Below are 56,170 nucleotides of genomic sequence, written 5' to 3' on the forward strand. Positions count from 1 at the left end.
GCCCCTTTCTGTGCGTAAACCCCGTGTTGTTTTGCCTTAAATCCTCGGGTCCCGCGGTTAAACCCCCCCCGGGGCGGTGCCCCCCTCATCCCTGGGCCCGGGCCGGGCGGGGGGCCGGGCGGCACGCGGTTGAAGACGAAAGGCTGTACCCTAGCCCTTCAGCTTCTCGATGATCGAGGCCACAGTATCCCGCTTGGATGTCAGATGCGCCTTCGCCTCGGCCTGCGGCAGGTAATTGGAGATGAAAAAGGCCTTGGTCTGCCGCTTCTGGATCTCGCCGGCGGCGTAGATTTCCTTCAGCGCGGCGTCAATCTCGGACGCGATGCCTGCGTCCATCTCCTTGTTGAACAGCAGGAAAAACTCCTTGTCGAAGGTAAAATCCTTACTGCCGTCGAGCGTGACGCTGGTCTGGGGGCTGGCGAATTTGAGCATCTCTTCCCGGCTCGTTCCACCCATCCCCGCCTCGGGCGCCTGCGCCAGCGTCTCGGGCCGCGCGGTAATCCAGACGAAGCGCATCGCAGTGCGGTCGTCCTCCGGCAGTTGCGTGAACTGCTCGTTGGCCTGGATCGAACCGTTGATCACGTCGGCCAAATCGTCCCACATAGCCTGGTTCTTGTCGGCCTGCGAGCCGGTGTTGACCGCCACGATGTTGGCTTCCGATCCTGGATTTCGCACCCGAGCAGCATTGCGCATGCCGGTGAAGCCGATCTCCGAGACGCCGCCCGGCTGGATGGCGACGCGAACTTTCTCGCCTTTTGCGGCCGCTGCGAAGATGTCCTCCATCGACTGATAAGGGGACTTCTTGGGGACGAGGAAGCAGTCGCCGGGGTTGATCGCCACCGTCGGCCCGATGGCGAAATCGGCGAAGGCATCAGGGATGCCCGGCACCCCGTAGAGATAGGAAAGATAGATCTGGTCGTGGTGCAGCATGATCGTCGTGCCGCGGGAATCGCGGCCGGTCGCATTCAGCGCCTCATTGGTGCCCACTGGGTCGACGCGAATGTTCACGCCCAGCTTCTGCGCCAGCGCTTCGGCGACGATCGACGAGTTCTGGTAGGTATCGCCGCCCGTCGACGTAGAGCCGATGACCATGCGGATGTTGCGCGGCAGGCTCTGCGCACGCGCGACGAACGGAGTGGCCAGTACGACGGCGGCCCCGGCGCCTGTCGCGAGAAAGGATCTGCGGGTCAGTTTCATGATGTCCTCCCTGGGCCGCGGAACCCGCAGCACGATCTCAGGGTCGCGCGGCGGTCTCCCGCTGCCACACAACCCTCTCCCATGCGCGTCTATGTTAGCGCATACATCTTCATGCACGAAAACGAGTGTTTCTGTCAACCTTACCGGCATTGCGGCACAAATTATATTTCTAGCGGACGTGCCAAATTGACAAACATGAATGTTATCGCATACATCCACCGATCCGCGTGGAGGATGTCATGCCCAACGACAAGCGAAGGACACCGGCGTCGCTGCGGTCGGCGCGCTGGTTTGCGCCGGACGATCTGCGCAGCTTCGGTCATCGGTCGCGCCTGATGCAGCTCGGTTATTCCGAGGAGGATTTTCGCGACAGACCGGTGATCGGGGTTCTCAACACATGGTCCGAGCTGAACTCTTGCCACGCGCATTTTCGCGAACGCGCGCACGACGTGAAGCGCGGTGTCGCCCAGGCCGGCGGCTTCGCCGTGGAATTGCCAGCGCTCTCTGTGGACGAGAGCTTCACCAAGCCCACCTCGATGCTCTACCGCAACATGCTGGCGATGGAGACGGAGGAGATGATCCGTTCGCATCCGCTCGACGGCGTGGTGCTGATGGGCGGGTGCGACAAGACCACGCCGGGGCTGGTGATGGGCGCGCTCAGTGCCGGCGTGCCGATGATATTCCTCCCCGCCGGCCCGATGCTGCGCGGCAATTATGCCGGCAAGACGCTGGGCTCCGGTTCGGATGCCTGGAAATTCTGGGACGAGAGGCGCGCGGGCAAGATTTCGGATGACGAGTGGACGGGCATCCAGGGCGGCATCGCGCGGTCGGCCGGCGTCTGCATGACGATGGGCACGGCCTCGACGATGACGGCGATCACGGAAGCGCTGGGGCTGTCGCTGCCGGGCGCTTCCTCGATACCCGCTGTCGATTCGGACCACCAGCGGATGTCGGCAGCCTGCGGACGGCGCATCGTCGAGATGGTTTGGGACGACCTCACACCCAAAAAAGTCGTCACCGCGGCGGCCGTCAGGAACGCGGCTATCGTGGCGATGGCCACCGGCTGCTCGACGAACGCCGTGGTTCACCTCATCGCGATGGCGCGCCGCGCCGGCGTGCCGCTGACTCTCGACGATCTTGACGCGCTCGGCCGCACCACGCCGCTGATCGCCAACGTTCGCCCCGCCGGCAAGGACTACCTGATGGAGGATTTTTACTACGCCGGCGGCCTCCGTGCGCTGATGGCGCAATTACGCGAGCGGCTCGACCTTTCGACGCTGACGGTCACCGGCAAATCGCTCGGCGAAACGCTCGAGGGCGCGCGGGTATGGAACGACGACGTGATACGCCCGCTGTCCAACCCGGTCTATTCGGAAGGGTCGCTCGCCGTGCTGCGCGGCAACCTCTGCCCCGATGGCGCCGTCATCAAGCCGGCCGCCTGCGACCCCCGCTTTCATGTCCATGAAGGGCCGGCGCTGGTTTTCGACAGCTATCCCGAGATGAAGGCGGCGGTCGACGACCAAGATCTCGACATCACGCCGGACCACGTGCTGGTGCTGCGCAACGCCGGCCCGCTCGGCGGACCGGGGTTTCCCGAATGGGGCATGCTTCCGATCCCCAAGGCGTTGATCAAAAAAGGTCATCGCGACATGCTGCGCATCTCCGATGCGCGTATGTCGGGAACATCCTACGGGGCGTGCGTGCTTCACGTCGCGCCGGAGGCCTATATCGGCGGGCCGCTTGCGCTGCTGCGGACAGGCGACGTCGTGCGGCTCGATTTGCCGAACCGGCGGCTGGACATGCTGGTGGCGGACGACGAACTGGCGCGCCGCCGGGCCGACTGGTCACCCCCCGCTCCGCATTTCGAACGCGGCTGGGGCTGGATGTTCTCGCGCCATGTGACGCAGGCCGACAAGGGCTGTGATTTCGATTTCCTCGAACGCGATTTCGGCGCTTCGGCCGGCGAACCGGACATTTTCTGAAAGGCCAGGCATGACACTTTCCCTCGATCAGGCGCTGACCGGCATATCGGGCATTCTGGTTACGCCTTACGACGAACACGGCGAGATCGCGCCCGAACGGCTTTCCCCGATCCTCGACCGGGCACTGGACGCCGGCGTGCACATGCCGGTGGTCAACGGCAACACCGGCGAGTTCTATGCGCTGACCACCGATGAGGCGGTGACAATGGCGCGCGAAGTCGTTTCGATGGTAGCTGGCCGCGCGCCGGTGCTCGCGGGCGTTGGGCGGAGCATCCGTGACGCGCAGAAGCTGGCGAAAGTATCCGCCGAAGCCGGAGCCGCTGCGCTGATGGTGCACCAGCCGCCAGACGCATTCGTCGCGCCGCGAGGGCTGGTCGATTACCTGAGCGCGGTGGCCGATGCATCGGGCGGCTTGCCCATGATGCTCTATCTGCGCAACGACACGATCGGCACGCGCGCCATCGCCGAGCTTTGCGGCCTTCCAGGCGTGAAGGGGGTGAAATGGGCGACGCCTAATCCGCTTCGCCTGGCGGAAGCGCGGGCTGCCTGCGACCCGTCGATCGTCTGGGTCGGAGGTCTGGCCGAGGTCTGGGCGCCGGTCTTCTATGCCGTTGGCGCACGAGGGTTCACCTCCGGGCTGATAAACGTATGGCCCGAACGGTCGGTCGCGATCCATGCCGCACTCAAGGCCGGCGAATTCGAGAAGGCGAACGCACTTATCGATGGAATGCGAGTCTTCGAGGAAATCCGCGCGGAGGAGATGGGCGGCGCCAACGTGACCGGCGTAAAAGCGGCGCTGATCGCGCAGGGCCTTGGCTGCGGACCGACGCGCCCGCCCTCGGCCTGGCCGCTCACTTCGGCGCAGCAGGCGAGGCTCGACGCCTTTTTAGTCGCGAACCGCCTTGCGGCGGGAAAGCCCAACTGAATTGCGAATTGCCTTCCGCCCACACCGGCGACCGGAGAAACCACGGCGCTTGCAGTGCCAGCACCTGAATTTGAGGAAGCGAACATGGACGAGAACCTGCGCGAAAAACTGATGGGCGTTTCCGTCGCCACCCTGGCCACAGCGCTGTTCAAGCGCGGCCTGCGCAACCAGGTAATCCAGGGCGTGGGTCCGTTGCAGCGAAAAGGCCGCAACATGGTCGGGCCGGCCTTTACGCTGCGCTACATCCCCGCGCGCGAGGACCGTAACCAACTCACTGAATTCCGCAAGCCGGATCATCCGCAGCGTGTCGCCGTCGAAACCTGCCCGGCGGGCCATGTGCTCGTCATGGATAGCCGCAAGAATCCTCGCGCGGCATCCGCGGGCGACATTTTGGTGACGGGCCTGATGGTGCGCGGGGTTGCCGGCGTCGTTACCGACGGCGGGTTCCGCGACGCCGCGGTGATCGGCGAACTCGATATCCCGGCCTACCATACGCGGCCGTCCAGCCCGACCAATCTCACCCTGCACGAGGCATTGGACCTGAACGTGCCGATCGGTTGCGGTGACGTGGCCGTGTTCCCCGAGGATATCGTGGTTGGAGACGATGATAGCGCCATCGTCATTCCCCGGGAAATCGCCGGCGAGGTGGCGGATGAGGCGGCTGAGATGACGATCTACGAGGATTTCGTGGTCGAACAGGTTAAGGCGGGCGTTCCGATAATCGGGCTCTACCCCTGCACGCGAGACGAACACGCCGAACGGTTCAAAACGTGGCGCGCCGAGCGCGGCCGATAGGCATTGCTCGCGCAACCGGAAGGTTTGGTCCTCGCCCACTCGGAGTGCCAGCGCCTGATCAATGTGACATCAGAGAACGAAGCCATGATTCACGGTATGAGCTGAACCGAACGCCCGATATCAGCGTTCAACTTCCCACTTCTGTTCGATGCTGATTCCGTAGCGCGGTGGATCTGGACGGCTGGCAGCGGGTTCAGCTATCGCCAGGGCCGCGGCACCTCGAACCTGATCCAGGCGCAACGCGATTTCTTCGGCACGCACGGCTTCGAACGCATCGACGGGCCGGGCGCTTTCCATGGCCCTTGGGGGAGCGGAGCGGCAGGTTAGCGCCGCATGTCGGTCGTTTAGGCGATCCGAATTAGCCTGAAACCGGACATTCCTCGACCGCCTTGGTCGTAGCGAAGAAGTGCCGGCGCAGTCCACTGCCGGATTGCCCCTCAAGGAGACAACCGGCAGTGGTCTGCGGACGTTGGAGAGAAACACTCTCCAAACAAAACCGCCGGATGAGCCATCCGGCGGCAGACATAGTTGTGCCGCCGAAGTTCAGCCGAATACTTCGGCGCATGCGTTCGAACACTCCGTCCGCCACGGAAAAACCTACCTACACCACCTTCCGTCAGCTGGCGCGCGAGAACTTGTTCGCCGCCGCCTTCAGCGCAGCGGCATCGACTCCCATGCAGCGCAACGCACGTGCCGCCACTCCCTGCTCCATCGCGGCGACTATAGCCACGACATGCGCCCCTAGCAGTGGACGGTGATCGTTTCGGTTAGCTGCCAATTCCTTCATCACCTCAGCTCCCGACGGGGCTGCCTCATAAAGGCCTGCCGCTGCCTGAAGCGGTTCTGGGGCCAAACCCCCGGATATGTGCTCCCCGGCGTTCACCCCAACCGAGCGCAGCGCTTCCCCATATTGGGCGCCGACCGCGTCGCGGAAGCCAGCGGCGTCCGCGCCAACTTCGCGGAATGCGAGACGTGCGGTATTGTCGGGAAGATCGATAGCCGCCAGCAGGAAATGTTCGGCTCCGGCCTGTCGCTGCTGGTCCAGTAGAGCGTAGTTTTCCGCACTTTCGCACAGTGTCTTGATGGTACGGACGTTCGATAGACGGGTTTTGATGCCGCTGAGCATGATCGTCTCCTATGGCGGATTGTCCTGGGCGTTGATGTCGGACAGCCGCTTGTGGGCTGCCTGCTTGGAGATGCCGAGTGCCTGGGCAATCTTCGCCCAGGACCAACCTTGCTTCAGGGCCGCCCTGACCGCTCTACGCTCCAATAGGTCAGCCGCCCGCCGAAGCGCAACGACCGCAGCCAAGGCTTCCTCCGGCTCGTCAGGTGTGGGAAGTTGGCGGACATCGATCATGTGTCAACATTAGTTGACGAAATCGACCCGTGTCAACATATGTTGACGGGAACGATGCGTTCGGGCCGGTTTGCAGAGAACCCGGAGCAGGTCGAGAGCGGCGACCAGGCATGCCATCTGTGACTTCTGGTTTTGGGAAAAATCCGGTGCTTGAAAAAAAGATCAGTCGGGAGGGCGATAGGCCAGAACCCCGGTCGGCTTGCTCAGGCTCTGCAAGGAGCCAGGTGTTGCGCCGCCGATCCAGCCCAACACTGAGCGGGCGAGCTCGGCGCCGGCCAGCCGGAAGTTCTCGTTGACCACCAGCAATTCCCTGCGGAACAGGTGCAGCAGGTCGGACGACTGCTTGGACACCACGTCGACGTCCCGGCCGAGCTTGAGCCCGGCGTCCTCGATGCCGGCGACGATGGCGAGTGTCGCGGCAGCGGCACTGCTGACGAAACCGTCCGGCCTGACGTCGCGGCGCATCAGCTGCGCGGCCCTCATCCTGATCTGCTCGATCGAATGGTCGACCGAAACGGTGTTGAACGGGATCTCGCTGGCGCCGACCTCACTCAGCGCATCGGTGAAGCCGTTCAGCGTATGACTGTGGTAGGTCAGTTCGACTGGAGGCGCCAGCAGAGCCAGCCTGCGGCGGCCGATGCCGGCCAGGTGGCGCACAGCCTCGGTCGCGAAGGCGTAATTGTCGAAGTCATGATAGGGGTGGATCAGCCCCATATCGGTGCGGCCATGCGTGGCGAAGGGGATGCCACGCTCGAGCATGTAACGGGCCCTGGGGTCGTTCGGCTGGGCGCGCGAGATGATGACGCCGTCGGCGGAGCCGGTCTCCACGAGATAGCGTATCGGGTCCAGGGGATCCTGCGAGCGTGAATAGGGTGTGACGATCAGGTGATAGGGTGTGTCGGCAATGACTTCCGAAACGCCGTAGATGATGTCCGAGACAAAGCTCATGATCTCGCGCTCGGTGTTGAGCACGAGGCTGATGACATTGGTCTTGCCGGTCCGCAGCCGCACACCGGCGCGGTTCGGCCGGTAACCGATCTGCTTGGCGACGAGCTGGACGCGTCGCCTGGTTTCGGCGCCGATCTCGGGCGCGTCCTTCAACGCCCGCGACACGGTGGTGACGCCCAGCCCGGTCATGAAGGCAAGCGTCTTCAATGTCGGCCTGCCCGAGCCCTCGTCGTCCTTTTCCGTCTGATCTCTGTCCATTCATCCCGCCCGTCAGGCGCATAGCAGTTGCCGTGCAGGTCGGCAATCGGCGATGAACACCCTATATACTGAAACGTTACAGATTGTCACTTGCCATCGCGCAGCGGCCAGTAAAAGCTAGCCTGGATGAGCGGCGCTTCGTTCGACGCAAAGTCGGTGTGCGTCGGCAAGGCTTGCCCGCTGAGCAAGGTTTTGCCGAATTTCACGCATTGCAGCGTCATTTTGCAATGCAGCCTGCCTTGCAGCGGTGCAGTAGGCGGACATTGTGCGGCGAGTTTGTTCGCTGCTCGAAAAAATGGCGAGCTGCTCCTGTTCGGGGGTTGCGCGCCTCCAACAATTGCCGTATCGAAAATCTGTAACGTTTCAGATTCTGGGAGGAGCCGAAATGCGATACCAAATCATGACCGCTGCGTTGGCAGTGACAACCGCGCTCGCCGCCCCGGCGGCAGCGACGGATCTGGAAGTCACCCATTGGTGGACTTCAGGCGGCGAGGCGGCGGCGGTCGCCGAATTCGCCAAGGCGTTCGACGCGACAGGCAATCATTGGGTCGACGGCGCCATCGCCGGCTCCGGCGGCACGGCGCGGCCGATCATGATCAGCCGCATCACTGGCGGCGACCCTATGGGCGCCACCCAGTTCAACCACGGAAGGCAAGCGGAAGAATTGGTGCAGGCCGGTCTGATGCGCGATTTGACCGAGCTCGCCACCAGGGACAAGTGGGCGGAAATCGTCCAGCCGAAGAGCCTGCTCGATGGCTGTACCCTCGACGGCAAGATCTATTGCGTGCCGGTCAACATTCACTCCTGGCAGTGGCTGTGGCTGTCGAACGCGGCCTTCGAAAAGGCCGGTGTGCCGGTGCCGAAGAATTGGAATGAATATGTCGCGGCCGCCCCCGCGCTGGAGAAGGCAGGCATCATACCGCTGGCGGTCGGCGGGCAGCCCTGGCAGTCCTCGGGCGCCTTCGACGTGCTGCTTACGGCGGTCGGCGGCACGGACGCTTTCTTGAAGGTCTATCGCGACAAGGATGCCGAATTCGCCGCCGGGCCCGAGGTCGCGAAGGTATTCAAGGCCGCGGACGATGCCCGCAAGATGGCGAAGAACACCAATGTGCAGGACTGGAACCAGGCCACCAATCTCGTCATCTCCGGCAAGGCCGGCGGCCAGATCATGGGCGACTGGGCGCAGGGCGAGTTCCAGGTTGCCGGGCAGGCCGCCGGCAAGGACTATACGTGTCTTCCCGGCCTTGGCCTGAACGAGGTCATCGCCACTGGCGGCGATGCCTTCTACTTCCCGCTGCTGCAGGACGCGGAAAAGTCCAAGGCGCAGGAAGCGCTGGCCGAAACGCTGCTCGATCCCAAGACGCAGGTCGCCTTCAACCTCAAGAAGGGCTCGCTGCCGGTGCGCGGCGATATCGACCTCAAGGCGGCGAACGACTGCATGAAGAAAGGGCTCGACATACTGGCCAAGGGCAGCGTCATGCCCTGGACGGACCAGCTGCTGTCGCAAGACACCCAAAAGCAGAAGGAGGACCTTTTCTCCGAGTTCTTCGCCAAGCCGGACATGACCGTGGAAGAGGCGCAAAAGCGCTTCGCCGACATCGTCGCCTCAGCGGACTGACGATCGACGAACCGCTCGCTCCCGGCCCGCCGCGGGGCCGGGAGCTCCGGGTCAAGTCTTGACCCTTGGCCCTGACCCTTCGGCCTTACCCGATCCAGCCCGGCTATGCAGATGAGCAAGAGCGAACGCCCCAACCAACTCTTCCGCAACCTTAATGCCAAGGTCGCCTCTATTCCGATGGTGCTCACCGCACTGGTGATCTTCGTTGGCGGCAGCGCGTGGACGGTGCTCTATTCCTTCACCAATTCAAAACTGCTGCCGCGGCTGAACTTCGTCGGGCTCGACCAGTATTATCGGCTGTGGTCGACGCCGCGCTGGCTGGTCTCGATCGAGAACCTCTTGGTCTACGGCGTGCTGTCGCTGGTGTTCTCTCTGGTCATCGGCTTCATACTGGCGGCGCTGCTCGACCAGAAGATCCGCTTCGAGGACACGTTCCGCACCATCTTCCTCTACCCGTTCGCGCTCTCCTTCATCGTCACCGGCCTTGTCTGGCAGTGGCTGCTCAACCCGGAGTTCGGAATCCAGGGGGTGGTGCGCGGCCTCGGCTGGGAAAGCTTCAGCTTCGATCCGCTCTACAATTCCGACATCGTCATCTACGGCATCCTGATCGCCGCGCTCTGGCAAGGCACCGGGCTGATCATGTGTCTGATGCTGGCGGGCCTGCGCGGCATCGACGAGGATATCTGGAAGGCCGCGCGGGTGGATGGGATACCCACCCTGAAGACCTATCTGTTCATCATCATCCCGATGATGCGACCGGTCTTCATCACCGCGCTGGTCATCATCGCCGCCGGCATCGTCAAGGTCTATGACCTGGTTGTCGCACAAACCAGCGGTGGTCCCGGCATCGCCTCCGAAGTGCCGGCCAAATATGTCTATGACTACATGTTCTTCGCCCAGAACCTCGGCCAGGGTTTTGCTGCCTCGACCATGATGCTGCTGTCGGTGGTGGTCGTCATCGTGCCCTGGGCCTATCTCGAATTCGGAGGCAAGAAGCGTGGCTGATCTTGCCGTTCCCCTGCCTGACGGTACGGGCTTTTCCAGGCTTGAGGCATCCGGCAGGCTTGAGGCATCCGGGCCGCGAGGGCCGAAGCCGCGGCATGTGTTCTCGCGCCGCAACATCTTCCTCTACGGCACGCTGATCGTGGTGGCGCTGTATTATCTGCTGCCGCTCTATGTGATGGTGGTGACGTCGCTCAAGGGCATGCCGGAGATACGCCTCGGCAACATCTTCTCGCCGCCCCTGGAGATCACCTTCGAGCCTTGGGTGAAGGCCTGGTCCAGCGCCTGCACCGGTCTCAACTGCGACGGGCTCTCGCGCGGCTTCTGGAATTCGGTGCGCATCACCGTCCCGTCGGTCGTCCTGTCGATCGCCATCGCTTCAGTGAACGGCTACGCGCTTGCCAACTGGCGCTTCAAGGGCGCCGATACTTTCTTCGTGATCCTGATCGTCGGCGCCTTCATCCCCTATCAGGTGATGATCTATCCGATCGTCATCATCCTGCGCGAGATCGGCCTCTATGGCAGCCTGAGCGGCCTGGTGATCGTCCATTCCATCTTCGGCATGCCGATCCTGACGCTGTTGTTCCGCAACTATTTCACTTCGATGCCGGAGGAACTGTTCCGGGCGGCGCGCGTCGACGGCGCCGGCTTCTGGGGCATCTATTTCCGCATCATGCTGCCGATGTCGCTGCCGATCTTCGTCGTCGCCATCATCCTGCAGGTGACCGGCATCTGGAACGACTTCCTGTTCGGCGTCGTCTACACCCGCCCCGACACCTATCCGATGACGGTGCAGCTCAACAACATCGTCAACTCGGTGCAAGGCGTGAAGGAATACAACGTCAACATGGCCGCCACCATCCTGACCGGCCTGGTTCCGCTCGTCGTCTATTTCGTTTCGGGCAAGCTTTTCGTGCGTGGCATCGCCGCCGGCGCGGTGAAAGGATGATGATGACAAGACTCGAAAATCCCAGCGTTTCGATCCAGGACCTGTCGCTGAATTTCGGCGCAATTTCGGTGCTGGAAACCCTCAACATCGATGTCGCCGAGGGCGAGTTCATCGTGCTGCTCGGGCCGTCCGGCTGCGGCAAGTCGACCTTGCTCAACTGCATCGCCGGCCTGCTCGACGTTTCGGACGGCCGCATCTTCATCAAGGGCAAGAACGTCACCTGGGAGGAGCCCAAGGACCGTGGCATCGGCATGGTGTTCCAGTCCTATGCGCTCTACCCGCAGATGACGGTGGAGAAGAACCTGTCGTTCGGGCTGCGCGTTGCCGGCATTCCCAGGGACGAGATCGCCAGGCGCATCGCTCGGGCCGCCGAGATCCTGCAGATCGAGCCATTGCTGCAGCGCAAGCCGTCGGCGCTTTCGGGCGGGCAGCGCCAGCGTGTGGCGATCGGGCGGGCGCTGGTGCGCGATGTCGACGTCTTCCTGTTCGACGAGCCGCTTTCCAATCTCGACGCCAAGCTGCGCGCCCAGCTGCGCGTCGAGATAAAACTACTGCACAGCAAGCTGCAAAACACGATGATCTATGTCACCCACGACCAGATCGAGGCGATGACGCTGGCCGACCGCATCGCGGTGATGAAGGGCGGCGTCATCCAGCAGCTCGACGCACCGCAAAAGATCTACAATCGCCCGGTCAACCGTTTCGTCGCCGGCTTCCTCGGCTCGCCGGCGATGAATTTCCTCGACGGCCGGCTGGAGAAAAATGATAGCAACTGGCACTTCGTCGCCGAGGAAGTGCGGATCCCGCTTGCCACCTACGCTTTCGAAAAGGAGCCGGTGCCGGGAGCGGCGGTGCTCGGTATCCGGCCAGAGCATGTCGCGTTCAACAGCGGCTCCGGATGGCCGTTCACAGCAACGGCAAATGTCGTGGTCGTCGAACCCATGGGGTCCGACACGCTGGTCTGGCTGAAGCTCGCAAATCAGAATTTCACCGTGCGGGTGACATCTGAGCGCACACCGAACAACGCCGACACCGTGAGCATCGGTTTTGATCCGATGCGCGCTTCGCTGTTCGACGCTGCCACCGGCACCCGCCTGTAACTCCCAGAATTTCACCTTAAGCAAATCCATCCCCAGAGAACGGACAGAGACGATGAATTGGTCATTCCAACTTTACAGCGCCCGCAACTTCCAGCCTTGGGCAGGGGTGCTCAAGACGCTGGGCGAACTCGGCTACGCGCAAGTCGAGGGGTTCGGCGGCGTCTATGACGATCCCAAGGCCTTTCGTGCCGAACTCGACAAGAACGGCCTCGCCATGCCGACCGGCCATTTCTCGATCGATGCGCTCGAGAACGATTTCGACGGCGTGCGCAAAATCGCCGACGCGCTCGGCATCACGCTGCTCATCTGCCCCTATCTGGTCGCCGAGAGCAGGCCGACCGACGCCGCCGGCTGGCGCGGCTTCGGCGCACGCCTGGCCAAGGTCGGCGAGACGGCTGAGAAGGCCGGCTACGGCTTTGCCTGGCACAACCATGACTTCGAGTTCAAGAAGCTTGCCGACGGTTCGGTGCCGCAGGACCATATCCTGGCGGCAGCGCCCGACATCGGCTGGGAGATGGACGTCGCCTGGGTGGTGCGCGGCGGCGACGATCCACTGCCCTGGATCGAGAAGCATGGCAAACGCATTGCCGCTGTCCATGTCAAGGACATTGCCAAGCCCGGCGAGGGCCTCGACGAGGACGGCTGGTCGGATATCGGCCACGGCACGATCGACTGGGCCGGACTGATCCAGGCGCTGCGCGCCAGGAGCGCCGCCAAATACTACGTCATGGAACAGGACAACCCCAACGACATCGAGCGCTTCGCCCGCCGCTCGATCGCAGCCGCCAAGACCTATTAGGAGCATCAGCATGGCAAAAAAACTTGGGGTCGGCGTCATCGGCTGCGGCAATATCTCGAAGGCGTATTTTTCACTGGCGCCGCTGTTTCGCGGCATCGAGATGCGCGCCTGCGCGGATATCAACATGGATGCGGCCAAGGCGCGGGCGAAGGAGTTCAAGCTGCGCGCCGAGACAGTCGAAGGGCTGCTGAAGGCCGATGACATCGACATCATCGTCAATCTCACCGTTCCGGCGGTGCACTATGAGGTGTCGAAACAGATCCTCGATGCCGGCAAGCACGTCTATTCGGAAAAGCCGTTCGTGCTGTCGGTCAAGGAAGGGGCTGACCTGAAGAAGCTGGCGGAGAGAGACGGACTGCGCATCGGCTCGGCGCCCGACACTTTCCTCGGTGGCGCGCACCAGCTTGTCCGCAACCTGATCGATACTGGCAAGCTCGGCAAGATCACCAGCGGCACATGCCACGTGATGAGCCATGGGATGGAGCACTGGCACCCCAATCCGGACTTCTTCTTCCAGCCTGGCGCTGGTCCGGTGCTCGATATCGGACCCTATTACATCACCAACCTGATCCAGTTGATCGGACCGGTGAAGCAGGTGGCGGCGTTCGCTTCGATCCCCTCGACAGAACGCACGATCTCGTCCAAGCCTCGCGCCGGCGAAAAAATCCTGGTCGCCACGCCGACGACGATCCACGGCGTGATGGAGTTCGAGAATGGCGCCGTGGTGACGCTCAACACCAGTTGGGACGTGTGGAGCCATGGCCATGCGCCGATGGAACTCTACGGCGAATTGGGCACGGTGTTTTTGCCGGATCCGAATTTCTTCGGCGGCGACGTTCGCTTCACCAATGCCGCCAAGCCGGTCAAGAAGCTGCCGAAATGGAAGCATCCGTTCGGCGTGGCCAACCAGATGCACTCGCATGGCATGATGGCCAATTACCGCACCGCCGGTCTCGCCGACATGGCGCTGGCGATCGCGGAAGGCCGGCCGCATCGCTGTTCGATGGAACTGGCGCTGCATGCCGTCGATGTGATGACCGGCATGCTGCGGTCGGGCGCGAGCGGAAAGTTCGTTGCCATGCAGACCACCTGCGAACGGCCTGCGGCACTGGGCGTCAAGGATGCGGAAGGGCTGTTGGCGAAGAAGAAAGGGCTGTTGGCAACGAAGAAGTAGCATAAGCGCTTCAGCGATCCCTCTCCCCATAGAAACGGCGAGAGGCTAAGGGTGAGAGGCAGAGCCGACTCACCCTTTTTCGCGGTGGGAACTGCCGGGCTCGCTTTTGATTTGAGGATCTCCCATGCCCTATGTGCCCGCCGAAAACCGTTACGAGAACATGGTCTACAATCGCTGCGGGCGATCCGGCCTGAAATTGCCAGCGATCTCGCTCGGGCTCTGGCACAATTTCGGTGACGACACGCCGCACCGGACCAAGCAGGCGATCGCGCGCAAGGCCTTCGATCTCGGCATCACGCATTTTGACCTCGCCAACAATTACGGCCCGCCGCCCGGTTCGGCGGAGACGGCTTTCGGCGAAATCCTGCGGACGGATTTCTCCTCTTTTCGTGACGAGCTGATCATCTCGACCAAGGCCGGGTATGAGATGTGGGCCGGACCCTATGGCGAGTGGGGCGGGCGCAAATATGTGCTGGCCAGCCTCGATCAGAGCCTGAAGCGGATGGGGCTCGACTATGTCGACATCTTTTATTCGCACCGCTTCGACCCTGATACTCCGCTGGAAGAAACGATGGGCGCGCTCGATCACGCGGTGCGCTCGGGCAAGGCGCTTTATGCCGGCATCTCCTCCTACAATTCGCAGCGCACGCGCGAGGCCGCCGACATATTGAAGCAGCTCGGCACGCCTTGCATCATCCATCAGCCGAGCTATTCGATGCTCAACCGCTGGGTCGAGGACGACGGTCTGCTCGACACGCTGGAGGGGCTCGGCGTCGGCTCGATCGTGTTCACGCCGCTGGCGCAAGGCATGCTGACCGACAAATATCTCGGCGGCATCCCTGAGGGCAGCCGCGCCAGCCAGGGCAAGTCGCTGCGGCCGGCCTTCATCAACGACAAGACCATCGTCAACATCAAGGCGCTGAACGCCATCGCCGGCCGACGCGGCCAGACGCTGGCGCAGATGGCGCTGGCCTGGGTGCTGCGCAAGGGCCGGGTGACCTCGGCGCTGATCGGCGCCAGCCGGCCGGAACAGGTCGAGGATTGCGTCGGCGCGCTGAAGGCGCTCGATTTCAGCGATGCCGAACTCGCCGAAATCGACACCTACGCGCGCGAGGCCGACATCAATCTGTGGGCCGCCTCCGCCGAGCGCAAGGGTCCGCCACGCAAGTGATTCAGGGCAATCACTTCAGGTTTGCGGCGCCGGCACAGAAACAGTAGCAAAAAGGCCGGTTCGTCGCTATCTGGAGAGAATTGAAGCCGCTTGCATGCGGAAAATGACGAGCAACCGGCGCAAAACGGGTTGGAACAGGATCATGGCGGCAAGGGATGTGCTGACGAAAAACCAGTTGTGCGTGCTCGAGAAACTCGAGGCCGCCAGCGGGCCGCTCAGCGCCTATACATTGCTCGACCAGCTTCGCGATCGGGGTTTTCGCGCCCCGCTGCAGGTCTATCGCGCGCTCGACACGCTGGTGAAGTCCGGCTTCGTGCACCGGCTCGAAAGCCTCAATTCCTTTGTCGCCTGCGCCGAGCCGCACGACCACAGCCATTCGATGACCGCCTTTGCCATCTGCGACACATGCGGGCAGGTGACCGAATTCTCCGACCATGATGTCGGGCACCGGCTCGACGAATGGGTACGCTCGACCGGCTTCGCCGCCAAGAAGGCGGTGATCGAGTTCCGCGGCACCTGTGCCAAATGCCTGGCCGAGGCGGCTTAAGGGCCGGTTGTGCCGTGACCTAGCGGTGGAAGCCGGAGGGACAGCGCCCCCCTCTGTCCTGCCGGACATCTCCCCCACACGGGGGGAGATCGGCCATTATCCCGGCTTTCGCCAATCTCCAACGGAGCAAGATGGTTGCAGCGCCGAAGCTGCCAATCTCCCCCCTCGTGGGGGAGATGTCCGGCAGGACAGAGGGGGGCGCGAAGGATCGCTACAGATTGCAACTGGTCGGCCGCGGACATCCGCATGAGGCGCTAATGCGCCTCTTCCCAATTGTCGGCGGCACGGGCGTCGACGTGCAGCGGCACCGACATCGACACCGCCGGCATCGCGGCGTTCTCCATGACATGACGCACGACGGGGATCGTCGCCTCGACCTCCGCTTCGGCCGTCTCGAAGACCAGTTCGTCATGCACTTGCAGCAGCATGCGGGCGGACAGCTTCGCCTTTTCCAGCGCTTCGTCCATGCGGATCATGGCGCGGCGGATGATGTCGGCCGCGGTGCCCTGCAGCCGGGCGTTGATCGAGGCGCGCTCGTTGAAGGCACGGACCGACGGGTTTGACGACCGTATCTCCGGGTAGTGGATGCGGCGGCCGAAGATCGTTTCGACATAGCCGTATTCGCGGGCATAGGCCTTGGTAGCGTCGATATAATCGCGGATGCCGGGGAAGCGTTCGAAGTATTTCTTGATGTAGGCGCCGGCCTCTTCGCGCGGGATCGACAGCTGGTTGGCCAGGCCAAAGGCGGAAATGCCGTAGATGATGCCAAAATTGATCGCCTTGGCGCGGCGGCGTACCTCCGAGGGCATGCCCTCGACCGGCACGTTGAACATCTCCGAGGCGGTGATGGCGTGGATGTCGGCGCCGTCGGCAAACGCCTGCTTGAGCTGCGGGATCTCGGCGACATGGGCGAGCACGCGCAGCTCGATCTGGCTGTAGTCGGCGGAAACCAGCTTGTTGCCCTTGTCGGCGATGAACGCCGTCCGGATCTTTCGCCCCTCGACGGTGCGTACCGGAATGTTCTGCAAATTGGGATCGGAGGACGACAGCCGGCCCGTCGTCGTTGCGGCAAGCGCGTATGAGGTGTGGACGCGCTTCGTATCGGGATGGACGAAACCGGGCAGCGCATCGGTATAGGTCGATTTCAATTTGGTCAGCTGGCGCCAGTCGACGATCTTGCGCGGCAGCTCGTGGCCTTCTGCGGCGAGGTCTTCCAGGAGCTGGGCCGAGGTCGACCATTGGCCGGTCTTGGTCTTGGAGCCGCCGGGCAGGCCCATCCTGCCGAACAGGATGTCGCCGAGCTGTTTTGGCGAGCCGATATTGATGCGCTCGCCGACGAGCTGGTAGATCTCGTCCTCCAGCCGCGCGGCGCCCTGTGCCAGCTCGCCGGAGAGCCGCGACAGGATCTGCCGGTCGACGGAGATGCCGCGCTGCTCCATCCTTGCCAGAACCGGCACCAGCGGCCGTTCCAGCCGCTCGTAGACCGAGACGAGGCCCTTGGCGGCAAGCCGCGGCTTCAGCACCCGCCAGAGCCTGAGCGTCACATCGGCGTGCTCCGCGGCATAGGCCGTTGCCTTGTCGATGTCGACCTGGTCGAAGCCGACGAAGCTTCTTCCAGAGCCGGCCAGTTCCTTGAGGGCAATGGTCGAGTGGCCGAGCCATTTTTCCGACAGAGCCGCCATGCTGTGGCCGCCGGACGTGCCTGCGTCGAGCACGTAGGAAATCAGCATGGTGTCGTCGAAGGGGGCGATATCGATGCCGTGGCGGCTCATGACGACGATGTCGTATTTCAGCTCCTGAACGATCTTGAGAACCGACCTGTCCTCCAGCAACGGCTTCAGGATGGCAAGCGCCTCACGGATCGGAATCTGGTTTTCGACCACTCCGCCGCCGAGCAGGTCGCCATTGCCGCGTTTGTGGGCGAGCGGCACATAGGCGGCGCGACCGGGCGCAGTGGCTATGGACAGGCCGATCAACTCGGCCTGCATCGGATCGGGTGAATTGGTCTCGGTGTCGAAGCCGACGATGCCGGCGTCCATCGCCACGGCCACCCATGCCTTCAACACTTCAGTGTCGCGGATGGAGACGTAGGCGCTGGTGTCGATCTTGCTGGCGGTGGCGTCCTCGAAGCGAAGCGCCGAGAGAAGCGATGGGGTGTCGCCTTGCTTGGGTTCCACCTTGACGGTGGCCGGCACCGCTTCCCCGGCTTCGTCTGTCACTGTGCCCGCCGCGCTTTCGGCGGCGCCCGGCACGCCAAACCCCATATCGGGACCATGCGCGGTGTCGGCGCGCTCGATAATGACGGGCATGGCCTTGACGTCAGCCGCTTCTGTTCCGGTTGCTTCCGCCACGCGGCGGGTCAGCGAGGAGAATTCCATCGTCTTGAGGAAGCCGATCAGCCTTGGTCCGTCGGGCGGGTGCAACACGAAATCATCGAGCCCGCCGTTCAACGGCACGTCGTTCTTCAGCGTCACCAGTTCACGCGAGATGCGCGCCTTGCCGGCATTGGCGATGATCGATTCGCGGCGCTTGTCCTGCTTGATCTCGGTGGCACGGGCGAGCAGCGTATCGAGATCGCCGAACTGTTCCAGCAATTGCGCCGCCGTCTTCGGCCCGATGCCGGGCACGCCCGGCACATTGTCGACCGAATCGCCGGTCAGCGCCTGCAGGTCGATCATTTTTTCCGGCGGCACGCCCCATTTCTCGATCACCTCGGGAACGCCGATCTGGCGGTCCTTCATCGGGTCGTACATGGCGACCGAAGGGCCGACCAGCTGCATCAGATCCTTGTCGGAGGAGATGATGGTGGTGTCGGCGCCGGCTTCGCAGGCAAGCCGGCAATAGGTGGCGATCAGGTCGTCGGCCTCGTAGCCTTCCGTCTCGAGGCAGGGCAGGTTGAAGGCCCTGGTCGCCTGGCGGATCAGGCCGAACTGCGGGATCAGATCTTCCGGCGGTGCCGAGCGGTTGGCCTTGTATTCGGGGTAGAGGTCGTTGCGGAAGGTTTTCGACGAATAGTCGAAGATGACGGCGAAATGCGTCGGCACGATGCCGACATCGGTGTTGCGGGCGTCCTGCGTCAGCTTCCACACCATGTTGCAGAAGCCGAGAACGGCACTGGTCGGCAGCCCATCGGATTTGCGGGTCAGTGGCGGCAGCGCGTGATAGGCACGGAAGATGTAGCCGGAGCCGTCGACAAGGAACAGATGATCGCCTTTTTTCATGGGACGAAGGGATAGCGCGGCGCGGCGTCGTGGTCCATGCCAAAGGCGGCCTCAACCACCGGTTCCGGCAACATCCCTGACACGTCGATCCGATCACGGGTATGTTACGAAAGTGTAATCTTCGTGCCCTTGAATCGCCACGTTCGGAGACACAGATAAACGCCATCGGCATTTTTCGCCGAGGTCCGGAGCAAGGCCCGTCCCCCGCCTATCCCGGACACTTGCGGCAGCCTATCCCCCTCTCCGGGCTGCCGCATCGTTTCGAGTAAAGGCCGCCGTGGTTCCCCCTCCACCACGGCGGCATTTTTTTGCCTTTCGGTGCCCGTGGTCCAACGACCGCCGGCTTTTCGTTTCTGCCTCGCAGCTTTAGGGTTGCCGCTCAGAATCGAAAGGCTTGATAAAATGTCCAGAATTTCTCCCGTCCTCGACCGCCTCGACAAAAATCTCGACGAGAGCCTGGAGCGCCTGTTTGGCCTGCTCAGGATCAAGTCGATCTCCACCGATCCATCCTATGCCGCAGACTGCCGCAAGGCGGCAGAATGGCTGGTGGCTGAGCTCGAGCTGATCGGCTTCGACGCCAGCGTGCGAGACACGCCAGGCCATCCGATGGTGGTGGCGCACCATGACGGGCCGGCAGGCGCGCCGCATGTCCTGTTCTATGGCCATTACGACGTGCAGCCGGTCGACCCGATCGAGCTCTGGGAAAGCGATCCGTTCGCACCTTCGGTAAAGCAGATCGAGTCCGGCCGCCAGGTGATCACGGGACGTGGTTCGGCCGACGACAAGGGGCAGTTGATGACCTTCGTCGAGGCTTGCCGCGCCTGGAAGCAGGTGCATGGCGGGCTGCCGTGCCGCATCACAATTCTGTTCGAGGGCGAGGAGGAGTCCGGCTCGCCATCGCTGAAGCCGTTCCTCGAGGCAAATGCGGCCGAACTCAAGGCCGACTTCGCGCTCGTCTGCGACACCGGCATGTGGGACCGCGAAACACCATCGATCTGCGTCGCGCTGCGCGGGTTGGTGGGCGAGGAGATCACGGTGAAAGCCGCCGACCGCGACCTGCATTCCGGTCTCTACGGCGGTGCTGCCGCCAATCCGATTCGCATCCTGGCCAGGATCCTGGCCGACATCCACGACAAGGACGGCCACGTCACCATTCCCGGTTTCTATGACGGTGTCGAAGAGACGCCTTCGCAGATCCTGAAGTCGTGGGAGGCGCTCGGCGAGACCGCTGAGACGTTCCTTGGGCCCGTCGGCCTGTCGATCCCTTCCGGCGAACACGGCCGCTCGGTGCTCGAACTCACCTGGGCGCGGCCGACTGCCGAGTTCAACGGCATTATAGGTGGCTACACCGGCAAAGGGTTCAAGACGGTGATCGCGGCGGAAGCCTCGGCAAAAGTGTCCTTCCGCCTCGTCCACAAGCAGAACCCGGAAAAGATCCGCGCCGCTTTCCAGGCCTTCGTCAGGGAGCGCATCCCGGCCGACTGCTCAGTCGATTTCCACCCGCATGGCGGCTCGCCGGCGATCCAGCTTTCCTACGACTCGCCATTTCTCGCCAAGGCCAAGGACGCGCTGTCCGACGAGTGGCCGAAGCCGGCGGTGACCACGGGAAGCGGCGGCTCGATCCCGGTGGTCGGCGATTTCCAGACTTATCTCGGCATCGAATCCTTGCTTGTCGGTTTCGGGCTCGACGATGACCGCATCCATTCGCCGAACGAGAAATACGAGATGAGTTCCTTCCACAAGGGCCAGCGCTCGTGGGCGCGCATTCTCGACGCGCTGACACGCTGAGAGGGCCAGACTGCAACTTTCTGTTGATTTTTCATCGGATCGCGGCGAGGACGGGATAGAGCGACGCCGCGCCCAGTTGGACGCACGAATGGGCCGCGACCGGAGAAGACGATGAGCGATATCCGCTTCCACAAGAACGACCTGCCCGGGCTCTTGCACTACGACGTCGGGGCGGTCGCGATCGACACGGAGACGCTGGGGCTCAATCCGCATCGCGACCGGCTTTGCGTGGTGCAGATCTCGCCGGGCGACGGTTCCGCCGACGTCATCCAGATCGCGCCCGGCCAGAAGAAGGCGCCAAACCTCGTCAGCCTGCTCAGGAACCGCAGCATAACCAAGCTGTTCCATTTCGGCCGTTTCGATCTCGCCGTCCTCTACAACGCCTTCGGCGTCATGCCAGAGCCGGTGTTTTGCACCAAGATCGCCTCGCGGCTGACCCGAACCTACACCGACCGGCACGGGCTGAAGGACATTTGTTTTGAGCTTCTCGGCGTCAGCTTGTCGAAGGCGCAGCAATCGTCGGACTGGGCGGCGGAGACACTGTCGCCCGAACAACTCGAATACGCAGCCTCCGACGTGCTTTACCTGCACCAGCTGCGCGATGTGCTGACGATGCGGCTGGCGCGCGACAACCGGACCAAGGAGGCCGAGGCCTGCTTCCGCTTCCTGCCGACGCGTGCGAAACTCGACCTGATGGGCTGGGATGAGGCAGACATCTTCGCTCACAGCTAAGTGGAACCAGGTGTTCGCCTCGACGTTCTATCGATCGATGGAGGGGATGAAATGGCTGCCAGAAAACCAATCGAAACAGCGCCCAGGGATGGCTCCAAGGTCACTGTCTACTGGCAGGACAGCGAGGGGGTGATGAACGAATCCATCGCGCAGTACAGGTCGCTCGACCGGCTGAAAGCGGCCGGCGGCGACTGGGACGAGAACGACACCGGCTGGTGGGCCTATACGGACGGTCATACGCAAAGAAAGATCGATCCGATCAGCTGGCGGCCCGCATCCGCGGGTGATGACGGCGAATGACGCCGCTGGCGGCGCCGGCTTCTTTCCAATAGGTTGGACCTGTTGCAATCGGAGGTCGATTCGGAGCTTTCCGCTCCGCGACCATTCGCTCGGGAGGGATCTGCAATGGGTACTGAGAGCCTGCTTGTCTTCATCATCATCGGCGCCATCGCCGGCTGGCTCGCCGGCTTGATCGTCAAGGGTTTCGGCCTCGGCCTGATCGGCAATATCGTCGTCGGCATCGTCGGCGCCTTGATAGCCGGCTTGCTCTTCCCAAGGCTGGGATTCGCCATAGGCGGTGGCATACTTGCCTCCATTATCCACGCCACGATCGGCGCGGTGATCCTGCTCGTGCTGATCAAGCTGGTGAAGCAGGCCTGATCCTGCGAAGCACATCAAGGGCGCGCCATGAAACAGAACATGCTCTATCTCGTCATCGGCGCGCTCGTCGTCGTGGTCATCGCGCTCGGCATCTATGTCTATCGCGAGCAAACCAGGCCGGAGGGCGTGGAACTCAAGATCGACGACAAGGGCATATCGATCCAGCGGAATTGAGCGGCGTTGGGTTGGCGCGGCAGAGGTGCCGATGATCTAACCCTATCAGGCCGAAAATTGACGATAAGGCAGGGGCCGCTCCATCCTTCGATGCACCCGGATAGAAGCCAAGCCGGATATGGAATGAGAGTGACGTATCGACACATTCGCGGTATGATCTTGGTACAGGGAGTTTGGGGCCAACCCACCTACTATTAGGAGGTTGCCATGAGGCACCAAACACTGGACCAACTGCATACGGTGGCAAAGGTACACAGAGACCCAACACCTCCTGCAATGGACCGAACCCAGCGTCTCGAACGTTGGTCAAAACTTCTTGAACGGCAGCCCAACCGACTCCTCACCGCACTTATCGGGACCGAATATCGTTCGTCACCCGAGCGCGACATTATGCGTGGCGAAGGCTCGCCAATATCGGTTGCCTTCGAGGATTCGGTCCTGCGCGATGAGGGGCTGAAAGACGATACTTATGGCGAAGCAAAGCGTTTCTTCGAATTGACCGACGATGAGCTCCACGAAATTGTCTGCTACTGCCATGTGGGCGAGACGATGCAATCATCCTGGGCAGCGCTTTCCGTTCGTGCTGCGATTGGCTAACGCATGATCCCCAGTACGCGTAACTTTGGTAACAAGGTCATGCGTAGATTCAATGGGTTAGAGCGCGATCGAACGCACTTTACCGATCGCGCTCTAATGACGAGCATAGATTGCGGCTACCTTGCTATTGGCGGTCCGCGCCGAACGACTGCGGCTGGGCAGTTGATGCCGAAATGCGAGAACGCTCCGCCGTCTCGCGATAGACGCCATTGTTGCCGACCGCCAGGAGCAAGGAACGGAGCGGTGACGTGCCGTAACGCATTGAACTAACTTTGAACCATTTAACCCGCCCTTAAATCGCCGCATCTACTCTTCACCCCGAACGCCATGGAGCGACGTGCGTCCGTTCGGACACACAGAGTGCGCTCTACGACTTTGAAGCTTCGCATCGGCCCGAAAATTGCGAGTTTCGGGCCGATGCGATAGGCATCGGGACAGACAGCACAGCGCATGGCGAACCGCAGAGACAGCCGCATCGAACCGAGCTTCGAGGGACCGCCGCGGGCGAAATCCTCGGCCGGTTTTTCGGTGAGCGAGGAGGATCGCGTCGTGCCGAGCAACCGCAACACCTCTGCAAAGCGCCAATCGGCCAGGACAAAAGCGTCGCGTCGCGGGCGCGGCAAAAGCCAGCGCGGCCTGTTCGGCGTGCTCGGCCGGCTGGCCTACTGGTGCTTCGTGCTGGCCATCTGGGGCGCCATCGCCGCCGCCGGCATCGTCGTCTATTACGGCGCGAAAATGCCGGCGGCCACCACCTGGGCCATCCCCGACCGCGCGCCCAATATCAGGATCGTCTCGGTCGACGGAAAACTGCTCGCCAATCGCGGCATGAGCGGCGGCGAAGCCGTCGGCCTGCATCAAATGTCGACCTATATTCCCGAGGCCGTCATCGCCATCGAAGATCGCCGCTTCTATTCGCATTTGGGCATCGACCCGATCGGTCTGTCCAGAGCCATGGTGGCCAACGTTGTCGGCGGGCGTTTTTCGCAGGGCGGCTCGACGCTGACCCAGCAATTGGCGAAAAACCTGTTCCTGACACCCGATCGCACGCTGGAACGCAAGGTGCAGGAAGTGCTTCTGGCGCTCTGGCTCGAGCACAAGCACACCAAGGACCAGATCCTCGAAATGTATCTCAACCGGGTCTATTTCGGCTCCGGCGCCTATGGTGTCGAAGCGGCCTCGCGCCGCTATTTCGGCAAGAGCGCGCGCGACGTCACGTTGCCGGAGGCCGCGCTCCTCGCCGGCCTGTTGAAAGCGCCGTCGCGACTGTCTCCGGCGCGTGACCCGAAGGCCGCCGAGCAGCGCTCGCAGCTTGTTCTCGCCGCCATGCGCGACGAAGGCAAGATCAGCGCCAAGGAACTGACCACGGCGATGAGCGCGCCGGCGTCGCGGGTGGCATCCTACTGGACGGGCTCGGAAAACTACGTCGCCGACGCCATCGTGGAAGAACTGCCCGACCTGATCGGCGACGTGCGCGGCGACATCATCGTCGACGCCACCGTCGACCTGACGCTGCAGAAGCTCGCCGAACAATCGATCCGCCGGCTGATCGACGGCAGCGGCAAAAAGCTCAATGCCAGCCAGGGCGTGCTGGTGTCGATCGACAATTCCGGCGCGGTACGCGCCATGGTCGGCGGCTATGATTATTCGACCAGCCAGTTCGACCGCGCCTCGGAGGCGCGCCGCCAGCCCGGCTCGGCGTTCAAGCCCTTTGTTTACATGGCGGCGCTGGAAGCCGGCCGCACGCCCGACAGCGTGCGCAATGACGCGCCGATCAAAATTGGCAAATGGACGCCCACCAATTACGGCGGCAAGTATTTCGGCAAGGTGACGCTGGCGACGGCGCTGGCGAAGTCACTGAACTCGGTGGCCGCCCAGCTGACCATGGAAGTCGGGCCTGACGCGGTCGTCGAGGCGGCGCATCGCATGGGTGTCGAGTCCGACCTCACGGCCAACACCTCGATCGCGCTCGGCACGTCCGAAGTGACACCGCTGGAACTGACGTCGGCCTATGTCCCCTTCGCCAATGGCGGCTACCGGCCGGATGTCCATTTCATCCGCCGGGTGACGACAGCCGGCGGCAAGGTGCTCTACGACAACAATGGCGGCGCCCCGCGCGTCATCAAGCCCGAGATCGTCGGCATGATGAACTCTATGATGATGGGCACAGTTGAAATCGGCACTGCCAGGAAGGCGGCCTTTGCCTGGCCGGCCGCCGGCAAGACCGGCACCAGCCAGAATTCGCGCGACGCCTGGTTCATCGGCTATACCGCCAATCTCACCACCGGAGTCTGGTTCGGCAATGACGATGGCGGTCCGATGAAGAAGGTCACCGGCGGCGCGCTGCCGGCGCAGGCCTGGCATGAGTTCATGGTCGCCGCGCATGAAGGCGTGCCGGTGCGGCCGCTGCCTGGAACATGGCGGTCGACGCCTGCCGATACGATCGTGCAGGACGAATTACCGCCCAACACGGCGCAACCGGCGCCGGTGCCGTCCGCTTCGGTTGGCCAATCCGCGCCGTCCGCCCAAAAAGCGTCGCCGCCTCGCGCCGTGCGTCCCGCCGAAACGGTCGATGCCGGCGGCTTCGGCATGCCGGGCGGTGGCGGCACCACCGCATCGATCAAGCGCCCGGTGCCGCCCGCCGATGTCGGCGGCCCGGTCAAGAAGCGGCAGACCTCGATCCTCGACATCCTCACCGGCGGCTGACCCCTCGTCATCGCTGCCGTGTTCCGCTACATCTGCGATTTAAAAGTGCTAGAGCGTACTTTGTGCGTCCAAAGGGACGCACGTCGCCCTAGAGAGATCGCGAATGGCTGAGACCGACACCAGAAAGACCATCGTGCTGACCGGCGCCAGCCGCGGCATCGGCCATGCCACAGTCAAGCGCTTTTCGCGTGAAGGCTGGCGCGTCATCACCTGCTCGCGCCAGGCCTTTGCCGAAGACTGCCCGTGGCCGGCCGGTCCGGAAGACCACATCAAGGTCGATCTCGCCGACCAGGAGGATGTCGGCATCGCGATCTCGGAAATCCGCCATCGGCTGGAAGCGCATGGCGGCCAGCTCCATGCGCTGGTCAACAATGCCGGCATCTCGCCGAAGCTCAAGGACGGCAACAGCCGCATGAATTCGATCGACACGCCGATGCATGTCTGGCGCGACGTGTTCCAGGTCAACTTCTTCGCACCGATCATGCTGGCGCGGGGATTGTTCAGGGAATTGGCGTCGGCTAAAGGCTCGATCGTCAACGTCACCTCGATCGCCGGTACCCGCGTGCACCCCTTCGCCGGCACCGCCTATGCGACGTCGAAGGCCGCGCTCGGCTCGCTGACGCGCGAAATGGCGCATGATTTCGGCCCGCACGGCATCCGCGTCAACGCCATCGCACCCGGCGAGATCGACACGGCGATCCTGTCACCGGGCACGGAAAAGATCGTCGAGACGATTCCGCTGCGGCGGCTGGGAACCACGGCCGAAGTCGCCGACATCATATTCTTCCTGTGCTCGCAGCAGGCTTCCTATGTGACGGGCTCGGAAATCCACATCAATGGCGGCCAGCACGTGTGAATGGTGTTTCGCCCCACTCTCTGTCCGTGAGGTAACCCGGCATCGCCATCAAAAACAGTGAAGCGATTCATGCGACGCGCTTAAGTTCGTTCTTTCGTATACCGGTATCCAAACCTCGGCGCACTTTTGGGCGCCATGCATCAAGCCGGGCAGTTGACGGAATTGATTGAAAGTGGTCGCCGCGATCAGGCCGCCTGCAGCAGGTTCTCGATGTCGACGATGGTGTGGTTGGTCAACGTCTTCGGAATTTCCACTGTGATTTTCTCGGCGACTTCCTTGTGCAGTTTTCGGCGCATGTCGCCTAGCACCTGCGGCGGTGCGATCAGCACCATCTCCTTGAAGGCGCCGCGATGCGCGAGCTTGTACAGCCGCTCGGCAATTTCGTCGGCGAAACGCTCCTTGCCGAGGCGATGCCAGTCAGTGTCCTCGACTGCGCTGCGGTGGACGGATGGGCCATCGCTGTAGCGGCCAGGGCGGTCCGAACCTTGCTCTCGCGTCGCCGGATTTTCCTGTTCCATCTCCTGCACGACCTGAAGGTCGGGATATTGGGTGTCGCCGCGGTTCTCGAGGAACAGTGCCTTCTCGCCGTCGGCGACCACGACCCACAGTCCGCGTTTCAGCTTGAGGTCGTTCACCGGAGCGCTCCTTTTTCTGTTTTTCATGGTTTTCCAGGCCCGTCTCTGGAGCCATTGCCGCAGCTGGACAGCCAGGCTCGGATTCGCACAGGCAAACGCGCGCCGAGGCAGGAATGTTCCGGTGACGACAAGCACGGCGAGCAAGCCAACCAACGGGGATGACGGTGCTCAGCGCATGTCGGCTTTAATCTACTAGATTGGTAGAATTTAGAAAAAAGTGTTTTGTAATATATCTCGCTTGTCGCTAGAACGGCCGCAGATCAAGGCTCGCAACAGCGGCTTGGATCCGCTCCACTCGTGGGTGTGGAATTTTTTTCTCCTGCCTCTGGTGCTTGCGGAAAAGCGATTGCTTCGTACGAAGCGATGCGCGAGTGCGTTCCTTCTGTTTTTTCGCGCCCCCGCGTAAAACCGACAGCGTATTCAGGATTCCGCTCGTATGCCGCAGGCCCCCGCCAAGCTCAACGCCTTTCCCGTCTTTATGCGGGTCGCTGGCGAAGCTGTGGCCATCGTCGGCGGCGGCGAGGAGGCTCTGGCCAAGGCGCGGCTGATCGGCCAGTCGAGCGCCGTCTTGCGCATCATAGCCGATGCCCCCGAGCATGATTTGCTGGCCTTCATCGCCGCGAATGGCGCCGTCCACATCGCTGCCGCCTATGAGGCCGCGCATCTCGAAGGCGCGGTGATGGTGTTTGCTGCCAGCGGCAACGAGGCGCTTGACCGCCGCGTTGCCGAGGATGCGCGCCGGCTGGGCATTCCGGTCAATGCCGTCGACCGGCCGGAGCTGTGCGATTTCTTCACCCCGGCGCTGGTCAACCGCGCGCCGGTCGCCATTGCCATCGGCACGGAAGGGGCCGGACCGGTGCTTGCCCAGATGCTGCGCAGCCGCATCGACCGCATGCTGTCGCCGTCGCTCGGGCCGCTTGCTTCGCTTGCTGCCTCGTTGCGCGGCACTGTTGAGAGATTGCTGCCGAAAGGCAATGCCCGCCGCCGCTTCTGGAGCGAGTTTTTCGGCGGCGCGCCGGCCCGCGCCATGGAGGCTGGCCAGCTTTCGCAGGCGCACGGTGCCGCCGTCGACCTGTTGCTTTCGAAGGCGCCGGCATCGGGTCACATTGCCCTGGTTGGCGCGGGTCCCGGCGCCGAAGACCTGCTGACGCTGCGCGCCCACCGGCTGCTGATGGAAGCCGATGTCATCGTCCATGATGCGCTGGTGCCGGAGGCGATCGTCGCCATGGGCCGTCGCGACGCCGAGCGTCTGCCGGTAGGCAAACGCAAGGGCTGCCACACCAAGAGCCAGGCCGAGATCAATGTGCTGCTGATCGAGCTCGGCCGCGACGGCAAGCGCGTCGTGCGGCTGAAATCCGGCGATCCGCTGGTGTTCGGCCGGGCGGGCGAGGAAATGGCAGCGCTGCGCGATGCCGGTATCGCCTATGAGGTGGTTCCGGGCGTCACCGCGGCCTTCGCCGCCGCCGCCGATTTCGAGCTGCCGCTGACGCTGCGCGGCGTGTCGTCGTCGATGGTGTTCACCACCGGCCACGACCTCAAGGGAAATTCGCTGCCCGACTGGGCAAAGCTCGCCATTTCCGGCGCCACGGTCGCCGTCTATATGGGCCGCTCGGTCGCGGCCGAGGTTGCCGGCCGGCTGATCAAGGCCGGCCTGTCGCCGGATACGGCGGTCGCCGTGGTCGAGAATGCCAGCCTTGCCAACCGCCGCCGTTTCCACGGCACGCTCGCCGACCTGCCGTCGCTGGAGGTTCGCGCCGACCTTACCGGCCCCGTCATGACCATCATCGGCGATGCGGTCGCCGGCGCCAATTTTGAACGTTCCGAGCCGCTGGCGGCACACAGGCATGAAGGCGCGGCCCAAACAGCCGCCGAAGGAGCTGATCGATGAAAGTTCTGACAGCAAACCGCCTCGCCGATGGCGAAGCCGTCTGGTACGCCAATGGCGGCTGGGCCGAGATCATCGACAATGCCGATGTCGCCTATGACAAGGCGGCTGAAGACCGGCTGGAGGCGATCGGCGCCACGGCCTCTGCCAACAATGAAGTGGTCGACGTCAATCTGATCGACGTGACCGTCGCCAATGGTGTCGTCGAGCCGGTCCGGCTGCGCGAAAAGATCCGCGCCGCCGGCCCGACCAACCGCAACGACCTGGGCAAGCAGGCCCGCCCGGTAGCCGCCCGGGCGGCGTAAACGACCACATTGAAGACAACGGGCGGACGCGCCCGGAAAGACCAGACATGTACCGTTACGATGAGTTCGATCACGATTTCGTCCAGGCCCGCGTCGCCGAGTTCAGCGATCAGGTCGCGCGGCGGCTTGCCGGCGAGATCACCGAGGATCAGTTCCGGCCGCTGCGGCTGATGAATGGCGTCTACCTGCAGTTGCACGCCTACATGCTGCGCATCGCGGTGCCTTACGGCACGCTGAACAGCAAGCAGTTGCGCATGCTTGGCCACATCGCCCGCAAATACGACAAGGGCTACGGCCATTTCACGACGCGCCAGAACATCCAGTTCAACTGGCCGGCGCTGTCGGACATTCCGGCGATCCTGGCCGATCTGGCGAGCGTCGAGATGCACGCCATCCAGACCAGCGGCAACTGCATCCGCAACGTCACCGCCGACCACTTTGCCGGTGCCGCCGCCGACGAGGTGGCCGATCCGCGTCCTTATGCGGAAATCCTGCGCCAATGGTCGTCCGTGCATCCGGAATTCTCGTTCCTGCCGAGAAAATTCAAGATCGCGGTGACCGGTGCCGAGCGCGACCGCGCCGCCATCCAGACGCATGACATCGGCCTGCATTTGAAGAAGAACGCTGCCGGCGAACTCGGTTTCGCCGTCTATGTCGGCGGCGGCCAGGGCCGTACGCCGATGATCGCCAAGAAGATCCGCGACTTCCTGCCCGAGGCCGACCTTCTGTCCTATTGCACGGCGATCCTGCGCGTTTACAACCTCTACGGCCGCCGCGACAACAAATACAAGGCGCGCATCAAGATCCTCGTCCACGAGACCGGCGTCGAGGAGATCACCCGCCAGGTCGAGGCCGAATGGCAGGAGCTGAAGGATGCGGATCTAAAACTGCCGGAAGCCGACATCCGCGCCATCGATGCCTATTTCGCGCCGCCGGCGCTGGTCGAACGGCCGGAAGGCGACGAGGCCGTCAAGCTCGCCCGCCTCGATTCGAAGAGCTTTTCGGAGTGGCTCGACCAGAACGTGGTGACCCACCGTCACCCCGATTATGCCGCCGTGACCATCTCGCTCAAGGCCATTGGCGAAGCGCCGGGCGACGCCTCCGACAGCCAGATGGAAGCGGTCGCCGACCTTGCCGAAAAATATGCTTTCGACGAGCTGCGCGTCAGCCATGAGCAGAACCTGATCCTGCCGCATGTCGCGCGGGCCGACCTCAAGGCGGTCTATGACGCGCTGGTCGACATCGGACTGGCGACCGCCAATTCCAACCTGATATCAGACATCATCTCGTGCCCGGGCCTCGACTATTGCGCGCTGGCCACGGCGCGCTCGATTCCGGTGGCGCAGGAAATCTCGCGTCGTTTCGCTTCGCTCGAGCGGCAGCGCGAGATCGGCGAACTGAAGCTGAAGATTTCCGGCTGCATCAATGCCTGCGGCCATCACCATGTCGGCCATATCGGCATCCTCGGCGTCGAGAAGAAGGGCGCCGAACTCTACCAGGTCACGCTCGGCGGCTCGGCCGACGAGAACACCTCGGTCGGCGAGATCATCGGCCGCGGCTTCAGCTCGGCAGAGATCACCGACGCCATCGAGCAGATCGTCGAGACCTATCTCGGCCTCCGGCTCGACAGAAACGAAAAATTCATCGACGCCTACCGCCGTGTCGGTCCCGCGCCGTTCAAGGAGGCGCTCTATGCTGGCGAAGCCAAGGCCGCTTGATCGTATCGTCGACGTCGAGGCCGGCATCGCCGCCGAAGCGGCGGGACTCGATGCGCTTTATGGTCATCTGAAGCCGCTGGAGATCATCGAGCGGTCGGCCCGGGAATTCTTTCACGGTGAAATCGCCGCAGTTTCGTCGTTCGGGGCGGATTCTGCAGTGCTTCTGCACATGATCGCCAAGATCGACCGGACGCTGCCGGTCATCTTCCTCGACACCGGCAAGCACTTCGAGGAGACGCTCGGCTATCGCGACGCGCTGGTTGCCGATTTCGGGCTGACCGATATCAGGGTGATCACGCCCGAAGAAGCGGCGCTCGAACGGATCGATCCGGCCGGTAATCTGAACGAAACCGACACCGACGCCTGCTGCGGTGTCCGCAAGGTCGAGCCGCTGGCGCGCGGCGTCGAGCCGTTCCGCGCCTGGTTCACCGGCCGCAAGCGTTTTCAGGCGACGACGCGGGCATCTCTGCCGGTGTTCGAGGCGGTCGGCTCGCGCATTCGCATCAATCCGCTGGCGCATTGGACGACATCAGACCAGGCTAACTATATGCGCGCGCATGCGCTGCGTGAGAATCCGCTGGTCGCCTATGGCTATCTCTCGATAGGCTGCTTCCCGTGCACGCAGCCGGTGCAGCCGGGCGAGGATGCACGCAGCGGCCGCTGGGTGGGGCACGCCAAGACAGAGTGCGGCATCCATTTATCGGGGCTGGAGAAGTCGCTGACCGACGCATCGCTTTAGGGTATGTCGATATTCAGGTGAGGCTGGCCTGCGAATGGCGGCACGTACCCAAAGTACGCTCCGCTCCGGTTCTCGGAAGCCACCATTCTCGGCTCGGCCTGTCCTGAATCTCAACACACCCTCGAGCGTTTTCAACTTTAGAATTTTGGGGACTTGGGAATTTCTCGATGAGTGAATCGATAGTGAAAAACGCCACCCGCCTCTGGACCCCGACAGGTTTTAGCGAGGACGAGTGGAGCCATGCCGAGAGCGCCGACGCACTGTCCGGCAATGGCCGCTTCATCCTGCCGCTGCAGGTGTTTCTCGACCTCGATCCGGCGGTGCGCCGGTCGGCGAAGGAGCGCCTCGGCGTGCTGCTTCAGCCCGGCGATCAGCTCGAAAAGATCGCGGACCTGCTCGACCAGATATCGCTGGTGGCGCTGGCCTTCCCGGCTTTCAGTGACGGCCGCTCCTTCTCCAAGGGCGAACTGCTGCGCAGCCGCTACCGTTTCGAGGGCGCGGTCCGCGCCACCGGACAGGTTCTGGTCGACCAGCTTCCGCATATGCTGCGCCTCGGCTTCGACGAGTTCGAAGTATCAAATCCAGTGTTGCTGAAACGGCTCGAGGAAGGCCGCACCGGCGGTCTGCCGCTGTCCTACCAGCCGACCGTGAAGCCGGAGGCCAAAGGCCCCAAATATTCCTGGCGGCGGGTGCGCACCGGTTGATCTCCCCACCGAGCAAGTCGCATCTGGTCGGACCACTTTGCCGATTCAATCTTTTATTTTCGGCATCCGCCCCTTAAGATACGGCCTATTATTTCGCGATCCGAAATAAATTCGCCACCAAGGGAGGAACCGGGAATGGCTGGTAAGAAGATATTGATGCTCGTTGGCGAGTTCAGCGAGGAATACGAGATTTTCGTCTTTGAACAGGCCATGCATGCGGTCGGCCACACCGTGCATGTCGTGTGTCCCGACAAGAAGGCAGGCGATATCCTGAAGACGTCGCTGCACGACTTCGAGGGTCACCAGACCTATACGGAAAAGCTCGGCCACGACTACATCCTCAACAAGACGTTTTCCGAGGTCAATCCGGCTGAATACGATGCCGTCTATGCGGCAGGCGGGCGCGGGCCGGAATATATCCGCATCGACAAGCGCGTGCAGGCGCTGGTGCGGCATTTCCACGAGACCGGCAAGCCGATCTTCACCATTTGCCACGGCGCCCAGATCCTGATGGCGGTCGACGGCGTGCTGCGTGGCAGGGAAGTCGCGGCGCTGCAGTATTGCGAGCCGGAAGTCACGCTCGCTGGCGGCACCTACATCGATGTCGCGCCGACCGGCGCCCATGTCGACGGCAATCTGGTGTCGGCCAAGGGCTGGCCGGGGCTGGCCGCCTTCATGCGCGAATGCCTGAAAGTGCTTGGCACCGAGATCCGCCACGGCGAGATCCTGATGCGCGACGAACGCCAGGCGGCTTGAGTCACACATTATAAAAGCCGCCGCACCTGTGGTGCGGCGGCTTTACAGCGCCGCGCGTTCGTTTTTGGGATGTGCTTTATGCAGTCATCCGCGCTTCGCGAAACGATACCAGCTTGCTGCGGCTCTCATCCCACAGCGCCAGCTTGACGCAGCGCAGGCTGTCGAGAAGCGTGACGCGGCCAATTTCGCGCAGTTCCGGATAGTCCCTCAGGACCTCCTGGAGCCGATAGCACGGCACCTTGGCGGAGAGGTGGTGCACGTGATGGACGCCGATATTGCCGGTGAACCAGTTCAGTACCGGCGGCAGGTCATAATAGGACGAGCCGTGCAGGGCCGCATGCTGGAACTCCCATTCGGAGTCCTTTGCCCACTCTGTCTCTTCGAACTGGTGCTGGACATAGAACAGCCAGATGCCGGCAGAACCGGCGAGAACGACGATGGGCAAATGGACGACCAGGAACGCTTCGAGACCGACGAACCAGACAAGGGCGGCGGCGGCGACCGCGATGGCCGCGTTGGTGGCCATCGACGACACCCAGGGCGTGAGGCCGCCTCGCATCATGCCGACTGGCAGTCTCTGTTCAAAGATGAAAAGCCAAATGGGGCCGAGGCCGAACATGACGAGCGGATGGCGGTAGAGGCGATAGGCAAGGCGGCCCCGCCAGGACATTTGCCGATATTCCGCGACAGTCAGCGTCCTGATGTCGCCCGTGCCGCGCTCATCGAGATTGCCGGCGCTGGCGTGATGGGTTGCGTGGGCACGCCGCCAGCAATCGTAAGGCGTCAAGGTCAGGATGCCCAGCCCGCGGCCGATCCAGTCGTCGGCGGTGCGATTGGCGAAGAACGAGCCGTGGCCGCAATCGTGCTGGATCATGAAGATCCGCACCAGAAAGCCGGCGGCCGGAAGGATGAGGATCAGACCCCACCAATGGCCATAGGCATAGGCAGCCGAGGACAGTGCCCACAGCGTGGCAAAGGGGATGAGGGTGATGGCAAGTTCGACGGCGCTGCGCCGCCTGTCAGGTTTCTTGTAGCGCGCCAGGATCTTCAACCAGGCACGCTTGCTGTTCGCTACAGCTTCGGGGGAAATCATGTTCATCAGGAAGCATAGACGGACCATTTCGTCGCCGCAAGCCAGGCATCACGCAAAGTTACTGCGGGTAATTGTCGCGCGACGCGCAAGCTGCGGCAAAAGGCATGCCAATGGCGCGCAGCGACAGGCGTGTGTGTTGTCTATCGCCGGTTGCCACCGGCGGCTACGCTGCTTTCGATGCCGTCCAGGCGGTCAAGCAATTCCCTGAAACGATCGGGAATGTCGTTCTCCGTCCGGAACGCCGGCAACGCGCGCAGAAAGTGCATCGTTGCCTCGGTGCCGAACTGGCGCCTGATGCCGGCCGCCAGCCTTTCACGTCTTTCGTCATCGTTAGGGGCGCCATTCTTACGGTCGCCGTCGTTGCGGGTCGCCATCTCAAAATCCTGTGTCGGTTTCGAAACTCTTCCAGCAGACGAATGGTTCCCCTATCGCAGCATCTTGGCAAGCAAAGCCGGTGGTTACAGTAAAATTTGAATTAATATCGAAAGGTCTCCATGATGCGTCGTCAAAAGCGCGAGCGGCCTGTCCAGTATCGCTTGCCCCTTGATTTTTGGCCGCCAAACCTCGATATCGGGCACAAAATCCACATCATTTGAATGACGGGAAACGGCGATGAGCGACCAGGCAAAAGACGAACGCGCGCCCGATGAAGCCGAGACGGCCGGGGCTGCCACCGAACACACGCAAGGCAGCGCCGACGGCGACTATGAAGCGCTTGTGCGGCTGCTGAAGGAAAACGACGAGTTGAAGGACCGCGCGCTCCGCGTCGCAGCCGAGATGGAGAATCTGCGCCGCCGTACCGCCCGTGACGTGCACGATGCACGCGCCTATGCGGTTGCCAATTTCGCCCGTGACATGCTGTCGGTATCGGACAATCTGCGCCGCGCACTGGATGCGATCCCGGCTGAGTCCAAGGCGTCAGGTGATGCCGGTTTGAAATCACTGATCGAGGGCGTCGAGCTCACCGAGCGCGCCATGCTATCGGCGCTCGAGCGGCACGGAGTGAAGAAGCTCGAGCCGGAAGGCGAGAAATTCGACCCGAATTTCCATCAGGCGATGTTCGAGGTGCCCAATCCGGAGGTGCCGGCCAACACGGTGGTCCAGGTCGTGCAGCCAGGCTATTCGATCGGTGAGCGGGTGTTGCGGCCGGCCATGGTCGGCGTTGCCAAGGGCGGTCCCAAGCATGTGGCAAGCGAAGCGCCGGTCGAGCCAGGGCCGGTGAATGAGCAAGCTGAGAAGGATGCGTAAGTTAAGGGAATAGGGCAGTAGGAGCAGTAGGGGCAGTAGGGTAAAGGAGCCGTACCAATCGTACGGCTTCGTGCTATTCATACATCCCTATTCACCCGCTCTCCTACTCCGCTATGCCCTTGAACCCGATCGAGCTTCTCGACTATGCCGGTGTCGCCGTCTTCGCGGCGACCGGTGCGCTGGCCGCTTCGCGCAAGCAGCTCGACATCATCGGCTTTCTGTTCCTGGCCAGCGTCACCGGCATCGGCGGTGGCACGTTTCGAGACGTCATCCTCAATCTGCCGGTCTTCTGGGTTACCAACTCTGGCTATGTGCTGATCTGCGCGGTGGTGGCGATGCTTGTCTTTTTCGGGGCGCACCGTCTCGAATCCCGCTGGAAATTACTGCTCTGGCTCGACGCCGTCGGCCTCGCCGCGTTTTCGGTGATGGGTGCCGCCAAGGGCCTGGCCATCACCGGCTCGCCGGTCGTGTCCGTTGTTACCGGCGTGCTCACCGCCACGTTCGGCGGGATCTTGCGCGACCTGCTGGCCGGTGAGGCTTCGGTGCTCTTGAGACCAGAAATCTATGTCACCGCCGCCCTTGCGGGCGCCATCCTGTTTACAACAGGCGATCTCGCCGGACTGCCGCCGCTCGCCTCGGGCCTGGTGGGCTTCATAGCCGCTTTCTGCGTGCGTGGCGGCGCGCTTAAGTTCGGCTGGGCCTTTCCGTCCTACAAGAGCCGGCCCGGCCGGCGGCCGGAAGATATTCCGTGAAATGAGGGCGAGTAGCGAATAGGGACAACGATCCGCAGCGAATTGGCGGAACTCCCGCTACTCGCTACTCCCTATTCGCTACTCATTGGAATCTCAGGCGGCGAAGCGCTGGGCTTCCCCGCCATAATAGCTGACGTAGCGGGCGCCGATCTCCTTGACCGGCATCACCACGAACACATCGACCGTCGAGAATTCGCGGTCGATGACGCAGCCGTCGCCGATGCGCGCGCCCACGCGCAGATAGCCCTTGACCAGAGGTGGCATCGCCGCGATCGCGGCCTTGGCGTTGACCGCCTCGATCGGCATCAAATCCATGGAACAGTAGCGGCCGGCGACGGCGCGCACGTCCCAGGCCGAATTCGTCCGGCAGTGATGGGCGAGATAGGTCAGCGCTTCGGCGTGTGCCGCCGGCACGGTGCCGGGGAACGAGGCGCAACCGGTCATCACGCCGATCCCATAATGGTTGATATAGGCCCAGATACCTTGCCAGAGCGCCTCGATGGTGCGCTTCGAGCGGTATTCCGGCAAGACGCAGGAGCGGCCGAGCTCGAGGAAACGCTGGCCGGGATGGCGGGCGATAAGATTGGTCAGCTCAAACTCGCCCTCGGAATAGAAGCCGCCGGCCGCTGCCGCGATCTCCTGCCGCAACAGGCGGTAGGTGCCGACAATGCGGCGATGCTCGGGACCGGACAGCGAGGTGTCGAAGACGAGCAGATGATCACAGAGCGGATCAAAATGGTCGGCGTCGCGGCGGTCCTGCACCTGAAACAGGGTTTTCTTGGCGCCGAGCTCGTCATAGAACACCCGGTAGCGCACTTCCTGCGCGGCGGCGATCTCGGCCTCGTTGCGTGCGAGCCGCACTTCGAGGTTGCCGATACGGCCAAGCGCTTCGCCTTTTATGACAGCATCGACGTTATGCCCGGTGAGCAAAGCACCCCTGGCGTTCGGCCGAGCGTCACATTCCGGCATAACTGTATGCACGAGTGATTCTCCTTCGAGCCATCCCTCTTGGCACGGGGATACGGCGTAGGTGCAACAGGATTGTGACAGTACCGTGATACGGCCCTGCCGGCAATACTTCGTCGGCTGGGCAACCCTTCAACCGGCTATGTTCTGCAGGTAAGCCAGGCAAGGATAGCCGGCGGATCAAGCGGCCACGTGACCCTCGACCGCATGGACAAGCGCGTCGGGGTCGAGCGGCTTGGTGACGAAGCCGCTGGCGCCATGGGCGAGCACTGCGTGGCGGGTCGTTTCCTGACTGTCCGCCGACAGCACCATGATCGGAACCGGCGACACGGCGGTTTCCTCCTCGTGCCGGCGGATGGCGGCGATCGCGTCCAGCCCGTCCATGACAGGCATGTGCAGGTCCATCAGCACCACGTCGAAGCGGTACTTGTGGTCGGTGCCGGTGATGGCCTCGACGGCGGCCTTGCCGTTGCCGACCAGTTTCACGCGATGCCCGGCCTTTAGCAGCGTGGCACGGGCAAGCATGGCGTTGATGTCGTTATCCTCGGCGATCAGCACGGACAGGCCCCGCCGCCGGCCGCCAATGGCGCGGGCGGTTGGTGCGCCGCGCTTTTCCGGCTGCGGCTGGGTGAGGGCAGGCACGCTGCTGGTCAAGAGCACGCGAAGCAACGTTTCGCCACGCACCGGCCTTGCCAGAAAGGTGGCGTAGCCGCTGGCGCGGAACTCGCCCAGCATGCCGCGGTCGGTTGGCGCGATCAGTGTGATCGCCTCGCAATCGGCAAAGCCGCTCTGGCGAAGGCGCTTGAGCAACCTGCCGTCGCCTTCCTCCATGGCCGCATCGACCAAAAGCGCGTCGCAGCCTTCGGCGAAGGACGCTGCCTGGGCGGCGGTGGTGGCCAGATCGACCTTGCCGCCATTGGCGCGGATGGTGCGGGCGATGGCGTCGGCCTCGATGGCGTTCTTCGACAGGATCACGGCGCGCCGCCCTGACAGCGCATCCCGACGGCTCTGCGGCGGCTCGGTGGCCGATATTGCAGGGATTTCGAAGACGAATTCCGAACCCTGGCCGAGCTGGCTCGACACCGAGATCGTGCCGCCCATGGCGATCACCAGGCGCCTGGAGATGGCAAGACCGAGCCCGGCGCCGCCATGCGCGCGAGTCGACGTGCCGTCAGCCTGTTCGAATTCCTCGAAGATGCGCTCCAGGTCGTCCTCGTGCAGGCCGGGACCGGTGTCGGTGACGGTGAAGCATATGCGGTCGGTGGTTTCGGTGCGGGCACGAGCGATGCTCACCAACACGCCGCCGCTGTCGGTGAACTTGATGGCGTTGCCGATGAGGTTGAGCAGCACCTGCCTGACTCTTCCAGGATCGGCTGATATCATCTGCGGTACGTCGGGTTCGACATGGCAGCCAAGGCCGATGTTCTTGGCGAAGGCACGCGCCGCCAGGAGTTCTACGATGTTGTCGGCGATCTCGCGCACCGACATTGGCTGCGGTTCGGGATCGAAGCGGCCGGCCTCGATCTTGGAATAGTCGAGCAGGTCCTCGATCAGCGCCAGCAGCGCGCTGGCCGAGGTCGAGATGGCGCCGACATAGGTCCGTTGTTGCGGCGAGAGCCCGGTGTCCGCCAGCAGCTTGGCCATGCCCATGATGCCGTTCATCGGCGTGCGGATCTCGTGGCTGACGGTGGCGAGGAAGCGCGATTTGGCCTGGCTTGCATATTCGGCTCGCTCGCGGGCGGTGATCAGCGACGTTTCGGCGTGCTTGCGAGCGGTAATGTCGCGGGCGATGGCGCGATGCGAGACAGCACCGCTCTCCTTGTCGCGCACGGACAGTTCGATCCATGAGAACCAGCGCGGGCCGCTCGGTGTTCTAATGGCGACGTCGGTGGAGCTCAGGCATTCATGATCGGAAAAAGCGGCATCGGGAACGATGCCGACGTCGACGCCGAGGTCGGCCAGGGCCTTGCCGGCAAGGTCGCGCTGGTCGGCTCCGACAAGCTCGGCGAAAACCTTGTTGGCATAGACGATGTGGCCGTCACGGTCGCGATGGACGACGAGATCGCCAAGCGCGTCGATCAACCCGCGAAAGCGTTCCTCGCTCTCCTGCATCTCCCACACGCGGTCGGCCAGGCTCTCAACCTCGGCGCGGCTGCGCGCTGCGGTCTCGCCAAGCAGCGCAACCGTGCGGCGCGCCGTGCGCCTGGCACGCACATGCACGGCAAGGCCTGCCATGCCAGTCGACAAAAGCCCGACGGTGATGAAGATCGGCGCGCCGGTCAGATGCGACAGGCCCGCCAGCACGACGATGGCGACGAGCATCAGGAACGGCAGGCCTTCGCGATTGGCGGCGGGCAATTCAGGCGCCAGTGGTGGCGCCGCGATATGCTGCCGGCTTGGCGCCTCCGGGCCAATCCCGTCGACGTTTTCGGCGCTCTCTGTTTCTCTGATGCCGGATTCCGTGACCATGCGGAAACCCTTGCCAGACAGAGATTATGGAAAATTGCCGCGGATCGTTCGAATTTTAGCGGTCGCGCGGTTTTTGCCTCTCCGCTCCTGAAGCGCGTCGCGTTTGGCCGGCCTCATGCGAGGCGCTTCACCGCTGCACACCCTGGGTCATACTTTTGCTCGACATGCATTAAAAACCGGAGAAGGAAGAGCTCACATGTCCACCACCACGCGACCGCGGACCTTGCCCTCGACGATATCGTGCGCGGCGTCGATGATGCCATCGAAGCCAATGGTCGTGGACAGTTTGGCGAGCTTCTGGAGGTCGAGGTCCGTGCCGATGCGGCGCCACGCCTCCATGCGGACCGTTTTTGGCGCCATCACCGAATCGATGCCGAGCAGACAAACGCCGCGCAGGATGAACGGGGCGACGCTCGTCGGCAGATCCATGCCGCCGGCCAGGCCGCAGGCGGCGACGGCGCCGCCATAGGAGGTCATCGAAAGGACGTTGGCCAGGGTGTGACTGCCGACCGCGTCGACGCCGCCGGCCCAGCGTTCCTTGGCGAGCGGCTTTGCCGGCTGGGCAAGCTCGTCGCGCGAAATCACCTCCGAAGCACCCAGGTCGGTCAGGTAGGAACTTTCAGCGCTGCGGCCGGTCGAGGCGGTGACGTGATAGCCGAGGCTGGACAGAATCGAAACCGCGACCGAGCCGACGCCGCCGGCCGCGCCCGTCACCACGACGGGGCCGCGTTCCGGCACGATGCCGTGCCGTTCCAGCGCGATAACGCAAAGCATGGCGGTGTAACCTGCCGTGCCGACCGCCATCGCATCATGCGGGCTCATGCCCTGGGGCAGCGGCACCAGCCAGTCGCCCTTGACACGGGCGCGCTCAGCATAGGCGCCAAAATGCGTCTCGCCGACGCCCCAGCCGTTCAATATGACCTTGTCCCCCGTGCGCCAGTCGGCATGGGAGGACGAGATCACGGTGCCGGCGAAATCAATGCCCGGCACCAGCGGCCAGCGGCGGATCACCGGCGCCTTGCCGGATATGGCGAGGCCGTCCTTGTAGTTCACCGTCGTCGCCTCGACGGCGACGGTGACGTCGCCTTCCATTAGGTCGGCTTCGGTAAGGTCGGTGATCGCGACCGACTGCTTCTTCTCGGCGTCGCGCGAAACGAGGATGGCTTTGAAGGTTTCGGGCATGTCTTCTCCTCGGGCTTCTTGAATGGGACACTGTATGGCGGCAGAAGGCCAGGTCAATCGCTTGAGGGCTTGGCCTCACGCCGCCAACCAATGAGTTCGTCGAGGACGACCACCACCGCGCCGACCGCGATGAAGGCGTCGGCGAGGTTGAAGATGGCGAAGGACCATATTGGGGTGTGAAACAGGATATAGTCGATCACGTGACCATAGGTAACCCGGTCGAACAGATTGCCGAGCGCGCCGCCGACGATCAGCGCAAAGCCGATGCGGGTAAGCACGTGGCCGGGCGGAGTTCGGGCCGCGAGATAGAGCACGAAAGCGACGACGAAAGCGGCGATGACCACCAGGCCGGTGTCACCGAAGGACGAAAACATCGAGAAGGCGATGCCGGTGTTGTAGGTGCGATACAATGCCAGGAACGGGACAAGATCGACCTTTTCCTGAAAAGGGAGGCCGGTCTCGACCAGATATTTCACCCACTGGTCGAGCGTCACCGCGGCGGCGACCAGCACGACGTAGGGCAACCAGGATTTTGCCGTTGGGGATTTCACCATTCGGGATGTCACGGTCAGGCGCCCTCCGGGGCAAGTTTCAGCGCGCCGCGCCGGATCTCGAACAGCATGATGCCGGTGGCCACCGCGAGATTGAGCGAATCGGCCCGACCGGACTGTGGAATCCGCAGCAATCTGTCGCAGCTTTCGGCCAGGCTTTCGGGCAGGCCCTGCTGTTCGTTGCCCATCATCAGCAGCACCGGGCCTTTGGAAAAGTCGACCGAACGGTAATCGACCGCACCCTTCAGATGTGTGCCGGCAACCAGGCCAGGAAAGCTTTTTCGCCACGCAAGGAAGGCTTCCGGCGTCGCCTTGGCGACCGGCACGGCGAAGATCGAGCCCATCGTGGCGCGCACGGTCTCGACGGAAAAAGGATCGGTGGTCTCGCCGACCAGGATGATGCCCTTGGCGCCAACGGCATCGACTGTGCGGATGACGGTACCGAGATTGCCGGGATCGCGCACGCGGTCCAGCGCCACCCAGACATCGCCGTCTTGAGCGCGGATGTCCTTCAGCGGCAGGAACTTTTGCGAAAAGACGCCGACCACCATTTGCGGGTTGTTGCGGCGGGTGATGGAGACGAGCACTTTTTCCGAAACTTCGAGCACGGTGCCGCCGGCGGCAACCGTGCGTGCCGCGACCTTTTCGACCGCCGCGTTGCCGCGTCCGACTTTGGCGAAGACCAGCGTCCGGATCGACCACCCGAGGTCGAGCGCGTCGATGACCAGCTTCAGCCCCTCGGCCATGAATGCGTTCTGCTGGTCGCGGTATTTCTTCAGCGAGAGCGCCTTGATGTCCTTGATCAACGGATTGGCAAGGCTGGTGACTTCCTTCACCTGCCCTGGCGCGCCGGCGTGCCGCTCGCTCATTCAGGCCACCCAGCGCGAAAACAGCGAGGTGGACAGCGCCCGGCCGGCGGATTTCTCGCGGATAATCAGTTCGCCGGATTCGACCGTGCCGCCCATGCCGGCAAAAGTGTCGCGCATCAAGGCATGGATGGCGAAGAAGGAAGCGCGGATCGAATAGGCGGTCAGCACGACAGCGAGCGGCTTCGGCGTCAGGACCGAGCGGCAGAGGTCGGTCAGAGCAGGCAGATCCTCGAACAATTGCCAGACCTCGCCCCTAGGGCCACGGCCATAGGCGGGCGGATCGAACAGGACGATGTCGTAACGGCTGCCACGGCGCTCCTCGCGCTCGGCGAATTTTAGGGCGTCGTCGACGATCCAACGGATCGGCTTTTGCGACAGGCCCGCCATCTCCTGGTTCTCCCTGGCCCAGCCGATCGCCTTCTTGGAAGCATCGACATGGGTGACCTCGGCGCCGGCGCGCGCCGCCACCAGCGAGGCAAGGCCGGTATAGCCGAACAGATTCAGCACTTTGACCGGCCGCTTTGCCGCCGCGATCAGCCCGGCCATGTGATCCCAGTGCGAGGCCTGCTCGGGGAACACGCCGACATGGCGAAACGAGGTGAAGCGGCCGAGATAATCGATGCCGTCATGCTTCATTGGCCAGGTTTCGCCGAGCGGCGTCCTGGGGAAACGCCAGCGGCCGATGCCTTCCTCGTCGGTGTCGCCGGTGAAAATGGCGTCGGCGCGGTCCCAGTCCTTGGCCGGCAACGCTTTTTGCCAGATCGCCTGGCCTTCAGGCCGAACGATGCGATAGGGGCCGTACTGCTCGAGCTTCTGTCCGGCACCGCTGTCGAGCAACGCGTAGTCGGCGTTGGGCGCGACTTCGAGGATCAGCGGCAGGTGTTCGGCGGGCAGGGCGCCGTCGCGGCGGGAAAGGACGCGCGGCGCGGCTATCGGCTCGGTGCGGTGCGATGCTGTGCCGCTTCCGCGCGGTTCCGCCCCGCCCTTTGCGAACTGATGCGAGCGGCTGTCGCGGCGTTTGTCGCGAAAAGGTTTCAAGAAGAGCATCTCCTGGGCGACGTGGCCCGCTTCTGCCACAGCACATTCACCGGCGCAATCAACGCAGTCGCTGGACATTCGCGAAACGGTCAGCCGCGCTTGATGAAGAGCAGGGCGGCAACCAGCGATACGAAGCCGACGGCCTTGAAGCCGGCGACGATCATATGGCCGGTTTCCCAACGCAGCCGGATCGCTTCGAAATTCTCCGGAATCGGCCCAGGCACCCAGGTGGCCAGAATATCGTTCGCCGGCTTGACGAGAGCAAACCACATCGCAAGAGACACCGCATAGAGTACGGCAGCGGCCAACGCGTACCAGAACGCCGGTCGGTCATTGCGCAGCATCCAAGCGAGCAGTCCCGGACAGCCGATCGCGGCCAGGTCCAGTGGCGCGCCAATGACGGCAAACAGCTGGAACTGGGCGTTGAAGACAGTGGCCTCGCGCCAGAGAGAAGGCGACCACTTCGTCAGCCGAGGAGCCGATTCCAGGACATGGGCGAAGGATGGTCCAAGGCTGAGCGCCGCGACAACGGCGGCCAAGATGGACCAGAACAACAGGAACCCGCGTATCTCCATAACGCCCGAACAACGGGGTGACGCCGGAGACGTTCCCCGTCGGAAGGGAGTAAAGGGAGTAGGGGAGTAGGGGAGTAGGGCATAAAGCAGTAAGTGAATAGGGAAAGATGGCTTGCACGAAGCCGATCCAATGGTACGACTCCCCCTACTCCCCTAGCTTCCCCATCGCCTTGTACACCGCAATGCCGGCGGCGAGGTCTTCGAGGGCTGCGCCGACCGATTTGAACAGCGTGATCTCACCGGGGCTCTGCCGGCCCTTCTTCTGGTCGCGTGCCAATTCATGCAGGTCGGCGACGATGGCTTGCGCCTCCAGCACGCCCGAGGCCAGCGGCTGGACGATGTCGCCCGCTTCCTTGGTGGCGCCGGCCCGGGTGTCAACGTAGACGCGGGCGCGCGCAATCGCATCGTCGTCGCTTTCGCGCATGGCCGGCGTGAAGCCGCCGACCAGATCGACATGGGTCCCCGGCTTCAACAGCGCGCCCTTGATCAGCGGCGTGGTCGTGATCGTCGCCGACGAAACGATGTCGGCCTGGCCGAGTTCGGCGTCGAGATCGCTCGCGGCGGTGGCCGCAAAGCCCTCGGCGCGCAATTCCGCCGCAACCTTTTCTGCATTGGCGGGCGTGCGGTTCCAGATGCGGATGACGGTGATCGGCCGCACCGCGCAATGCGCCCTGGCGAGGAACGGCGACAGCGCGCCGGCGCCGACCACCAGCAGCCGCGAAGCGTCCTCGCGGGCCAGATAGGAGGCTGCCAGCGCCGACGCGCAGGCCGTGCGCCACTGCGTCAGCCGCTGGCCGTCGATCATGGCTTCAGGCTCGCCGGTCGCACCGTCGAGCAGGAGGTAAAGCCCCATCACAGCGGGTTTGCCCACGGCGTTGTTGTCGGGCGACACGGTGACGATCTTGACGCCGATATGGCCGCCTGCCGACGAGCCGGCGGCATTGAAGTCGGTCCAGGCCGGCATCAGGAGCAGGGTCGAGGCCGCGCCGTCGGGCCGTTCGACCGTATGGTGGTGCCTGACCGGCTGTACCGCGCCATCGCGAAAAGCCGCGCGCAGCGTTTCGACCAGGCCGGGAAAGGTCAGCGCCTGATCGACCTCGGCCGCCGAAATGCTCAGCATAAGAAACTCCGTCGAGAGAAATACGCCTGACGCATGACCGCGAAATCAGAAGCGATTTTCTGCAAAGATCATGCGCAATCAAAAATGGTACAGCGTCCTTTGCGCGCCCAAAAAGGACGCGCGGCGGTTCCGGCTCAGCCCGTCGGCTTCGGCAAGGAGGGGCCTTGTTGCGCGGCCGGTGCCCGGCTGACCGCCTGGCGCAAGTTCTCGGCCTCGACGCCGCGCTGGCGCGCCAGCTTGCGATAGCGGCCCTGCTTGATCCAGGTCGCCAGGCTGCCGACGATCATGCCGATGGCGAGGGCCAGGAACAGGAAGATGAAAAGCGGCAGCGTCATCGTCAGCGCCGGATTGCCGGGGTTGAATGGGTCCAGGGTGAAGGCAACCGGATCGCGGTTGGCGACCGCCAGCGCAATCAGAATGACGGCCAGCGGCACGAAGACCACGATGAGCATGAAACGATTGAACATAGAATTTCCTGTCGAAGGCGGGCTCTACCAAAGGCCGGGCCTCCTGAAAAGGCCGGCATGGCGCATGAGCCCGCGCGGCGCTTATTTGCCGCTGTTCAGCCTTTCACGCAATTCCTTGCCGGTCTTGAAGAACGGCACCCATTTCTCCTCGACCTCGACGGATTCGCCGGTACGCGGATTGCGGCCGGTGCGGGCGGGGCGGTTTTTCACCGAGAAAGCGCCGAAACCGCGCAGTTCGACCCGGTTGCCTTCGGCAAGCGCGTCTGTGATCTCGTCGAAAATCGCGCCGACAATGTTTTCGACGTCGCGCAGGAAAAGGTGCGGGTTGCGTGTGGCGATGATCTGCACAAGTTCGGATTTGATCATGAGAAGGCTCCCCGTGAAAACACTGCGGTCAAATTATGAGGATGATTTTATTTGCTTTTTCACTCGTCTCAAGGGTGCCAGACGGAAACCAGACCGTCAAGAAACAAGCGATCGGCACCAAGTTCGTGAATGATGTCGCCGCCATAGTCGGGCAGGCCGAGCGCACTGCCGATGGTTCGTGCCATCGCCTTCGAGAACAGGAAGCCGCCGCTTTCCGCGTCCTTCCACTCCACCACCTTGAGCTTGGCGTCGATGCCCTTGGTTGCGAGCCAGTCGATCGCTTCGGTCTCGCCGCCGACCGCGTCGACCAATTTGTTGGCAACGGCCTGCCGGCCGGTGAAGATCGATCCGTCGGCCAGCGCCAGCGCCTCCGGTTTGGTCATCTTGCGGCGTTCGGCGACGATGCCGACGAACCAGTCGTAGCTGTCGAGGATGAGCTTGCGGACCATGGTGCGCTCGTCGTCATTGGTCGGCTTGAAAGGCGATGGCGAAGCTTTCAACGGCGAGGATTTCACTTCCTCGAGCTTGACGCCGAGTTTGTTCATAAGGCTGCTGACGTCCGGATACTGGATCAGCACGCCTATCGAGCCGACAATCGACGATTTGCGCGCGACGATATGATCGGTCGCGGTGGCGATCATATAGCCCGCCGATGCGGCGAGCGTGCCGACCTGGGCCACCACCGGCTTCTCGGCGGCCAGCTTGCGCACTGCCTCGTAGATCGATTCGCCGCCGACGGTGGTGCCGCCCGGTGAATCGATCGACAGGATTACAGCTTTCACCCTGGAGGATTGACGGATGGCGTCCAGTTGCTTGATCAGGTTGTCGTCTTCGGTGATGGTGCCCTCGATCTTGACCTTGGCGATATGGTCGATCGCCGCGCCAGTGAAGTCATCGCCGTAAATCCAGGTCGAAAAGGCAATCAGCCCGGCTGCTGCGACAACAAGCGCTGCAACGCGCCAGAATGTCAGCTTGCGGCGCAAGCGGCGGCGGTCGATCAGGTCGTCGGCTCTCAGTACCATGGTCAGCCTCATAGTCGGTGGGAGCAGATGCTTTTAAAGCAACCGCCCGCGCCCGGCTACCGATTCCTGACGAGCTTGCGCCAAAAGACAAGGTCTCGACGGTGGCGAGACGGCGTTTCGAGAGAACATAAAAGACCAATCCACAGCCCCTAACGCTGTCGGCCCGTATCTGGTATGACGTGCAAGTTGTGCCGGTTTCATTTTCGTTTGTGCAACAGCAACCGTCACACTTTTGCGGTTTTCCTCCGCTTGTGCTTGCTTGAGGGCGCCGGCATCCCACCTATAGGGGTGCTTGGCGGCAGGGGTTTAGAAGAAAGCAGTTATGTTAGCGCGACCGATCGAACCGACCAACACCGAGACGGAGTTGGCTTCCCCGGACGTAGGCCCGGCGCGAATCGACGCCTTCGGCATCGCCCAGCGCCATTCGCGCCGCGTGCGTATCTTGAAGCTGGCGGTGCCGCTGGCCGCTGCCGCGATCGCGGTCGCCGTCCCGGTCTATTCCTATCTCGTGGCACCTGGCTCAATCCAGGTCCAGGCCGACGCCAGCGCGTTCGCCAATGGCAAGCTGGTGATGGCCAACCCCAAGCTCAACGGGTTCACCAAGCAGAAACTGCCCTATTCCATGACGGCTTTGCGCGCCATACAGGACGTGAGCCAGCAAGGTATCATCAATCTGGAAGGCATCGACGCCAAGCTGCCGATATCAACCGACAATGTGGCGGCCATCAATGCCCCGCGCGGTAGCTTCAATCGCGATGGCAACACGATGAGCCTGACCAGCGATGTCACCATAACCACCACAGATGGCCTGGCGGCAAAATTCAAATCGGTCTTTCTCGACATGGGCAAAGGCACTATGAAGACGAACGATCCGGTCGACGTCAGCCGTGGCGGGTCGCGGATTACCGCGGATTCGATGTCTGTCCAGGACAACGGCAAGATCGTGGTTTTCGAGAACAGAGTGCGTGTCAACATCGATCCCGCCAGCTTGAAGGCGGCAGAGGCAATGAGCGGAGAATCCAATGCGGTTCAGTAGTTCGACACGGCTCGTGGCCGCGGCTTCGGCGTTGCCGGCCGTAGGGCTGGCCGCCCTGGGGCTGGCTTTGGGGCTGGCTTTGGCGGCGGCGCCGGCTCTGGCGCAGTCCAGGACCACCAGCCAGCTGTCGGGCCTCAAACTGTCCGGCGACAAGCCCATCCAGATCGAAAGCGACAAGCTCGAGGTCCGCCAAGCAGACAGCGTCGCCGTGTTCACCGGCAATGTAAACGTCGTCCAGGGTCCGACCTTGCTCAAGGCCGGCAAGATGACGGTCTATTACGTCAAGGACCCGGACGCTGCCGCCAAGGGTGAGCAGGCCTCGGGTGCCGCGATGACCGGCTCGGCCGACATCGACCGTCTGGAGGTCGCCAACAAGGTCTATATCAAATCGGACGACCAGGTCGCCACGGGCGACAGCGGCACCTTCGACATGAAGACGGAAGTGCTGGTGCTTTCAGGCAGCAAAGTCGTGCTCTCGCAAGGCGATAATGTACTGGTCGGCTGCAAGCTGACCGTGCAGATGAAGAGCGGTCTGGCCCAGGTCGACCCCTGCGGCGGTGGACGCGTCATGATGTCGATCACGCCGCCGAAGTCGGGAGCGGCGAACCCCTGATGGTCGACGTAGCATCGCTGTTGGCGCGTCTTCCAGGACGCGCCAACAGCAAAATTGCGGCACCGGCCGCGATTAGCCTCGATCAGGTAAAATTCAAGGGAACCTTGATCGCCAAAGGGCTGACCAAGAGCTACAAGGGCCGCAAGGTGGTCAGCGGCGTGACCATCGGCGTGCGCGCCGGTGAGGCGGTCGGACTGCTCGGTCCCAACGGCGCCGGCAAGACCACCTGCTTCTACATGGTCACCGGCCTGGTGCCGGTCGACGAAGGCACGATCGAAATCGACGGCTTCGATGTCACCTCTATGCCGATGTACCGCCGCGCCCGCCTTGGCATCGGCTACCTTCCGCAGGAGGCGTCGATCTTTCGCGGCTTGAGCGTCGAGCAAAACATCCGTGCCGTACTCGAAGTGGTCGAGAAGAGCCGCAAGGAGCGCGAACGCATTCTCGACGAACTGCTCGAAGAGTTTCACATCAGCCATCTGCGCAAAGCCCCGTCGCTGTCGCTTTCCGGCGGCGAGCGGCGGCGCCTTGAAATCGCGCGCGCCCTGGCGACCCGCCCCGCATACATGCTGCTCGACGAGCCTTTCGCCGGCATCGATCCGATCGCCGTCGCCGACATCCAGCAACTGGTGCGCCATCTGACGGCGCGCGGCATCGGCGTGCTCATCACCGATCACAATGTCCGCGAGACGCTCGGCCTGATCGACCGCGCCTACATCATCCATGCCGGCCAGGTGTTGACCCATGGCCGGGCCGACGAAGTGGTCGCAAACCCGGATGTGCGGCGGCTTTATCTCGGTGAGGGGTTTACACTCTAAGCGTGAAAATTTCTGTCCAGACGCGGTTTTTGACGCGAGACAGAGCTTTTTCTTCGATTTCTCGTCGGAATACGCACGGACAGGCGAGTTTTGATCGCCGTCGCCTTGACAAGCAAAAGCCGGGCCAGTTTCTATGCCGAACTCCTTCCGGCAGTCCGGATGCGTAGACAGGGCGTTTGAAACCGAACCATGGCGTTGGCGGCAAAACTACAGCTACGACAGTCCCAGTCGCTGGTGATGACGCCGCAACTCATGCAGTCGATACGGCTGCTGCAGTTCACCCACATCGAGCTGGAACGCTTCATCGACGACGAGATCGAGCGCAATCCTTTGCTCGAGCGCGCCGAGCCGCAAGACGATGCCGTCAGCGACCAGGCGCAGAAGATCGATGCCGCACCGGAAACGGCCACCGCCGGCGACTGGTTCGAGAAGGAAACGGCGTGGAGCGCCGAGGCGATCTCGGAAAAGCTCGATACTTCGCTGGAAAACCTGTTTCCAGACGACCCCGGTACCAGCGAGCGGCTCGGTCCCGACCTGACGGCCCAGTGGAAATCGGCATCCGGCAACGGTTCCGCATCCTCTTCCGACGGTTTTGACGTCGGAGACATGGCGGCCGGAGCCATCACGCTGCGCGAGCATGTCGCCGAGCAGGTCGCGCTTGCCTTCGCCGACCCGGCAGCACGCCTGATCGCCAGCGAACTGGCCGATGGCCTCGACGAGGCCGGCTACATGCGCGCCGACATGGCTGAGATCGCCACCCGTCTCGGCACCGACAGAGCGGCGGTGGCAAATGCGCTCGCGGTCTGCCAGACATTCGAGCCCACCGGCCTCTTTGCCCGCGACCTTGCCGAATGCCTGTCGCTGCAGCTTGCCGTCCGCGACCGTCTCGACCCTGCGATGAAGGCTTTGATTGCCAATCTCGAACTCCTGGCCCGGCGCGATTTCCAGACCCTGAAACGGATTTGTGGGGTCGATGAGGAGGATCTGCTCGACATGCTGGCCGAGATACGTGCGCTCGATCCGCGCCCGGGGATGGCGTTTTCGGGCGGCGCCAGCGACGCGATCATCGCCGATGTCGAAGTGCGTGCGGCCAATGACGGGAGCTGGGTGATCGAACTCAACCCCGAAACGCTGCCGCGCGTGCTGGTCGACCATATCTATTTCGCTCGGGTTTCGCCGCATGCGAAAAATCAGACGGAAAAGGACTTCCTGGCGGAGTGCCTGCAAAACGCCAATTGGCTGACGCGCAGCCTCGATCAGCGGGCGAAGACTATCCTCAAGGTTGCCTCAGAAATCGTGCGCCAGCAGGACGCCTTCCTCGTCCATGGCGTGCGTCACCTGAGGCCGCTCAACCTGCGCACGGTGGCCGACGCCATCGGCATGCACGAATCGACCGTCAGCCGGGTCACCGCCAACAAATACATGCTGACGCCGCGCGGCGTGTTCGAACTGCGCTATTTCTTCACCGCCTCGATCGCTTCGTCGGGTGGCGGTGACGCGCATTCGTCTGAAGCGGTGCGCGACCGCATCAAGCAGTTGATCGACGAGGAGAAACCTACCGACGTGCTTTCCGACGACGCGATTGTGGATATGTTGCGGGAAAGCGGCGTCGATATCGCCAGGCGCACGGTCGCCAAGTATCGGGAGGGCATGAATATTCCCTCGTCGGTGCAGCGGCGGCGTGAAAAACGCGCTTTGGCCAGCGCCGGACGCTGATCTCTGACTGAATTTTCGACAGCTTTCGCACTTCATTGACAAGCCGCAATGAAGTGGCTAGAAGCCCGCCCGCATGGGACGGGCTACTGCCCGCATGCGGATGGTCCGTCACGACGTTGGCCACGGGACGGTCAAGAAGGCGGCTTGTGATCAATCGGAAAAGTTCGGATTTAAAATCGGCGCAAGTGACGCCGCAAAGCTTGTGCGCTCAGACCACGGGTATAAACTCGGGACAGTTTGAAGCCTGAGCAAGGAAGGTCAGTATTCAGATGACGCTGCGCATATCAGGAAAACACATGGATATCGGCGATGCGTTCCGTACGCGCATCAACGACCGTGTCGGAGAGGTGATCGGGAAATATTTCGATCGGGGCTTTTCTGGGCAAATTGTAGTCGTCAAATCGGGATCGCGCTACACGGCCGATTGCATGATCCGGCTGGATTCCGGCGCTTCGCTGCAGGCGACCGGTGAAGCGCAGGACCCGACGCTCGCTTTCGAGGCGGCGGCGGATCGCCTCGAGACCCGCCTTCGCCGCTACAAGCGTCGGCTGAAGTCGCATAATTCAGGCAACGCCAATGGCGAACCCACCGACGTCGCCTATACGGTGATGGCGCCGCTTGCCGACGATGACGAGGAAATGCCGGAGAATTTCGCGCCAGCCATCGTCGCCGAATCAACCATGACGCTGCGGACCATGTCGGTGGCGTCAGCCGTGATCGAACTCGACACCAAGGACAGCCCGGTCCTCGTCTTCCGCAACGCCGGAAACGAGCATCTCAATATCGTCTATCGTCGGCCGGACGGAAACATCGGCTGGATCGACCCGTCTACGACCAAGGTCGCGCAGGGCTAACGGCCAAGGCCGCACTGGGCTGACGGCCAAGGCCGCACTGGGATAAGGCACCAGCCGCACGCGAGAGTGAGGGCTGGCGACGGCAGGCGAACAAGGGATTTCAAGTATGGACCTGAGCGATCTTATCAACGTTCCGGCAATCTTGCCGGCGTTGAAGGCGAACTCCAAGAAGCAACTGCTGCAAATGCTGTCCGAAAGGGCGGCGGCGATTGCCGGCATTCCGGAACGGGAGGTGTTCGACACCATCCTGCAGCGTGAACGGCTGGGCTCGACCGGTGTCGGCAACGGCATTGCCATTCCGCATGGCAAGCTGGCCGGGGTGAAGCGGATCGCCGGGGTTTTCGCCCGGCTGGAGACGCCGGTCGATTTCGAGGCGCTGGACGACCAGCCGGTCGATCTGGTGTTCCTGCTTTTGGCGCCCGAAGGCGCCGGCGCCGACCATCTCAAGGCGCTGTCGCGCATTGCGCGGGTGCTGCGCGACGCCGACACGGTGGCCAAGATCAGGGGCACCCGCGACGCCGCCGCGATCCATGCGCTTTTATCGGATACACAAGCCTCGCACGCGGCCTGAGTTTTTTCGATCAGTTCGGTTAAAGGGCCGCCGCGAGCGGCCCTGTCCGTTCTAACCAGATCGCTGCGCCGTCTTGTTAGTGGATCGCGACTTAGTGGATCGCGACGGGGGTCAGGTCGTTTTCCAGGGCGCCGGCCAGCGCCCGCTCGCGAGCGTCGGAAAGCAGGATCGGCTGGCCATTGGCGGCAAACAGGGCCCACAGTTCCAGCCCGGGCGCGATTTCGCCGAGGCCCGGGAAACGGCCGCGCAGATCGTCGCTCGAGATTTTCCTGAGATAGGCGACCGAGCCTTCGCCGAGATGGGCGAACTCGCCGCTGGTCATGATAAGATTTTCGTCAGTTCTGGTCATTTAAGCCTCCGTGCTGCGAGGACCCCGTTCAAGGCCGCCTCGCATGAGAGCAATCGGTAAAAATCAGTCTTTCACCGATATGTTTATTTTCCGTACCAGCCGTTCGGACTCGGGCCGATCGAGATCGATCGACAAAAGACCGTTCTTCAGCTCCGCCGCGATCACCCGCATGCCGTCGGCCAGCACGAAACAGCGCTGGAACTGGCGCGCGGCAATGCCGCGGTGCAGAAATTCGCGCTCGGTGTCATCGTTCTGACGGCCGCGCACGACCAACTGGTTCTCCTCCGTGGTCACATCGAGATCGTTTTCGGCGAAACCGGCGACAGCGAGTGTGATACGCAGCCTTTCGGCCTTGCCGTCGGCACCGCTGAGGCGCTCGATGTTGTAGGGAGGGTAGCTGTCACCTGACTTCGCCAGACGCTCCAGGGTCTTTTCCATGGCGTCGAAACCCAGGAGAAGCGGGCTGGAAAAAGGCGTCATTCGACTCATGTTACACTGTCCTCTCAAGAGCGACATAAAGCGGAAAAACCCGGATGGCATTTTTCCCGATGGTCTTGATATGGTCCGCCCGGCGGTCGAGTTCAAGCCGTCAAAAGCCCCGCCCAAAAAGACTCCCTAAACAAGGAATTGAAATGCCCCAATCTCGCAAGATCATCATCGACACGGATCCCGGCCAGGATGATGCCGTCGCCATATTGCTGGCGCTCGGCAGCGCCGAGCTGGAGATCGTCGGCATGACCGCCGTCGCCGGCAACGTGCCGCTGAGACTCACCGAAAAGAATGCACGCAAGATCTGCGAGCTGGCCGGCCGGCCTGACATCAAGGTCTATGCCGGCGCCATCCGGCCGCTGGCGCGCGAACTGGTAACCGCCGAGGAGGTGCACGGCGAGACCGGGCTCAACGGACCGCAATTGCCCGAACCAACCATGGAGCTGCAGGCCCAGTACGCAGTCGATTTCATCGTCGAGACGCTGATGAAGGAAGAGAGCGGCACGATCACCCTGTGCGCACTCGGCCCGCTCACCAACATAGCGCTGGCGCTGATCCGCGAGCCGAACATTGCGCCGCGCATCAAGGAAATCGTGCTGATGGGCGGCGGCTTCTTCGAAGGCGGCAACGTCACCCCGACCTCCGAATTCAACATCTATGTCGACCCGCATGCCGCCGATGTCGTATTCAAATCCGGCATTCCGATCGTCATGATGCCGCTCGACGTCACCCACAAGGCGCTGACCACGGCCAAGCGCACCCAAGCCTACCGCAAGCTCGGCACCAGGGTCGGCACGGCCACGGCGGAGATGCTGGAATTCTTCGAACGATTCGACGAAGAGAAATACGGCACCGACGGCGGTCCGCTGCATGACCCTTGCGTCATCGCCTATCTATTGAAACCCGAGCTGTTCAGGGGCCGCAACTGCAACGTCGCTGTGGAAACCGCCTCGGAACTCACCATGGGCATGACCGTGATCGACTGGTGGGGCGTGACCAAACGGCCGAGCAACGCCATGGTGATGCGCGACATCGACCACGATGCGTTGTTCGCGCTGCTGCTGGAAAGGCTGGGCCGGCTTTAGGGCCGCTTCCTTCTCCCCTTGTGGGGCCTTGTGGCCCGAAGGGCGGGCGAGGCCCGTGACTCGCCCCGGGCGGGGGATCGGCGTGCAGCGCCGAGACGGTTGAGGGTGTTGGCCGGAGCGCTGTTGGTGCCAAGCTGGAACACCCCTCATCCGGCCGCGGAGCCTGTCCTCGGGCTTGCCGGAGGCAAGACCCGTGGGCGGCTACCTTCTCCCACGAGGGGAGAAGGAAAAGAGTGCCGCTCACTTCGCCTTTGAAAACGCCAGCCACAGCCCGCCGCCGACCAGAAAGCTGCCGCTTATCCGCGACAGCAGCTTGACGCGGCCGGCCGAAAGCAGGCGTCCGGCGCGGCCGGCGGCCAGCGCGTAGGTCGAATCCGATACGGCGGCAAAGATCATGGCGGTGAGACCCATGACGCCGATCTGCAACCCATAGTTGCCGTCAGGGGCGATGAACTGCGGAAAGAAGGCGCCGAAGAACACCAGCGTCTTGGGATTGCTGATCGCCACCAGCAGGCCCTGCAGGAAGAAGCCGCCGCGCGGTGTCTTTACCGATCCGTCGGCGTTCAGCTTGCCCTTGGAGCGGAACATCTGCACACCCATCCAGATCAGATAGGCGGCACCGATCAGCCTGACCCATTCGAACCAATGGCCCATTCCCGCGATCAGCGAGGTCAATCCGATGCCGACAATGGCGATCATGATCGCCAGTCCGGCCTGCGTACCGGCGACGTTGGCGAGGCCGGCGCGAGAGCCATGGCGGATGCTGTTGGCGATGATCAGCGTGACCGTCGGTCCGGGTACCAGGATGATGACAAGGCAGGCGACGAGATAGGTGGCATAGAGTTCCAGCGACATGGTTTCCTCAACAGTATGCGGCTTTGCGACACGGCTGACCGCGATCAATGCATGACAGTAACGCGGCTGCAAGCCGGCAGGAGATGTCGCCGGCAACCTTGACCTGGATTATTTTAGGCTCCAGCCAGCCACGGCAGCGTCGTCTCGTAGGCTGCCGCCGCTCTCAGCACGGCCATGTCACCGCGCGGCCGCCCGATCAATTGCATGCCCATCGGCCTGCCGCTGCCATCGAAGCCGGCCGGTACACTGACCGCCGGGCAGCCGCCCAGCGTGGCGAGCGCTGAAACCTGCATCCAGCGGTGATAGCTGTCCATGGCACGCCCGGCCACCTCCCTGGGCCAAGGAGTACCGACATCGAAGGGAAAAACCTGCGCAGTCGGCAGCGCAATCAGGTCGAATTGGTCAAAGAGTGACAGCAGCGTTCGATGCCAAGACGAGCGCCTCACCGTGGCGGCGTGGATCTGCGGTGCCGTGAGTTGCAGCGCCTGTTCCACCTCCCACACGGCCTCCGGCTTCAGAAGAGCGCGTTTCAAGGGATCGTCGTAATGCGCCTTGAGCGCACAACCGCTGCTCGCTTGGCGCAGCGTCACGAAGGCCTGCCACAGCGCTTCGAAATCGACATCCGGCACCAGCGCTTCGGTCTGAAAGGATGCCGCGGCGAACCGGCCGAGAGCGGCCTCGCAAAGACTAGGGATGCCGGGTTCGACCGGCAGATGACCACCGAGGTCGCCGAACCAGGCGATGCGGCCGCCGGCCGCCGGCGTTTGCAGC

The 56,170-nt window shown here is 62.9% G+C and carries 57 protein-coding genes and 1 pseudogene (1 of these 58 cut by a window edge); 35 read left to right on the forward strand and 23 right to left on the reverse strand.

What is annotated here, in order from left to right; all coding sequences use genetic code 11:
* Positions 1-150: 150 nt before the first annotated feature.
* On the reverse strand, positions 151-1,197 hold the full coding sequence (locus tag AC0L28_RS25090; RefSeq protein ID WP_473480934.1) for an ABC transporter substrate-binding protein: 1,047 nt from the start codon (positions 1,195-1,197) through the stop codon (positions 151-153).
* Between the two features lie 239 nt (positions 1,198-1,436).
* Here AC0L28_RS25090 and araD point away from each other — a divergent pair, with 239 nt between their 5' ends.
* From araD to AC0L28_RS25110, 4 genes and pseudogenes are all read left to right on the forward strand, one after another.
* Positions 1,437-3,179: an L-arabinonate dehydratase gene (gene araD / locus AC0L28_RS25095; RefSeq protein WP_473480936.1), complete on the forward strand. Its 1,743-nt coding sequence runs from the start codon at positions 1,437-1,439 to the stop codon at positions 3,177-3,179.
* 10 nt (positions 3,180-3,189) lie between these two features.
* Positions 3,190-4,104, forward strand: a complete 915-nt coding sequence (locus AC0L28_RS25100) for a dihydrodipicolinate synthase family protein (protein WP_128169664.1) — start codon at positions 3,190-3,192, stop codon at positions 4,102-4,104.
* An 84-nt stretch (positions 4,105-4,188) separates the two neighbouring features.
* Positions 4,189-4,899: a ribonuclease activity regulator RraA gene (locus AC0L28_RS25105; protein ID WP_473480938.1), complete on the forward strand. Its 711-nt coding sequence runs from the start codon at positions 4,189-4,191 to the stop codon at positions 4,897-4,899.
* Positions 4,900-5,094: 195 nt separating this feature from the next.
* A pseudogene (locus AC0L28_RS25110) lies at positions 5,095-5,226 on the forward strand (hypothetical protein); the annotation flags it as partial.
* 289 nt (positions 5,227-5,515) lie between these two features.
* Here AC0L28_RS25110 and AC0L28_RS25115 read toward each other — a convergent pair.
* The 3 genes from AC0L28_RS25115 to AC0L28_RS25125 form a co-directional block, all read right to left on the reverse strand.
* Entirely contained in the window at positions 5,516-6,025 is a 510-nt protein-coding gene (locus tag AC0L28_RS25115) for a Clp protease N-terminal domain-containing protein (protein WP_128169666.1), read from the reverse strand.
* A gap of 9 nt (positions 6,026-6,034) precedes the next feature.
* The gene (locus tag AC0L28_RS25120) at positions 6,035-6,208 is read right to left on the reverse strand and encodes a helix-turn-helix domain-containing protein (protein WP_236375973.1); all 174 of its coding nucleotides are present in this window, start codon (positions 6,206-6,208) and stop codon (positions 6,035-6,037) included.
* Positions 6,209-6,418: 210 nt separating this feature from the next.
* Positions 6,419-7,462: a LacI family transcriptional regulator gene (locus tag AC0L28_RS25125; RefSeq protein WP_128169667.1), complete on the reverse strand. Its 1,044-nt coding sequence runs from the start codon at positions 7,460-7,462 to the stop codon at positions 6,419-6,421.
* Between the two features lie 385 nt (positions 7,463-7,847).
* Between AC0L28_RS25125 and AC0L28_RS25130 the strand changes: the two genes are divergently transcribed.
* The 8 genes from AC0L28_RS25130 (at position 7,848) to AC0L28_RS25165 (ending at position 15,822) form a co-directional block, all read left to right on the forward strand.
* Positions 7,848-9,080, forward strand: a complete 1,233-nt coding sequence (locus AC0L28_RS25130; protein ID WP_473480941.1) for an ABC transporter substrate-binding protein — start codon at positions 7,848-7,850, stop codon at positions 9,078-9,080.
* Positions 9,081-9,191: 111 nt separating this feature from the next.
* Positions 9,192-10,085: a carbohydrate ABC transporter permease gene (locus AC0L28_RS25135; RefSeq protein ID WP_023797405.1), complete on the forward strand. Its 894-nt coding sequence runs from the start codon at positions 9,192-9,194 to the stop codon at positions 10,083-10,085.
* A gap of 13 nt (positions 10,086-10,098) precedes the next feature.
* Positions 10,099-11,031 carry a carbohydrate ABC transporter permease gene (locus AC0L28_RS25140; protein ID WP_128173549.1) on the forward strand — a complete coding sequence of 311 codons (933 nt, stop codon included), beginning with the start codon at positions 10,099-10,101 and terminating at the stop codon, positions 11,029-11,031.
* A 2-nt stretch (positions 11,032-11,033) separates the two neighbouring features.
* Positions 11,034-12,131: an ABC transporter ATP-binding protein gene (locus AC0L28_RS25145; RefSeq protein WP_473480944.1), complete on the forward strand. Its 1,098-nt coding sequence runs from the start codon at positions 11,034-11,036 to the stop codon at positions 12,129-12,131.
* A gap of 52 nt (positions 12,132-12,183) precedes the next feature.
* Positions 12,184-12,930 carry a sugar phosphate isomerase/epimerase family protein gene (locus tag AC0L28_RS25150; RefSeq protein WP_473480946.1) on the forward strand — a complete coding sequence of 249 codons (747 nt, stop codon included), beginning with the start codon at positions 12,184-12,186 and terminating at the stop codon, positions 12,928-12,930.
* 10 nt (positions 12,931-12,940) lie between these two features.
* Positions 12,941-14,104 carry a Gfo/Idh/MocA family protein gene (locus AC0L28_RS25155; RefSeq protein WP_473480948.1) on the forward strand — a complete coding sequence of 388 codons (1,164 nt, stop codon included), beginning with the start codon at positions 12,941-12,943 and terminating at the stop codon, positions 14,102-14,104.
* A gap of 124 nt (positions 14,105-14,228) precedes the next feature.
* Entirely contained in the window at positions 14,229-15,275 is a 1,047-nt protein-coding gene (gene mgrA / locus AC0L28_RS25160) for an L-glyceraldehyde 3-phosphate reductase (protein ID WP_128173478.1), read from the forward strand.
* Positions 15,276-15,417: 142 nt separating this feature from the next.
* Positions 15,418-15,822 carry a Fur family transcriptional regulator gene (locus tag AC0L28_RS25165; RefSeq protein WP_023797411.1) on the forward strand — a complete coding sequence of 135 codons (405 nt, stop codon included), beginning with the start codon at positions 15,418-15,420 and terminating at the stop codon, positions 15,820-15,822.
* 254 nt (positions 15,823-16,076) lie between these two features.
* On the opposite strand, the gene polA is transcribed toward AC0L28_RS25165, so the two are convergent.
* Positions 16,077-19,043 carry a DNA polymerase I gene (gene polA, locus AC0L28_RS25170; RefSeq protein WP_128169671.1) on the reverse strand — a complete coding sequence of 989 codons (2,967 nt, stop codon included), beginning with the start codon at positions 19,041-19,043 and terminating at the stop codon, positions 16,077-16,079.
* 402 nt (positions 19,044-19,445) lie between these two features.
* Between polA and AC0L28_RS25175 the strand changes: the two genes are divergently transcribed.
* From AC0L28_RS25175 to AC0L28_RS25210, 8 genes are all read left to right on the forward strand, one after another.
* A complete protein-coding gene (locus AC0L28_RS25175; protein WP_128169672.1) occupies positions 19,446-20,831 on the forward strand; it encodes a M20/M25/M40 family metallo-hydrolase in 1,386 nt (461 codons plus the stop codon).
* A 111-nt stretch (positions 20,832-20,942) separates the two neighbouring features.
* Positions 20,943-21,563, forward strand: coding sequence for a ribonuclease D (locus tag AC0L28_RS25180; RefSeq protein ID WP_023797414.1), 621 nt, complete (start codon positions 20,943-20,945; stop codon positions 21,561-21,563).
* Between the two features lie 51 nt (positions 21,564-21,614).
* On the forward strand, positions 21,615-21,863 hold the full coding sequence (locus AC0L28_RS25185) for a hypothetical protein (protein WP_128169673.1): 249 nt from the start codon (positions 21,615-21,617) through the stop codon (positions 21,861-21,863).
* A gap of 105 nt (positions 21,864-21,968) precedes the next feature.
* Positions 21,969-22,223, forward strand: coding sequence for a GlsB/YeaQ/YmgE family stress response membrane protein (locus tag AC0L28_RS25190; protein WP_023797416.1), 255 nt, complete (start codon positions 21,969-21,971; stop codon positions 22,221-22,223).
* A gap of 27 nt (positions 22,224-22,250) precedes the next feature.
* The gene (locus AC0L28_RS25195; protein ID WP_027153083.1) at positions 22,251-22,397 is read left to right on the forward strand and encodes a hypothetical protein; all 147 of its coding nucleotides are present in this window, start codon (positions 22,251-22,253) and stop codon (positions 22,395-22,397) included.
* Between the two features lie 207 nt (positions 22,398-22,604).
* A complete protein-coding gene (locus AC0L28_RS25200; RefSeq protein WP_023797418.1) occupies positions 22,605-22,994 on the forward strand; it encodes a hypothetical protein in 390 nt (129 codons plus the stop codon).
* Between the two features lie 450 nt (positions 22,995-23,444).
* Complete coding sequence (locus tag AC0L28_RS25205) at positions 23,445-25,697, forward strand: transglycosylase domain-containing protein (protein ID WP_128173482.1); 2,253 nt, start codon at positions 23,445-23,447, stop codon at positions 25,695-25,697.
* Between the two features lie 103 nt (positions 25,698-25,800).
* Positions 25,801-26,553 carry an SDR family NAD(P)-dependent oxidoreductase gene (locus AC0L28_RS25210; RefSeq protein WP_027153080.1) on the forward strand — a complete coding sequence of 251 codons (753 nt, stop codon included), beginning with the start codon at positions 25,801-25,803 and terminating at the stop codon, positions 26,551-26,553.
* A 185-nt stretch (positions 26,554-26,738) separates the two neighbouring features.
* Here AC0L28_RS25210 and AC0L28_RS25215 read toward each other — a convergent pair whose 3' ends face one another.
* Positions 26,739-27,188, reverse strand: coding sequence for a baeRF12 domain-containing protein (locus tag AC0L28_RS25215; protein ID WP_473480952.1), 450 nt, complete (start codon positions 27,186-27,188; stop codon positions 26,739-26,741).
* Positions 27,189-27,624: 436 nt separating this feature from the next.
* On the opposite strand from AC0L28_RS25215, the gene cysG reads away from it, so the two are divergent.
* The 6 genes from cysG to AC0L28_RS25245 all read left to right on the forward strand — a co-directional run bounded on the left by cysG (position 27,625) and on the right by AC0L28_RS25245 (position 33,295).
* Positions 27,625-29,076, forward strand: a complete 1,452-nt coding sequence (gene cysG / locus AC0L28_RS25220; protein WP_287230110.1) for a siroheme synthase CysG — start codon at positions 27,625-27,627, stop codon at positions 29,074-29,076.
* Positions 29,073-29,378 (forward strand): DUF2849 domain-containing protein, encoded by a 306-nt coding sequence (locus AC0L28_RS25225; protein ID WP_287230107.1) that lies wholly within the window; start codon positions 29,073-29,075, stop codon positions 29,376-29,378. The genes cysG and AC0L28_RS25225 overlap by 4 nt, the downstream gene beginning before the upstream one ends.
* Positions 29,379-29,425: 47 nt before the next feature.
* Complete coding sequence (locus AC0L28_RS25230) at positions 29,426-31,096, forward strand: nitrite/sulfite reductase (protein WP_287239770.1); 1,671 nt, start codon at positions 29,426-29,428, stop codon at positions 31,094-31,096.
* Entirely contained in the window at positions 31,071-31,835 is a 765-nt protein-coding gene (locus tag AC0L28_RS25235; RefSeq protein ID WP_128171072.1) for a phosphoadenylyl-sulfate reductase, read from the forward strand. The genes AC0L28_RS25230 and AC0L28_RS25235 overlap by 26 nt, the downstream gene beginning before the upstream one ends.
* Positions 31,836-32,002: 167 nt before the next feature.
* The gene (locus AC0L28_RS25240) at positions 32,003-32,539 is read left to right on the forward strand and encodes a DUF934 domain-containing protein (RefSeq protein ID WP_023797427.1); all 537 of its coding nucleotides are present in this window, start codon (positions 32,003-32,005) and stop codon (positions 32,537-32,539) included.
* 135 nt (positions 32,540-32,674) lie between these two features.
* Entirely contained in the window at positions 32,675-33,295 is a 621-nt protein-coding gene (locus tag AC0L28_RS25245) for a DJ-1/PfpI family protein (RefSeq protein ID WP_027153074.1), read from the forward strand.
* A gap of 76 nt (positions 33,296-33,371) precedes the next feature.
* Here the strand turns inward: AC0L28_RS25245 and AC0L28_RS25250 are convergent, their stop codons facing one another.
* Entirely contained in the window at positions 33,372-34,394 is a 1,023-nt protein-coding gene (locus AC0L28_RS25250) for a fatty acid desaturase (protein WP_128171074.1), read from the reverse strand.
* A gap of 134 nt (positions 34,395-34,528) precedes the next feature.
* The gene (locus AC0L28_RS25255) at positions 34,529-34,762 is read right to left on the reverse strand and encodes a hypothetical protein (protein ID WP_023797430.1); all 234 of its coding nucleotides are present in this window, start codon (positions 34,760-34,762) and stop codon (positions 34,529-34,531) included.
* A 238-nt stretch (positions 34,763-35,000) separates the two neighbouring features.
* Here AC0L28_RS25255 and grpE point away from each other — a divergent pair, with 238 nt between their 5' ends.
* Both grpE and AC0L28_RS25265 read left to right on the forward strand, forming a co-directional pair.
* Positions 35,001-35,636: a nucleotide exchange factor GrpE gene (grpE, locus tag AC0L28_RS25260; RefSeq protein WP_091595557.1), complete on the forward strand. Its 636-nt coding sequence runs from the start codon at positions 35,001-35,003 to the stop codon at positions 35,634-35,636.
* Between the two features lie 119 nt (positions 35,637-35,755).
* Complete coding sequence (locus tag AC0L28_RS25265; protein ID WP_023797432.1) at positions 35,756-36,388, forward strand: trimeric intracellular cation channel family protein; 633 nt, start codon at positions 35,756-35,758, stop codon at positions 36,386-36,388.
* A 93-nt stretch (positions 36,389-36,481) separates the two neighbouring features.
* Here the strand turns inward: AC0L28_RS25265 and olsB are convergent, their stop codons facing one another.
* The 11 genes from olsB to sppA form a co-directional block, all read right to left on the reverse strand.
* The gene (olsB, locus tag AC0L28_RS25270; protein WP_473480957.1) at positions 36,482-37,369 is read right to left on the reverse strand and encodes a l-ornithine N(alpha)-acyltransferase; all 888 of its coding nucleotides are present in this window, start codon (positions 37,367-37,369) and stop codon (positions 36,482-36,484) included.
* Between the two features lie 165 nt (positions 37,370-37,534).
* Positions 37,535-39,823, reverse strand: a complete 2,289-nt coding sequence (locus tag AC0L28_RS25275) for an ATP-binding protein (protein ID WP_473480959.1) — start codon at positions 39,821-39,823, stop codon at positions 37,535-37,537.
* 192 nt (positions 39,824-40,015) lie between these two features.
* Positions 40,016-41,005, reverse strand: a complete 990-nt coding sequence (gene acuI / locus AC0L28_RS25280; RefSeq protein ID WP_473480961.1) for an acrylyl-CoA reductase (NADPH) — start codon at positions 41,003-41,005, stop codon at positions 40,016-40,018.
* 53 nt (positions 41,006-41,058) lie between these two features.
* A complete protein-coding gene (gene lspA, locus AC0L28_RS25285; RefSeq protein WP_031254192.1) occupies positions 41,059-41,559 on the reverse strand; it encodes a signal peptidase II in 501 nt (166 codons plus the stop codon).
* 14 nt (positions 41,560-41,573) lie between these two features.
* Positions 41,574-42,425: a TrmH family RNA methyltransferase gene (locus AC0L28_RS25290; protein ID WP_473480963.1), complete on the reverse strand. Its 852-nt coding sequence runs from the start codon at positions 42,423-42,425 to the stop codon at positions 41,574-41,576.
* On the reverse strand, positions 42,426-43,463 hold the full coding sequence (locus tag AC0L28_RS25295) for an RsmD family RNA methyltransferase (protein ID WP_473480965.1): 1,038 nt from the start codon (positions 43,461-43,463) through the stop codon (positions 42,426-42,428).
* An 89-nt stretch (positions 43,464-43,552) separates the two neighbouring features.
* Positions 43,553-44,038 (reverse strand): DUF1772 domain-containing protein, encoded by a 486-nt coding sequence (locus AC0L28_RS25300; RefSeq protein WP_287064736.1) that lies wholly within the window; start codon positions 44,036-44,038, stop codon positions 43,553-43,555.
* 145 nt (positions 44,039-44,183) lie between these two features.
* Positions 44,184-45,158: a bifunctional Delta(1)-pyrroline-2-carboxylate/Delta(1)-piperideine-2-carboxylate reductase gene (gene lhpI / locus AC0L28_RS25305; RefSeq protein ID WP_128247352.1), complete on the reverse strand. Its 975-nt coding sequence runs from the start codon at positions 45,156-45,158 to the stop codon at positions 44,184-44,186.
* A gap of 134 nt (positions 45,159-45,292) precedes the next feature.
* Positions 45,293-45,625, reverse strand: coding sequence for a LapA family protein (locus tag AC0L28_RS25310; protein WP_027153064.1), 333 nt, complete (start codon positions 45,623-45,625; stop codon positions 45,293-45,295).
* A gap of 81 nt (positions 45,626-45,706) precedes the next feature.
* Positions 45,707-45,991 (reverse strand): integration host factor subunit beta, encoded by a 285-nt coding sequence (locus tag AC0L28_RS25315; RefSeq protein ID WP_023797441.1) that lies wholly within the window; start codon positions 45,989-45,991, stop codon positions 45,707-45,709.
* 68 nt (positions 45,992-46,059) lie between these two features.
* Entirely contained in the window at positions 46,060-47,013 is a 954-nt protein-coding gene (gene sppA, locus AC0L28_RS25320; protein ID WP_473480969.1) for a signal peptide peptidase SppA, read from the reverse strand.
* 322 nt (positions 47,014-47,335) lie between these two features.
* On the opposite strand from sppA, the gene lptC reads away from it, so the two are divergent.
* The 6 genes from lptC (at position 47,336) to ptsN (ending at position 52,621) form a co-directional block, all read left to right on the forward strand.
* The gene (gene lptC / locus AC0L28_RS25325; RefSeq protein ID WP_473480971.1) at positions 47,336-48,049 is read left to right on the forward strand and encodes an LPS export ABC transporter periplasmic protein LptC; all 714 of its coding nucleotides are present in this window, start codon (positions 47,336-47,338) and stop codon (positions 48,047-48,049) included.
* Positions 48,036-48,662 (forward strand): LptA/OstA family protein, encoded by a 627-nt coding sequence (locus tag AC0L28_RS25330; RefSeq protein WP_473480973.1) that lies wholly within the window; start codon positions 48,036-48,038, stop codon positions 48,660-48,662. Before lptC ends, AC0L28_RS25330 begins: the two co-directional genes overlap by 14 nt.
* On the forward strand, positions 48,662-49,480 hold the full coding sequence (gene lptB, locus AC0L28_RS25335) for an LPS export ABC transporter ATP-binding protein (protein ID WP_287064733.1): 819 nt from the start codon (positions 48,662-48,664) through the stop codon (positions 49,478-49,480). Before AC0L28_RS25330 ends, lptB begins: the two co-directional genes overlap by 1 nt.
* Before the next feature lie 189 nt (positions 49,481-49,669).
* Positions 49,670-51,196: an RNA polymerase factor sigma-54 gene (gene rpoN, locus AC0L28_RS25340; RefSeq protein WP_128173493.1), complete on the forward strand. Its 1,527-nt coding sequence runs from the start codon at positions 49,670-49,672 to the stop codon at positions 51,194-51,196.
* Between the two features lie 269 nt (positions 51,197-51,465).
* A complete protein-coding gene (gene hpf / locus AC0L28_RS25345) occupies positions 51,466-52,050 on the forward strand; it encodes a ribosome hibernation-promoting factor, HPF/YfiA family (protein WP_023797447.1) in 585 nt (194 codons plus the stop codon).
* Positions 52,051-52,156: 106 nt separating this feature from the next.
* Positions 52,157-52,621 carry a PTS IIA-like nitrogen regulatory protein PtsN gene (ptsN, locus tag AC0L28_RS25350; protein ID WP_023797448.1) on the forward strand — a complete coding sequence of 155 codons (465 nt, stop codon included), beginning with the start codon at positions 52,157-52,159 and terminating at the stop codon, positions 52,619-52,621.
* Between the two features lie 91 nt (positions 52,622-52,712).
* Here ptsN and AC0L28_RS25355 read toward each other — a convergent pair whose 3' ends face one another.
* Together AC0L28_RS25355 and AC0L28_RS25360 are read right to left on the reverse strand one after the other, a co-directional pair.
* Positions 52,713-52,970, reverse strand: coding sequence for a BQ00720 family protein (locus AC0L28_RS25355; RefSeq protein ID WP_023797449.1), 258 nt, complete (start codon positions 52,968-52,970; stop codon positions 52,713-52,715).
* Between the two features lie 63 nt (positions 52,971-53,033).
* The gene (locus AC0L28_RS25360) at positions 53,034-53,459 is read right to left on the reverse strand and encodes an Hsp20 family protein (RefSeq protein ID WP_023797450.1); all 426 of its coding nucleotides are present in this window, start codon (positions 53,457-53,459) and stop codon (positions 53,034-53,036) included.
* A 143-nt stretch (positions 53,460-53,602) separates the two neighbouring features.
* On the opposite strand from AC0L28_RS25360, the gene AC0L28_RS25365 reads away from it, so the two are divergent.
* Positions 53,603-54,544 carry a nucleoside hydrolase gene (locus AC0L28_RS25365; RefSeq protein ID WP_023797452.1) on the forward strand — a complete coding sequence of 314 codons (942 nt, stop codon included), beginning with the start codon at positions 53,603-53,605 and terminating at the stop codon, positions 54,542-54,544.
* A 240-nt stretch (positions 54,545-54,784) separates the two neighbouring features.
* On the opposite strand, the gene AC0L28_RS25370 is transcribed toward AC0L28_RS25365, so the two are convergent.
* Together AC0L28_RS25370 and AC0L28_RS25375 are read right to left on the reverse strand one after the other, a co-directional pair.
* Positions 54,785-55,399, reverse strand: a complete 615-nt coding sequence (locus AC0L28_RS25370) for a LysE family translocator (protein ID WP_128173494.1) — start codon at positions 55,397-55,399, stop codon at positions 54,785-54,787.
* Between the two features lie 113 nt (positions 55,400-55,512).
* Positions 55,513-56,170, reverse strand: the final stretch of a protein-coding gene (locus AC0L28_RS25375; protein ID WP_287307058.1) for an amidase. Its footprint extends 791 nt past the window's final position; 658 of the gene's 1,449 nt are visible here — the last part of the coding sequence; its start codon lies beyond the right edge, outside the window — the gene reads right to left on this strand; the stop codon is at positions 55,513-55,515.

It is taken from the genome of Mesorhizobium sp. WSM4847, from assembly GCF_055811335.1.

Bases quoted from the DNA above. Each gene is read 5' to 3' on its own strand.
- AC0L28_RS25090 (WP_473480934.1), bottom strand. From the start codon at position 1,197: ATGAAACTGACCCGCAGATCCTTTCTCGCGACAGGCGCCGGGGCCGCC.
- araD (WP_473480936.1), top strand. From the start codon at position 1,437: ATGCCCAACGACAAGCGAAGGACACCGGCGTCGCTGCGGTCGGCGCGC.
- AC0L28_RS25100 (WP_128169664.1), top strand. From the start codon at position 3,190: ATGACACTTTCCCTCGATCAGGCGCTGACCGGCATATCGGGCATTCTG.
- AC0L28_RS25105 (WP_473480938.1), top strand. From the start codon at position 4,189: ATGGACGAGAACCTGCGCGAAAAACTGATGGGCGTTTCCGTCGCCACC.
- AC0L28_RS25115 (WP_128169666.1), bottom strand. From the start codon at position 6,025: ATGCTCAGCGGCATCAAAACCCGTCTATCGAACGTCCGTACCATCAAG.
- AC0L28_RS25125 (WP_128169667.1), bottom strand. From the start codon at position 7,462: ATGGACAGAGATCAGACGGAAAAGGACGACGAGGGCTCGGGCAGGCCG.
- AC0L28_RS25130 (WP_473480941.1), top strand. From the start codon at position 7,848: ATGCGATACCAAATCATGACCGCTGCGTTGGCAGTGACAACCGCGCTC.
- AC0L28_RS25135 (WP_023797405.1), top strand. From the start codon at position 9,192: ATGAGCAAGAGCGAACGCCCCAACCAACTCTTCCGCAACCTTAATGCC.
- AC0L28_RS25145 (WP_473480944.1), top strand. From the start codon at position 11,034: ATGACAAGACTCGAAAATCCCAGCGTTTCGATCCAGGACCTGTCGCTG.
- AC0L28_RS25150 (WP_473480946.1), top strand. From the start codon at position 12,184: ATGAATTGGTCATTCCAACTTTACAGCGCCCGCAACTTCCAGCCTTGG.
- AC0L28_RS25155 (WP_473480948.1), top strand. From the start codon at position 12,941: ATGGCAAAAAAACTTGGGGTCGGCGTCATCGGCTGCGGCAATATCTCG.
- mgrA (WP_128173478.1), top strand. From the start codon at position 14,229: ATGCCCTATGTGCCCGCCGAAAACCGTTACGAGAACATGGTCTACAAT.
- AC0L28_RS25165 (WP_023797411.1), top strand. From the start codon at position 15,418: ATGGCGGCAAGGGATGTGCTGACGAAAAACCAGTTGTGCGTGCTCGAG.
- polA (WP_128169671.1), bottom strand. From the start codon at position 19,043: ATGAAAAAAGGCGATCATCTGTTCCTTGTCGACGGCTCCGGCTACATC.
- AC0L28_RS25175 (WP_128169672.1), top strand. From the start codon at position 19,446: ATGTCCAGAATTTCTCCCGTCCTCGACCGCCTCGACAAAAATCTCGAC.
- AC0L28_RS25180 (WP_023797414.1), top strand. From the start codon at position 20,943: ATGAGCGATATCCGCTTCCACAAGAACGACCTGCCCGGGCTCTTGCAC.
- AC0L28_RS25185 (WP_128169673.1), top strand. From the start codon at position 21,615: ATGGCTGCCAGAAAACCAATCGAAACAGCGCCCAGGGATGGCTCCAAG.
- AC0L28_RS25190 (WP_023797416.1), top strand. From the start codon at position 21,969: ATGGGTACTGAGAGCCTGCTTGTCTTCATCATCATCGGCGCCATCGCC.
- AC0L28_RS25195 (WP_027153083.1), top strand. From the start codon at position 22,251: ATGAAACAGAACATGCTCTATCTCGTCATCGGCGCGCTCGTCGTCGTG.
- AC0L28_RS25200 (WP_023797418.1), top strand. From the start codon at position 22,605: ATGAGGCACCAAACACTGGACCAACTGCATACGGTGGCAAAGGTACAC.
- AC0L28_RS25205 (WP_128173482.1), top strand. From the start codon at position 23,445: ATGGCGAACCGCAGAGACAGCCGCATCGAACCGAGCTTCGAGGGACCG.
- AC0L28_RS25210 (WP_027153080.1), top strand. From the start codon at position 25,801: ATGGCTGAGACCGACACCAGAAAGACCATCGTGCTGACCGGCGCCAGC.
- cysG (WP_287230110.1), top strand. From the start codon at position 27,625: ATGCCGCAGGCCCCCGCCAAGCTCAACGCCTTTCCCGTCTTTATGCGG.
- AC0L28_RS25225 (WP_287230107.1), top strand. From the start codon at position 29,073: ATGAAAGTTCTGACAGCAAACCGCCTCGCCGATGGCGAAGCCGTCTGG.
- AC0L28_RS25230 (WP_287239770.1), top strand. From the start codon at position 29,426: ATGTACCGTTACGATGAGTTCGATCACGATTTCGTCCAGGCCCGCGTC.
- AC0L28_RS25235 (WP_128171072.1), top strand. From the start codon at position 31,071: ATGCTGGCGAAGCCAAGGCCGCTTGATCGTATCGTCGACGTCGAGGCC.
- AC0L28_RS25240 (WP_023797427.1), top strand. From the start codon at position 32,003: ATGAGTGAATCGATAGTGAAAAACGCCACCCGCCTCTGGACCCCGACA.
- AC0L28_RS25245 (WP_027153074.1), top strand. From the start codon at position 32,675: ATGGCTGGTAAGAAGATATTGATGCTCGTTGGCGAGTTCAGCGAGGAA.
- AC0L28_RS25250 (WP_128171074.1), bottom strand. From the start codon at position 34,394: ATGAACATGATTTCCCCCGAAGCTGTAGCGAACAGCAAGCGTGCCTGG.
- AC0L28_RS25255 (WP_023797430.1), bottom strand. From the start codon at position 34,762: ATGGCGACCCGCAACGACGGCGACCGTAAGAATGGCGCCCCTAACGAT.
- grpE (WP_091595557.1), top strand. From the start codon at position 35,001: ATGAGCGACCAGGCAAAAGACGAACGCGCGCCCGATGAAGCCGAGACG.
- AC0L28_RS25275 (WP_473480959.1), bottom strand. From the start codon at position 39,823: ATGGTCACGGAATCCGGCATCAGAGAAACAGAGAGCGCCGAAAACGTC.
- acuI (WP_473480961.1), bottom strand. From the start codon at position 41,005: ATGCCCGAAACCTTCAAAGCCATCCTCGTTTCGCGCGACGCCGAGAAG.
- lspA (WP_031254192.1), bottom strand. From the start codon at position 41,559: ATGGTGAAATCCCCAACGGCAAAATCCTGGTTGCCCTACGTCGTGCTG.
- AC0L28_RS25290 (WP_473480963.1), bottom strand. From the start codon at position 42,425: ATGAGCGAGCGGCACGCCGGCGCGCCAGGGCAGGTGAAGGAAGTCACC.
- AC0L28_RS25300 (WP_287064736.1), bottom strand. From the start codon at position 44,038: ATGGAGATACGCGGGTTCCTGTTGTTCTGGTCCATCTTGGCCGCCGTT.
- lhpI (WP_128247352.1), bottom strand. From the start codon at position 45,158: ATGCTGAGCATTTCGGCGGCCGAGGTCGATCAGGCGCTGACCTTTCCC.
- AC0L28_RS25310 (WP_027153064.1), bottom strand. From the start codon at position 45,625: ATGTTCAATCGTTTCATGCTCATCGTGGTCTTCGTGCCGCTGGCCGTC.
- AC0L28_RS25315 (WP_023797441.1), bottom strand. From the start codon at position 45,991: ATGATCAAATCCGAACTTGTGCAGATCATCGCCACACGCAACCCGCAC.
- sppA (WP_473480969.1), bottom strand. From the start codon at position 47,013: ATGGTACTGAGAGCCGACGACCTGATCGACCGCCGCCGCTTGCGCCGC.
- lptC (WP_473480971.1), top strand. From the start codon at position 47,336: ATGTTAGCGCGACCGATCGAACCGACCAACACCGAGACGGAGTTGGCT.
- AC0L28_RS25330 (WP_473480973.1), top strand. From the start codon at position 48,036: ATGCGGTTCAGTAGTTCGACACGGCTCGTGGCCGCGGCTTCGGCGTTG.
- lptB (WP_287064733.1), top strand. From the start codon at position 48,662: ATGGTCGACGTAGCATCGCTGTTGGCGCGTCTTCCAGGACGCGCCAAC.
- rpoN (WP_128173493.1), top strand. From the start codon at position 49,670: ATGGCGTTGGCGGCAAAACTACAGCTACGACAGTCCCAGTCGCTGGTG.
- hpf (WP_023797447.1), top strand. From the start codon at position 51,466: ATGACGCTGCGCATATCAGGAAAACACATGGATATCGGCGATGCGTTC.
- ptsN (WP_023797448.1), top strand. From the start codon at position 52,157: ATGGACCTGAGCGATCTTATCAACGTTCCGGCAATCTTGCCGGCGTTG.
- AC0L28_RS25355 (WP_023797449.1), bottom strand. From the start codon at position 52,970: ATGACCAGAACTGACGAAAATCTTATCATGACCAGCGGCGAGTTCGCC.
- AC0L28_RS25360 (WP_023797450.1), bottom strand. From the start codon at position 53,459: ATGAGTCGAATGACGCCTTTTTCCAGCCCGCTTCTCCTGGGTTTCGAC.
- AC0L28_RS25365 (WP_023797452.1), top strand. From the start codon at position 53,603: ATGCCCCAATCTCGCAAGATCATCATCGACACGGATCCCGGCCAGGAT.
- AC0L28_RS25370 (WP_128173494.1), bottom strand. From the start codon at position 55,399: ATGTCGCTGGAACTCTATGCCACCTATCTCGTCGCCTGCCTTGTCATC.